This is a genomic window from Ralstonia mannitolilytica (genome assembly GCF_000954135.1).
Taxonomy (GTDB): domain Bacteria; phylum Pseudomonadota; class Gammaproteobacteria; order Burkholderiales; family Burkholderiaceae; genus Ralstonia; species Ralstonia mannitolilytica.
In genome coordinates this window covers 564,368-619,940 of the sequence record NZ_CP010799.1, presented here as the reverse complement: position 1 = coordinate 619,940, position 55,573 = coordinate 564,368, and the positions used below count along the sequence as shown (strand labels likewise).

54 protein-coding genes and 1 riboswitch (1 of these 55 only partly in view) are annotated in these 55,573 nt (G+C 66.5%); of the genes, 28 read left to right on the top strand and 26 right to left on the bottom strand.

What is annotated here, in order from left to right; all coding sequences use genetic code 11:
* The 4 genes in view from TK49_RS03005 to thiC are tightly spaced (at most 13 nt apart) and all read right to left on the bottom strand, a layout consistent with a single transcriptional unit that may run on beyond the window.
* Positions 1-600, bottom strand: partial view of a thiazole synthase gene (locus TK49_RS03005; protein WP_027678721.1) — the 5' portion only. 228 nt of this gene lie to the left of the window's left edge; only the first 600 of its 828 coding nucleotides appear in the window; it begins with the start codon at positions 598-600; its stop codon lies beyond the left edge, outside the window.
* Positions 601-609: 9 nt separating this feature from the next.
* Positions 610-825 (bottom strand): sulfur carrier protein ThiS, encoded by a 216-nt coding sequence (gene thiS, locus TK49_RS03000; RefSeq protein WP_045785383.1) that lies wholly within the window; start codon positions 823-825, stop codon positions 610-612.
* Positions 822-1,967: an FAD-dependent oxidoreductase gene (locus TK49_RS02995; protein ID WP_045785382.1), complete on the bottom strand. Its 1,146-nt coding sequence runs from the start codon at positions 1,965-1,967 to the stop codon at positions 822-824. Before TK49_RS02995 ends, thiS begins: the two co-directional genes overlap by 4 nt.
* A 13-nt stretch (positions 1,968-1,980) precedes the next feature.
* Positions 1,981-3,876 carry a phosphomethylpyrimidine synthase ThiC gene (gene thiC, locus TK49_RS02990; protein ID WP_045785381.1) on the bottom strand — a complete coding sequence of 632 codons (1,896 nt, stop codon included), beginning with the start codon at positions 3,874-3,876 and terminating at the stop codon, positions 1,981-1,983.
* 92 nt (positions 3,877-3,968) lie between these two features.
* A riboswitch (TPP riboswitch) is annotated at positions 3,969-4,070 on the bottom strand.
* 224 nt (positions 4,071-4,294) lie between these two features.
* On the opposite strand from thiC, the gene TK49_RS02985 reads away from it, so the two are divergent.
* Complete coding sequence (locus TK49_RS02985) at positions 4,295-5,455, top strand: NAD(P)H-dependent flavin oxidoreductase (protein WP_045785380.1); 1,161 nt, start codon at positions 4,295-4,297, stop codon at positions 5,453-5,455.
* Between the two features lie 75 nt (positions 5,456-5,530).
* Here TK49_RS02985 and TK49_RS02980 read toward each other — a convergent pair whose 3' ends face one another.
* Positions 5,531-10,564, bottom strand: coding sequence for a putative Ig domain-containing protein (locus TK49_RS02980; protein WP_045785379.1), 5,034 nt, complete (start codon positions 10,562-10,564; stop codon positions 5,531-5,533).
* Between the two features lie 643 nt (positions 10,565-11,207).
* Here TK49_RS02980 and TK49_RS02975 point away from each other — a divergent pair.
* Positions 11,208-12,869: an acyl-CoA dehydrogenase family protein gene (locus tag TK49_RS02975; RefSeq protein ID WP_045785378.1), complete on the top strand. Its 1,662-nt coding sequence runs from the start codon at positions 11,208-11,210 to the stop codon at positions 12,867-12,869.
* 279 nt (positions 12,870-13,148) lie between these two features.
* A complete protein-coding gene (locus TK49_RS02970) occupies positions 13,149-14,057 on the top strand; it encodes an amino acid ABC transporter substrate-binding protein (RefSeq protein WP_045785377.1) in 909 nt (302 codons plus the stop codon).
* 243 nt (positions 14,058-14,300) lie between these two features.
* On the opposite strand, the gene TK49_RS02965 is transcribed toward TK49_RS02970, so the two are convergent.
* Positions 14,301-16,031, bottom strand: a complete 1,731-nt coding sequence (locus TK49_RS02965) for a GMC family oxidoreductase (RefSeq protein ID WP_045785376.1) — start codon at positions 16,029-16,031, stop codon at positions 14,301-14,303.
* A gap of 354 nt (positions 16,032-16,385) precedes the next feature.
* Between TK49_RS02965 and TK49_RS02960 the strand changes: the two genes are divergently transcribed.
* Together TK49_RS02960 and TK49_RS02955 are read left to right on the top strand one after the other, a co-directional pair.
* On the top strand, positions 16,386-17,810 hold the full coding sequence (locus TK49_RS02960; protein WP_240479900.1) for a coniferyl aldehyde dehydrogenase: 1,425 nt from the start codon (positions 16,386-16,388) through the stop codon (positions 17,808-17,810).
* A 58-nt stretch (positions 17,811-17,868) separates the two neighbouring features.
* Entirely contained in the window at positions 17,869-18,756 is an 888-nt protein-coding gene (locus tag TK49_RS02955) for a LysR family transcriptional regulator (protein ID WP_045785375.1), read from the top strand.
* A gap of 60 nt (positions 18,757-18,816) precedes the next feature.
* Here the strand turns inward: TK49_RS02955 and TK49_RS02950 are convergent, their stop codons facing one another.
* Entirely contained in the window at positions 18,817-19,101 is a 285-nt protein-coding gene (locus TK49_RS02950; RefSeq protein WP_045785374.1) for a hypothetical protein, read from the bottom strand.
* 477 nt (positions 19,102-19,578) lie between these two features.
* Between TK49_RS02950 and TK49_RS25190 the strand changes: the two genes are divergently transcribed.
* From TK49_RS25190 to TK49_RS02935, 4 genes are all read left to right on the top strand, one after another.
* Positions 19,579-19,776: a hypothetical protein gene (locus tag TK49_RS25190; RefSeq protein WP_240479899.1), complete on the top strand. Its 198-nt coding sequence runs from the start codon at positions 19,579-19,581 to the stop codon at positions 19,774-19,776.
* A 183-nt stretch (positions 19,777-19,959) separates the two neighbouring features.
* A complete protein-coding gene (locus TK49_RS02945) occupies positions 19,960-20,265 on the top strand; it encodes a hypothetical protein (protein WP_045785373.1) in 306 nt (101 codons plus the stop codon).
* Between the two features lie 28 nt (positions 20,266-20,293).
* Positions 20,294-20,599 (top strand): hypothetical protein, encoded by a 306-nt coding sequence (locus tag TK49_RS02940; RefSeq protein ID WP_045785372.1) that lies wholly within the window; start codon positions 20,294-20,296, stop codon positions 20,597-20,599.
* A 24-nt stretch (positions 20,600-20,623) separates the two neighbouring features.
* The gene (locus TK49_RS02935; protein ID WP_045785371.1) at positions 20,624-21,223 is read left to right on the top strand and encodes a hypothetical protein; all 600 of its coding nucleotides are present in this window, start codon (positions 20,624-20,626) and stop codon (positions 21,221-21,223) included.
* 64 nt (positions 21,224-21,287) lie between these two features.
* On the opposite strand, the gene TK49_RS02930 is transcribed toward TK49_RS02935, so the two are convergent.
* The 3 genes from TK49_RS02930 to TK49_RS02920 all read right to left on the bottom strand — a co-directional run bounded on the left by TK49_RS02930 (position 21,288) and on the right by TK49_RS02920 (position 22,912).
* Complete coding sequence (locus tag TK49_RS02930) at positions 21,288-21,506, bottom strand: hypothetical protein (RefSeq protein WP_045785370.1); 219 nt, start codon at positions 21,504-21,506, stop codon at positions 21,288-21,290.
* Positions 21,507-21,615: 109 nt separating this feature from the next.
* The gene (locus TK49_RS02925) at positions 21,616-22,056 is read right to left on the bottom strand and encodes an acyl-CoA thioesterase (RefSeq protein WP_045785369.1); all 441 of its coding nucleotides are present in this window, start codon (positions 22,054-22,056) and stop codon (positions 21,616-21,618) included.
* Positions 22,057-22,123: 67 nt separating this feature from the next.
* A complete protein-coding gene (locus tag TK49_RS02920) occupies positions 22,124-22,912 on the bottom strand; it encodes an IclR family transcriptional regulator (protein ID WP_045785368.1) in 789 nt (262 codons plus the stop codon).
* A gap of 194 nt (positions 22,913-23,106) precedes the next feature.
* On the opposite strand from TK49_RS02920, the gene TK49_RS02915 reads away from it, so the two are divergent.
* From TK49_RS02915 to TK49_RS02895, 5 genes are all read left to right on the top strand, one after another.
* Positions 23,107-23,889 (top strand): ABC transporter substrate-binding protein, encoded by a 783-nt coding sequence (locus TK49_RS02915; RefSeq protein WP_082062826.1) that lies wholly within the window; start codon positions 23,107-23,109, stop codon positions 23,887-23,889.
* Between the two features lie 20 nt (positions 23,890-23,909).
* Positions 23,910-24,581: an ectoine/hydroxyectoine ABC transporter permease subunit EhuD gene (ehuD, locus tag TK49_RS02910; RefSeq protein WP_045785367.1), complete on the top strand. Its 672-nt coding sequence runs from the start codon at positions 23,910-23,912 to the stop codon at positions 24,579-24,581.
* A gap of 2 nt (positions 24,582-24,583) precedes the next feature.
* Entirely contained in the window at positions 24,584-25,345 is a 762-nt protein-coding gene (locus TK49_RS02905; RefSeq protein WP_045785366.1) for an amino acid ABC transporter ATP-binding protein, read from the top strand.
* Positions 25,342-26,652, top strand: a complete 1,311-nt coding sequence (locus TK49_RS02900; RefSeq protein ID WP_045785365.1) for an NAD(P)/FAD-dependent oxidoreductase — start codon at positions 25,342-25,344, stop codon at positions 26,650-26,652. The genes TK49_RS02905 and TK49_RS02900 overlap by 4 nt, the downstream gene beginning before the upstream one ends.
* Before the next feature lie 73 nt (positions 26,653-26,725).
* Positions 26,726-27,115 carry a hypothetical protein gene (locus TK49_RS02895; RefSeq protein ID WP_045785364.1) on the top strand — a complete coding sequence of 130 codons (390 nt, stop codon included), beginning with the start codon at positions 26,726-26,728 and terminating at the stop codon, positions 27,113-27,115.
* 70 nt (positions 27,116-27,185) lie between these two features.
* Here the strand turns inward: TK49_RS02895 and TK49_RS02890 are convergent, their stop codons facing one another.
* Positions 27,186-28,049 (bottom strand): DMT family transporter, encoded by an 864-nt coding sequence (locus TK49_RS02890; RefSeq protein ID WP_045785363.1) that lies wholly within the window; start codon positions 28,047-28,049, stop codon positions 27,186-27,188.
* A gap of 370 nt (positions 28,050-28,419) precedes the next feature.
* Entirely contained in the window at positions 28,420-28,692 is a 273-nt protein-coding gene (locus TK49_RS02880; protein WP_027678743.1) for a metal/formaldehyde-sensitive transcriptional repressor, read from the bottom strand.
* Positions 28,693-28,788: 96 nt separating this feature from the next.
* Between TK49_RS02880 and TK49_RS02875 the strand changes: the two genes are divergently transcribed.
* Positions 28,789-29,910 carry a nickel/cobalt efflux protein RcnA gene (locus TK49_RS02875; protein WP_045785361.1) on the top strand — a complete coding sequence of 374 codons (1,122 nt, stop codon included), beginning with the start codon at positions 28,789-28,791 and terminating at the stop codon, positions 29,908-29,910.
* Between the two features lie 217 nt (positions 29,911-30,127).
* Complete coding sequence (locus tag TK49_RS02870) at positions 30,128-30,436, top strand: hypothetical protein (RefSeq protein WP_045787713.1); 309 nt, start codon at positions 30,128-30,130, stop codon at positions 30,434-30,436.
* Positions 30,437-30,489: 53 nt separating this feature from the next.
* Here TK49_RS02870 and TK49_RS02865 read toward each other — a convergent pair whose 3' ends face one another.
* Positions 30,490-31,386 carry a LysR family transcriptional regulator gene (locus tag TK49_RS02865; RefSeq protein ID WP_045785360.1) on the bottom strand — a complete coding sequence of 299 codons (897 nt, stop codon included), beginning with the start codon at positions 31,384-31,386 and terminating at the stop codon, positions 30,490-30,492.
* Positions 31,387-31,487: 101 nt separating this feature from the next.
* Between TK49_RS02865 and tam the strand changes: the two genes are divergently transcribed.
* Entirely contained in the window at positions 31,488-32,267 is a 780-nt protein-coding gene (gene tam, locus TK49_RS02860) for a trans-aconitate 2-methyltransferase (RefSeq protein WP_045785359.1), read from the top strand.
* Between the two features lie 86 nt (positions 32,268-32,353).
* On the opposite strand, the gene TK49_RS02855 is transcribed toward tam, so the two are convergent.
* Positions 32,354-33,190: a bifunctional allantoicase/(S)-ureidoglycine aminohydrolase gene (locus TK49_RS02855; RefSeq protein WP_027678748.1), complete on the bottom strand. Its 837-nt coding sequence runs from the start codon at positions 33,188-33,190 to the stop codon at positions 32,354-32,356.
* Between the two features lie 138 nt (positions 33,191-33,328).
* Complete coding sequence (gene argC / locus TK49_RS02850; protein WP_045785358.1) at positions 33,329-34,261, bottom strand: N-acetyl-gamma-glutamyl-phosphate reductase; 933 nt, start codon at positions 34,259-34,261, stop codon at positions 33,329-33,331.
* Between the two features lie 114 nt (positions 34,262-34,375).
* Between argC and TK49_RS02845 the strand changes: the two genes are divergently transcribed.
* Together TK49_RS02845 and TK49_RS02840 are read left to right on the top strand one after the other, a co-directional pair.
* Complete coding sequence (locus TK49_RS02845; RefSeq protein ID WP_045785357.1) at positions 34,376-35,260, top strand: LysR family transcriptional regulator; 885 nt, start codon at positions 34,376-34,378, stop codon at positions 35,258-35,260.
* Positions 35,261-35,428: 168 nt separating this feature from the next.
* A complete protein-coding gene (locus TK49_RS02840) occupies positions 35,429-36,721 on the top strand; it encodes an MFS transporter (RefSeq protein ID WP_045785356.1) in 1,293 nt (430 codons plus the stop codon).
* 3 nt (positions 36,722-36,724) lie between these two features.
* Here the strand turns inward: TK49_RS02840 and TK49_RS02835 are convergent, their stop codons facing one another.
* The 5 genes from TK49_RS02835 to TK49_RS02815 form a co-directional block, all read right to left on the bottom strand.
* On the bottom strand, positions 36,725-37,153 hold the full coding sequence (locus TK49_RS02835) for a hypothetical protein (protein WP_045785355.1): 429 nt from the start codon (positions 37,151-37,153) through the stop codon (positions 36,725-36,727).
* A 49-nt stretch (positions 37,154-37,202) separates the two neighbouring features.
* On the bottom strand, positions 37,203-37,640 hold the full coding sequence (locus tag TK49_RS02830) for a carboxymuconolactone decarboxylase family protein (RefSeq protein ID WP_045785354.1): 438 nt from the start codon (positions 37,638-37,640) through the stop codon (positions 37,203-37,205).
* An 86-nt stretch (positions 37,641-37,726) separates the two neighbouring features.
* Positions 37,727-39,184, bottom strand: a complete 1,458-nt coding sequence (gene pdxR, locus TK49_RS02825; RefSeq protein WP_045785353.1) for a MocR-like pyridoxine biosynthesis transcription factor PdxR — start codon at positions 39,182-39,184, stop codon at positions 37,727-37,729.
* A 45-nt stretch (positions 39,185-39,229) separates the two neighbouring features.
* A complete protein-coding gene (locus tag TK49_RS02820; protein ID WP_045787712.1) occupies positions 39,230-40,450 on the bottom strand; it encodes an NnrS family protein in 1,221 nt (406 codons plus the stop codon).
* Between the two features lie 21 nt (positions 40,451-40,471).
* Positions 40,472-41,677 (bottom strand): globin domain-containing protein, encoded by a 1,206-nt coding sequence (locus TK49_RS02815; RefSeq protein WP_045785352.1) that lies wholly within the window; start codon positions 41,675-41,677, stop codon positions 40,472-40,474.
* A 213-nt stretch (positions 41,678-41,890) separates the two neighbouring features.
* Here TK49_RS02815 and TK49_RS02810 point away from each other — a divergent pair, with 213 nt between their 5' ends.
* The 4 genes from TK49_RS02810 to TK49_RS02795 all read left to right on the top strand — a co-directional run bounded on the left by TK49_RS02810 (position 41,891) and on the right by TK49_RS02795 (position 43,688).
* Positions 41,891-42,373 (top strand): RrF2 family transcriptional regulator, encoded by a 483-nt coding sequence (locus tag TK49_RS02810; RefSeq protein ID WP_045785351.1) that lies wholly within the window; start codon positions 41,891-41,893, stop codon positions 42,371-42,373.
* Positions 42,374-42,496: 123 nt separating this feature from the next.
* Positions 42,497-42,889 (top strand): DUF2795 domain-containing protein, encoded by a 393-nt coding sequence (locus TK49_RS02805; protein WP_045785350.1) that lies wholly within the window; start codon positions 42,497-42,499, stop codon positions 42,887-42,889.
* A 25-nt stretch (positions 42,890-42,914) separates the two neighbouring features.
* Positions 42,915-43,457, top strand: a complete 543-nt coding sequence (locus tag TK49_RS02800) for a DUF4142 domain-containing protein (RefSeq protein WP_045785349.1) — start codon at positions 42,915-42,917, stop codon at positions 43,455-43,457.
* Between the two features lie 24 nt (positions 43,458-43,481).
* Positions 43,482-43,688: a hypothetical protein gene (locus tag TK49_RS02795; protein ID WP_045785348.1), complete on the top strand. Its 207-nt coding sequence runs from the start codon at positions 43,482-43,484 to the stop codon at positions 43,686-43,688.
* 128 nt (positions 43,689-43,816) lie between these two features.
* On the opposite strand, the gene TK49_RS02790 is transcribed toward TK49_RS02795, so the two are convergent.
* Together TK49_RS02790 and TK49_RS02785 are read right to left on the bottom strand one after the other, a co-directional pair.
* Positions 43,817-45,271 carry a sensor histidine kinase gene (locus TK49_RS02790; RefSeq protein ID WP_045785347.1) on the bottom strand — a complete coding sequence of 485 codons (1,455 nt, stop codon included), beginning with the start codon at positions 45,269-45,271 and terminating at the stop codon, positions 43,817-43,819.
* Positions 45,249-45,929 (bottom strand): response regulator, encoded by a 681-nt coding sequence (locus tag TK49_RS02785; RefSeq protein ID WP_045785346.1) that lies wholly within the window; start codon positions 45,927-45,929, stop codon positions 45,249-45,251. Before TK49_RS02785 ends, TK49_RS02790 begins: the two co-directional genes overlap by 23 nt.
* A gap of 146 nt (positions 45,930-46,075) precedes the next feature.
* Here TK49_RS02785 and TK49_RS02780 point away from each other — a divergent pair, with 146 nt between their 5' ends.
* Positions 46,076-47,125, top strand: coding sequence for an ABC transporter substrate-binding protein (locus tag TK49_RS02780; RefSeq protein ID WP_045785345.1), 1,050 nt, complete (start codon positions 46,076-46,078; stop codon positions 47,123-47,125).
* Between the two features lie 18 nt (positions 47,126-47,143).
* On the opposite strand, the gene TK49_RS02775 is transcribed toward TK49_RS02780, so the two are convergent.
* On the bottom strand, positions 47,144-48,271 hold the full coding sequence (locus tag TK49_RS02775; protein WP_045785344.1) for a porin: 1,128 nt from the start codon (positions 48,269-48,271) through the stop codon (positions 47,144-47,146).
* Positions 48,272-48,559: 288 nt separating this feature from the next.
* On the opposite strand from TK49_RS02775, the gene TK49_RS02770 reads away from it, so the two are divergent.
* Both TK49_RS02770 and TK49_RS02765 read left to right on the top strand, forming a co-directional pair.
* Positions 48,560-48,994 carry a PaaI family thioesterase gene (locus TK49_RS02770; RefSeq protein ID WP_045785343.1) on the top strand — a complete coding sequence of 145 codons (435 nt, stop codon included), beginning with the start codon at positions 48,560-48,562 and terminating at the stop codon, positions 48,992-48,994.
* Positions 48,995-49,016: 22 nt separating this feature from the next.
* On the top strand, positions 49,017-49,616 hold the full coding sequence (locus TK49_RS02765; protein ID WP_045785342.1) for a hydrolase: 600 nt from the start codon (positions 49,017-49,019) through the stop codon (positions 49,614-49,616).
* Here TK49_RS02765 and TK49_RS02760 read toward each other — a convergent pair.
* Positions 49,613-50,449, bottom strand: coding sequence for a helix-turn-helix transcriptional regulator (locus tag TK49_RS02760; RefSeq protein WP_045785341.1), 837 nt, complete (start codon positions 50,447-50,449; stop codon positions 49,613-49,615). The genes TK49_RS02765 and TK49_RS02760 overlap by 4 nt on opposite strands.
* 125 nt (positions 50,450-50,574) lie before the next feature.
* Between TK49_RS02760 and TK49_RS02755 the strand changes: the two genes are divergently transcribed.
* Together TK49_RS02755 and TK49_RS02750 are read left to right on the top strand one after the other, a co-directional pair.
* Complete coding sequence (locus TK49_RS02755; protein ID WP_045785340.1) at positions 50,575-52,035, top strand: MFS transporter; 1,461 nt, start codon at positions 50,575-50,577, stop codon at positions 52,033-52,035.
* A gap of 118 nt (positions 52,036-52,153) precedes the next feature.
* Entirely contained in the window at positions 52,154-52,948 is a 795-nt protein-coding gene (locus TK49_RS02750; RefSeq protein ID WP_082076335.1) for an aquaporin, read from the top strand.
* Here TK49_RS02750 and TK49_RS02745 read toward each other — a convergent pair.
* Together TK49_RS02745 and TK49_RS02740 are read right to left on the bottom strand one after the other, a co-directional pair.
* Positions 52,945-53,592 carry a response regulator gene (locus tag TK49_RS02745; RefSeq protein ID WP_045785339.1) on the bottom strand — a complete coding sequence of 216 codons (648 nt, stop codon included), beginning with the start codon at positions 53,590-53,592 and terminating at the stop codon, positions 52,945-52,947. The two genes, TK49_RS02750 and TK49_RS02745, sit on opposite strands and share 4 nt — an antisense overlap.
* 299 nt (positions 53,593-53,891) lie before the next feature.
* Positions 53,892-55,106 carry an EAL domain-containing response regulator gene (locus TK49_RS02740; protein WP_045785338.1) on the bottom strand — a complete coding sequence of 405 codons (1,215 nt, stop codon included), beginning with the start codon at positions 55,104-55,106 and terminating at the stop codon, positions 53,892-53,894.
* Positions 55,107-55,573: the final 467 nt, after the last annotated feature.

The window sequence follows — 55,573 nt, the reverse complement described above, 5'->3', positions numbered from 1 at the left end:
CACACCCAGGCCCGCATCGACGATGAGCGGTACGTTGGGCAGGCGCTCGCGCAGCAGGCGCAGGCCGTACGGGTTGGTGGGCCCGCGGCCGGTGCCGATGGGTGCGGCCCACGGCATCAGCGCCTGGCAGCCGACGTCGAGCAGGCGGCGGCACAGCACGAGGTCTTCAGTGCAATACGGCAGCACCTTGAAGCCGTCGCGGATGAGGCGTTCGGCCGCAGCCGGCAGCGCGAGCGTGTCGGGCTGCAGCGTGTAGTCGTCGCCGATGACTTCGAGCTTGATCCAGTCGGTCTCGAACACCTCACGCGACATCTGCGCGAGCGTGTAGGCCTCGTCGGCGGAATAGCAGCCAGCGGTGTTCGGCAGCACGGGCACGCCGAGTTCGCGCAGCATCTTCCAGAAGCCCGCGCCGCCTTCGGGCGAGCCCGCGCTCTGGCGGCGCAGCGCCACCGTCAGCATGGCCGGGTTGGACACACGCACGGCGTCTTCCAGCGATTGCGGCGACGGGTAGCGCGCGGTGCCCAGCAGCAGGCGTGAGGCGAAGGTTTCGTCGTAGAGGCGCAGCGGGTCAGCCACGGCGGACAGATTCGTAGTGGTCATCGAAGACTCCTAGCCGCCCACGACGGGCTGCACGAGTGCAATGCGGTCGCCTGTCTTGAGCGCGTGCTGCGCATGGCGCGCCTTGGGCACGAAATCGCCATTCACGGATGCGGCAAACGGCGGCGCGATCTGCAGTTGCGGCGCGGCCGCACCAATGGCGTCGGCCAGCGTGCTGCCCGCAGGCAGCGCGAGCGACAGGTCGTTGAGAGTGACGTTCAGCGTCATGACAAAACAGGTTCGGGGGATGCGGCTTCAGCGAACAGCCCGGGCCATTCGCAGTCGTGCGCATCGATGGTGCGGCCGTCCAGCAACGCGCGTGCCGTCGCCACAGCGGCTTGGGTGACGGCGGGCGCAATCATGTAACCGTGCCGGTACAGGCCGTTGACCGACAGCGTGCCCGCGCCATCCCAGCGCAGCGCGGGGCGATGGTCGGGCAGCGTCGGCCGGCACTGCGTATTCAGCTCCAGCACGCGGGCCTCGCCAAACGCGGGGTGCACGGCGTAGGCCGCAGACAGCAATTCCAGCGTGGAGCGCACGCTTGCCGGCGACATGTCGTCGGATTCCAGCTCAGTCGCGCCGATCACGTACACGTTGCCCGGCTTGGGCGCGATGTACAGCGGGTAGCGCGGATGCAGCATGCGCACCGGCCGCGTGAGCGACACGTCCGGCGCATGGATGCGCGCCACTTCGCCGCGCAGGCCACGCAGGCGCGGCCACTGCGGCTTGGCACCGAGGCCACGGCAATCGAGCACGAGGCGCGCGCCCAGCCCGGCAGCGGCGAGCGCGTCGGGGCTTGGATCGGCAACCTCCGTGTTCCAGCGCAACTGCACGCCCAGCGCTTCCAGCTCGGTCGCCAGCGCATCCAGCACGCCGCGCGGGTCAAGCTGGCCTTCGCCCGCCAGATACAGGCCCTGCGTGAAGCGTTGCGCGAGCAGCGGCTCCAACTGCGCAATGCCCGCTGCATCCACGGCGCGCAGATCGGCGGCCACGCGTTCGGGCGGCGCGGCATTGCGCACGTGGTTGGCAAACAGCGATGCCTCTCCACGATCCGCCGCATGCCACACGACGAGCGTGCCGGCCTCCTGGAAGAAAACCGGCGTGCGCAGCTTCGGCAACCAGCTGCGCCACAGCGCGAGGCTGGCCAACCCCAAATCCACGACGAAACGATCGGCCACGGCGGCTTCAGCCAGCGGCGCCAGCATGGCCGCGGCCACATACGCCGCGGCACCGCTGCCGTCGCGCGGGCCGCGCTCCACCACGGCAATGCGCGCAGGCGGCACCCCCGTTTGCGCGAGTTGCCACGCACACAGGCGGCCAGCGAGGCCGCCGCCGAGGATCGTTACGTCAAATGAGGTCGAGGTTGGCATTGCACCGCTTGGCTTAGCTGTAGATCTTGCTGCCGCTCTTGCGGAACTCGATCGACTTTTCTTCCATGCCGCTCACGGCAGCAGTAGCGTTGGTGTCGAGCGTGGCCGCGTAGTCGCGCACTTCCTGCGTGATCTTCATCGAGCAGAACTTCGGACCGCACATCGAACAGAAGTGCGCGATCTTGGCGCCCTCGGCCGGCAGCGTTTCATCGTGGAAGGCGCGCGCCTTCTCCGGATCGAGGCCGAGGTTGAACTGGTCTTCCCAGCGGAACTCGAAGCGCGCCTTCGACAGCGCGTTGTCGCGCAGCTGCGCGCCGGGCCAGCCCTTGGCAAGGTCGGCCGCATGCGCGGCGATCTTGTAGGTGATGATGCCTTCGCGCACGTCTTCCTTGTCGGGCAGGCCCAGGTGTTCCTTGGGCGTGACGTAGCACAGCATGGCGGTGCCGTACCAGCCGATGTTGGCTGCGCCGATGCCGCTGGTGATGTGGTCGTAGCCCGGGGCGATGTCGGTCACCAGGGGCCCAAGCGTGTAGAACGGCGCTTCGAAGCAGTGCTTCAGCTCTTCGTCCATGTTGGCCTGCACGCGCTGCAGCGGCACGTGGCCCGGGCCTTCGATCATGACCTGCACGTCGTGCTCCCACGCCTTCTTGGTCAGTTCGCCCAGCGTGTGCAGTTCGCCGAACTGCGCGGCGTCGTTCGAGTCGGCAATGCAACCCGGGCGCAAGCCATCGCCCAGGCTGAACGACACGTCGTACGCCTTCATGATTTCGCAGATCTCGTCGAAGTGCGTGTACAGGAAGTTCTCCTTGTGATGCGCCAGGCACCACTTGGCCATGATCGAGCCACCGCGCGACACGATGCCCGTCACGCGGTCGGCCGTGAGCGGCACGTAGCGCAGCAGCACGCCGGCGTGGATGGTGAAGTAGTCCACGCCCTGCTCGGCCTGTTCGATCAGCGTGTCGCGGAACATCTCCCACGTCAGGTCTTCCGCCACGCCGCCGGTCTTGTCCAGCGCCTGGTAGATCGGAACCGTGCCGATGGGCACCGGCGAGTTGCGCAGGATCCATTCACGCGTTTCGTGAATGTGCTTGCCGGTGGACAGGTCCATGATCGTGTCGGCGCCCCAGCGGATCGCCCACACCATCTTTTCCACCTCCTCGGCCAGCGACGACGTCACCGCCGAGTTGCCGAGGTTGCCGTTGATCTTCACGCGGAAGTTGCGGCCGATGGCCATCGGCTCCAGCTCGGTGTGATTGATGTTGGCGGGGATGATTGCGCGGCCAGCGGCCACTTCCGCCCGCACGAATTCCGGCGTGATGTCTTCCGGGCGCTGCGGCAGGTTTGCGCCGTACGCGAAGCCCGGATGCTGCTTGAGCAGCTTGCGGTATTCGGGCTTGTCCATCAGCGCCTGCAGGTTCAGCGACTCGCGCAGCGCGACGTACTCCATCTCGGGCGTGATGATGCCGCGGCGCGCGTAGTGCATCTGCGTGACGTTGGCGCCAGCCTTGGCACGGCGCGGCTTGGAGATGTGCGAGAAGCGCAGGTGCGCGGTGGCCGGGTCGTTGGCGCGTGTCTGGCCGTATTCCGACGACAGGCCCGGGAGGATTTCCGTATCGCCGCGCTCGTCGATCCACTTGGCGCGCACCGGGGCAAGCCCCGCCTTCAGGTCGATGTGCACGTCGGGGTCGGAGTACGGGCCCGAGGTGTCGTACACGGGAATCGGCGGGTTCAGCATCTCGCCCTGGTCGGTGCGCGTGGCGGTCTGCTTGATCGTGCGCATCGGCACGCGAATGTCCGGGCGGCTGCCGATGATGTAGGTCTTGCTGGAAGCGGGGTACGCGAACTTCTGGTCGAGCTCGGTCTGCAGCGAGTCGAATGAGGCGGCGGGGGCGGTTTTGGCTTGGGGCATGGTCTCGTCCTTGGATGCTGTGGCCTGGTGGATCAGGCGGTGGACGAAACCGGGAGAGGTGGCGTGACCCGGAAGGGTGGGCTGCCGAGACTACGCGGTGTTCTGAAACTTCCCACGCCGGTACGAACCGGATCGGGTGCGAAGGGACTCTCTCAGCCGCACGGCCCATCCGTACGGCACCCCTGTTTCATCCAACGAGGCTGAATTTAAGCACAGGGCTGCCGGCGTTGCCAGCAAGAATTCCCGGCAGGTGACGGCTGCCGGGTCATTTCAGTCCAAACCCGCGCGCAAAGTGCATCGGGGCGCACGGGCACAGTCGGCTTGATCTGGCGCAATCCGGCCGCGTTTCACCTGTGCGACGCTCGAACCCATTTTTCATGCCTGTTGCGTTGCGGCAAAGCCGCTGGGGGGAGTTGTCATGCTGGAGCGTCGGTTCACACTCGCGGGGCGCAGCCTCGTGCCTATCGTGCAGGGCGGCATGGGCGTCGGCATCTCGGCGCACCGGCTGGCCGGCGCCGTTGCGCGCGAAGGCGGCATGGGCACCATCGCCAGCATCGACCTGCGGCATCACCATGCGGACCTCGTGGCCGCGACCGAGAAATCGCGCGACAAGGACGCCATCAACGCCGCCAATCTCGTCGCGCTCGACCGGGAAATCCGCGCCGCGCGCGCCGCATCGGAAGGCCGCGGCCTGATCGCCGTGAATGTGATGAAGGCCGTGGAATCGCACCCTGCGCTGGTGCGGCAGGCCTGCGAGAGCGGCGCCGATGCGATCGTCATGGGCGCAGGGCTGCCGCTCGATCTGCCGGAGATGACGGCGGAGCATCCGAAGGTGGCGCTCATCCCCATCCTTTCCGACTCGCGCGGCGTGGGCGTCGTGCTCAAACGTTGGATGAAAAAGGCGCGGCTGCCGGACGCGGTGGTGATCGAGCACCCCACGCATGCGGGCGGCCACCTGGGCGCGGCGCGCATCGAAGATTTGCGCGACGAGCGGTTCTCGTTTGCGCGCGTGCTGGATGAATGCCGGGAGTTGTTCATCAAGCTGGGGCTGGCGGCGGAGCAGATTCCGATCATCCTCGCGGGCGGCATCGATTCGCATGCCAAGGTGAAACACTGGCTCGACAAGGGCGCCGCTGCGGTGCAGCTCGGTACGGCGTTTGCGGTGACGGAAGAGGGCGATGCGCACGTGCGCTTCAAGCGGGTGCTGACGGGTGCGGAGCAAGGCGATATCAGCGAGTTTGTCAGCGTGGCCGGGCTGCCCGCGCGGGCCGTGATGACGCCTTGGCTGTCGCGTTATCTGTCTCGCGAAAGCGCGCTGCAGGCCAAGGCCAAGGTGCGGGACTGCCTGCAGGGGTTCGATTGCCTGCAGACGTGCGGCCTGCGGGATGGCATCGGCAAGGTGGGGCAGTTCTGCATTGACCTGAAGCTGGCGCAGGCGCTGCGGGGGGACGTGGAACGCGGGCTGTTTTTCCGCGGGGCGGGGAAGCTGCCGTTCGGGGAGGCGATCCGGCCGGTGCGGGAGTTGATGCATTACTTGTTGACGGGGGAGAAGCCGGCGGAATCCTCGACGGCAACCTGATGCGCTGGACATCTCGTCGGAAAGAAAAGCCAGCCCGAAGGCTGGCTTTTTGTTGGGCGCTGACCGCTTGTTGCCTCAGAACGGTGCAGCAAACGTCAACCGGATGCCCTGCTGCAAACCGCCCATCCCGGCCATCACGCTGTAGTCCAGCCCAAACGTGAGCGGCCCGGTGCGGAACTTCGTTCCCAACCCGATCTGCATGCGATCGCGCCCAAACGGCGTGCCCGGCACGTAATAGGCAGGGCCCGCCGATGCCAGATCGGCATACGCCAACCCTGCGTTGCTCTGACCGTTGAAGTCGTGCTGGTACTCCACGCGCGCAAACGGCAAGAAGGTGCCCCACTTGGTCTTCTGCGTGTATTCCGCGCGCAGGCCGAGCGTGCCGGATACCGTCGTCACCGTCTGGTCGAAGTACGTCAGCGCGTTGAGGCCGGCGCCCGATTCAGTGAACTGATCCAGCGTCGATTGCGAGACCGACAAACGGCCGTAAGGCGAGACCAGCCAGGTGCGATCGCGATGCTCGTAGCCGGCCGACACGGAGGCGAACACCTGCTTGCCGTTGCGTTTGCCGGTGGCGAAGTCGTTGGAGTCCGTCACCCAACGGCGCGAGTCGAAGCTGAGCGTGCCGAAGCCGGCCACACCATCGACGAACAACGAAGGCAGCGGGCGATAGCTGCCGTAGAGCGCGAGGCTATAGCTGTCGCCCGTGCTCTTGGTGCCCGCGTTGCCGATGTCGGTGGAATCGCGCCCGTAGCCGAAACCAGCACCGATCGAGAGCTGATCGGACACGCGGTAATCCGCGCCGGCTGTCACGCCGCCCGTGGTGAAGCGGAAACCGGAGCGTTGCGAGCCAGCGTTGGCGAAACCGAAGTCCAGCGTACCGGCACTCCAGAAGGCGAGGTTCGGGTCGGTGTTGTCCGGGCCCGCGCCCGCCGCGTCGGCACCGGGCAGGTCAGGGCCGGCATCTGCGTTCGACTTGTCGGCGTTGCCGTTGGCCGCATCGGTGGTGCGCTTGGCCCGTGCGAACGGGCGCACGCCCTGGCCCTCACCGCGCATGCACGCATCGTGCGCAGAAATGCCGACCACATCCTGGCAACGCGCCTGCATGTCAACGCGCTGGCCCGGCATGGCCACCGTCAGACCGTTGCTTGACGGTGCCCGGCCGCTGCCATGCAGCGCTTCCAGGCGACGGTTGTAGTTGTCGATCTGCGTGGTGGCAAAGCGGCGCGCGGCCTGGACTTGCGCGTTGATCAGGCCTGCCACGTCGGGGTCGGCCGAGGGGTCCTTGCGCGGAGCAACGTTCACCTGCACGGTTGCCGGCGCCGAAGTGGCAAACGCGTTGGACAGCGTGTAGGTGATGGCAGCTTGACCGCTGTAGGTGCCCGACGGAGTGAAGTTCAGCACGTAGGTCGATGCCGCCGCAGCCGGGCTCCTCACGCCTGCCGGCGTCTGCACGGCCTTCTGCACGATCGTGGCCGTACCGGCGTTGGCTGGCACCACCGACACCAGCGTCGCCCCCGTGAAGGGGCCACCCGTGGCGCCTTCGGTCAAGTCCACGCTCACCCCCTGACCCGACGACGTGATGGCTTGCTTCTGCACCACGGCAATCGGCACCGCGTTCACGTTGACCGTCACCGGAATCGGCGCCGATGTGCCCGCCGTGTTGATCAGCGCATAGGTGAAGTTGACGGCGCCAGAGGTGGTCGGGGTCGGCGTGTAGACGATGTCCAGCCCGTTGACGACGGCGGTGCCGCTGGCAGGCGGACTGACAATCGCGATGGACGAGAACGGACCGCCCGTTGCATTGGCCGTTGCATGCAGCGTGATCGGCACCGTTGACATGGTGGTGGCCGTGATTGCCGGCGCGGTGCCGATCGCCTGACCGACTGTGATCGTGTAGCTGCGTGTCCCGCTGTACGGGGCACCCACTCCGGTGCTGCTGTCGGTGGCCTTCACAGTGAACGTGCTGCTGCCCAGCGTGGTGGGCGTGCCGGACAGAACGCCTGTGCTGGCATTCAGGCTGAGGCCCGCGGGCAACGACCCTGTGGATACGGCGTAGGTGTAAGGGGCGGTGCCGCCGGTGGCGCTGAAGGTCTGGCTGTAGGCCGTGGTGACCTGGGCCGACGTTGCGACCGCCGGATTGACCGTGATCGTGGGCGCGCCGATGGTGACGCTGTAGGCACGGCTGGCGGTAAAGCTGTTGGCGTCGGTAGCCGTGATCGTGAAGTTGAACGTGCCTCCTGCGGAGGGCGTGCCCGACAGCACGCCGGAGGTGTTCAGGCTCAAGCCAGCCGGCAATGCGCCCGCCGTCACGGCATAGGTGTACGGCGCGGTGCCGTTGGCCGCCGTTATGGTCTGGCTGTACGCGGTTGCAACGCCCGGGTTGGGCAGCGTGACGGGCGATACCGTCACGCTGGGCGCAGCGATGGTGAGCGTATAGACACCGCTGACCGCAAACGGAGCGCCCGCCCCTGTCGAACTGTCGGTAGCGGTGACGGTAAAGCTGACCGTGCCGGCCGTGGTTGGGGTACCGGCCAGCGTGCCGGTAGCGCCGTTCCACGTCAGGCCCGTGGGCACGGTGCCGCTGTTGACCACAAAGCCATAGGTGTACGGATTCGTACCACCGCTTGCGGTGAAGTTGCGGCTGTAAGCCATGCCGGCCACACCGCTGAGAGAACCCGAGGCCGGCGTGATGACCAAGGTGGGCGACCCAATCGTCAGCGAGTAGGCGCGGCTACCCGTGTAGGGGCCGGTTCCGGTACTGCTGTCAGTCGCGGTGACGGTGAAGTTGAACGTGCCGCCGGCCGTGGGCGTACCCGACAGCGTGCCGTTGCTGGACAGCGTCAGCCCGGTCGGCAGCGAGCCTGCCGCGACGGCGTACGTGTAAGGACCTGTGCCGCCGCTTGCCAAGAGGGTCTGGCTGTATGCCGTGGCGATGGTGCCGCCCGGCAGCGTGTTCGGGCTAACCGAGACGGTGGCTGCGTTGACCGTCAAGGTGTACGCGCGCGAGCCGGTATAGCTGTTGGCATCGGTGGCTGTGACCGTGAAGTTGGAGCTGCCGCCGGCCGTGGGCGTACCGGTGATTGCGCCGGTGCTGCCGTTCAAGGTCAGGCCAGCCGGCAGCGCGCCGGCCGTCAGCGCGTAGCTATAAGGCGCGGCACCCCCGCCGGCCGTGGCAGTCTGGCTGTAGGCGACGCCCACCGTCGCCGCAGTCAGCGTGGCGGGCGACACGGTAATGGTGGGCGCCGTGGTGGTCAGCGTATAGGTGCCAGACGTGCTGTACGGCCCCGTGCCCGTTGCGTGATCGGTCGCGGTGACCGTGAAGTTGACCGAGCCCGTGGTAATGGGCGTACCGGACAACACGCCGGTACCGGTATTGAACGAGAGGCCGGTCGGCATCGTGCCGCTGTTGACGACAAGGCTGTAGGTGTACGGGGCCACGCCGCCACTCACCGTGAAGGCCTGGCTGTACGCCACGCCGGCTGAGGCGCTGAGACCGCCCGATGCCGGTGTGACTGCCAACGTGGGCGCGTTGACGACGAGCGTATAGGCACGGCTGCCTGTATAGGGGCCGCTGCCGGTACTGCTGTCGGTGGTGGTCACGGTGAAGTTGAACGTGCCGCCTGCCGTGGGCGTCCCCGACAGCACCCCGCCCGAACTGAACGTGAGGCCCGCCGGCAACGCTCCGGAAGCGATGGCGTAGGTGTAGGCCGCCGTACCGCCGCTGGCCGTTATCGTCTGGCTGTATGCCGTTGCAGCGGTGGCATTGGTCAGCGCGGAAGGCGAGAGCGTGATCGTCGGGGCGGCAACTGTCAGCGTGAGCGTGCCGCTGGTCGCTGTGAATGGGCCGGCACCCGTGCTGCTGTCGGTGGCCGTCACGGTGAAGTTGAACGTACCGCCCGCCGTGGGCGTACCCGAGAGCGTACCGTTGCTGGCCAGCGAAATGCCGGCCGGCAGCGCCCCCGAGGCAATCGTATAGGTGTAAGGCCCCGTGCCGCCGCTGGCCGAAGCCAGCGCCTGGCTATAAGCCGTACCCACCGTGCCCGCCGCAGGTGACGACGGCGCATACGTGACAGTCGGATTCGACACGGTGACCGTCACGGTGGCCGGCGCCGACGTGCCGCCCACGTTGGTCGCCGTGTACGTGAACGAGTCCGTGCCCGAGTACGACGCGTTGGGTGTGTAGGTGATCGACGTGCCCGACGCTGTGGCCGTGCCGTGCGCTGCCTGCGTTGCGACGGCCACGCTGGTGGGCGCGCCGCCAGTGATGTTCAGCGTGACGGGGTTGCTTGTGCTGCCGTGCGCAACGGTGGTGCTGACCGCATTCGCAACGGGAGGCGCCACAAAGGTGTAACGATCAAACGCGCTGGTGGGGCTGGTTCCGCTGGCGTTGGTCACGGTGACGTCTACCGTACCGGCCGCCCCTGCGGGCGCGGTGGCTGTGATCGACGTGGCGCTGTTGACGGTGAAGCTGCTTGCGTTGGTCGCGCCAAACTTGACCGCCGTGGTGCCGGCGAAATTCGTGCCGGTGATGGTGACGGAGGTGCCGCCGGCGGTCGGGCCTGAGCTCGGCGAAACGCTCGTCACCGTGGGCGCAGTGGAGATGACAGTGATGCTGACGATACCGTTGGGCAGCCAGGTGACGCCGTCATTGCTGGTGTAGAACGTGGCGGTATCGGTGCCACTGAAGCCGTTCGGCGGGGTGTATACGAAACCATTGGTATTCGGATCCCCCGACGGCGGTACCGAACCGTTGTAGATGGCGACTGTGCCGCCTTGGGCGGTCGCCGTATTAAAGACAAAGACCGGGCCGGAAGAACTGTTTGCATCGCCGACAGAATCGTAAGCAATGCCAGCCAGGAAGGGGTCGCAGTTGCTCGTGTCCGCGCCCGTAAAGACATAAGACTTCTGCACATTCATGTTGGTCGCGAATGTGACGGTGCAGGGCGCAGCGAGTGCTGCTTGCGACAACACCGTCATCCAAATCGCCAGCACGGCCAGCAGGCCTCGGCGCAGCCATTCCCGCCCCTGCGCCTCCAGACAACGGAACATCGACCATCCGGCGACCCCACGCCGGCCATACGGGCTGCTTTGTGTCAGCACGCGCATTTCTCCCTCGCCCCGCCCGCTGTGTAGCGGGCTTTTTGCTTTGTGGTGTTTTCGGAATACTCAGTGCCGGATCCCCATCCGGCACGTCCCGATGATGAGGGGAAACAGCATGCGGATTTGCACAAGCAATCCATTGCAACGGGCGTAGCCGCGCAAGGGGACAGTGTTAATCCTTGGAAATACTCCCCGATAGATCAATGCGGCTTTCTTATCTTTTATGGGAATAGACGCAGAGATCCAGCGCGATGCTAAAAAAACGCTACCACCGCGTCAATACCACCTTTCGGACGCCTCCGCTTGATGTCGCACTTTTGGCACGTTCCACGTTGATACGGCGTTTTTATGAAGGCACGTAAACATTTCGCCCATTATTTTTTTGATACACCGTGACCAGAACGCCAATCAAATTGAGACGCAGAAACCATTAATAGAAGAATTGCTGCGTTGAAGCATTCAATATCGTGGCGATGCGACATTACAAGGAGCGTTGCGCCGCAATACCTTGCGGAAATTCGCTTGATGAGCAGCCGGATGGCACTGCCGTACAAACAGACGCTGTATGGAAATCCCTCTCCACCCAGCCCGCCCCCCGGTGGTCTACCATGGCCCACACACCCAAAAGCGCCACGCCAGGAGACTCCCAATGCCCACAGAGGCCACCCACCGCGTCTTCAACCAGGTCCCGGACCTGACCGGCTTCAACCCCTTCACGTCCGACACCACGCTGCAAGGCGCGCTCGAACGCCTGGGCGGCGGCTGGAACGCCGGCGCGCTGCAAGCCTTCGGTGACCAGCTCGGCGCGCCGGAGACGCTGCAGTGGGCTGCGGAGGCCAACACCTATCACCCCGAACTCCACACCCACAGCCGCACGGGCGAGCGCATCGACGCCATCCGCTTCGACCCCGCCTGGCACGCGCTGCTCGGCCTGATGCGCAGCCAGGGGCTGCAGGCCCTGCCGTTTGCCGACCCACGCCCGGGCGCCTGGGCCGCGCGCACCGCCGGTTATTTCATGCAGGCACAGATCGAATCCGGCACGCTGTGCCCGGCGACGATGACGTTCGCCAGCATTCCCGTGCTGCAGAAAGAAACCGCGTTGTTTGCCGACCTGGGGCCGCGTCTCTACGCCCGAGAACACGACGCACGCGATCTGCCGTGGCGCCAGAAAACCGCCATCCTCGTCGGCATGGGCATGACCGAAAAGCAGGGCGGCTCCGATGTGCGCAGCAACACCACGGTGGCAATGCCCTTGCGCGGCGAGGGCCGTGGCGCAACGTACGCCATCACCGGCCACAAGTGGTTCTTCTCTGCGCCGATGTGCGATGCGCACCTGGTGGTCGCGCGCATGGGTGCAGAAGACGGCCCGCTGTCGTGCTTCTTCGTGCCGCGCTTTCGCGATGACGGCAGCAAGAACCCGATCCAGATCCAGCGCCTGAAAGACAAGCTCGGCAACCGCTCGAACGCGAGCAGCGAAGTCGAGTTTCGCGGTGCGGAGGGCATCCTCATCGGCGAGGAAGGGCGCGGCATTCCGACCATCATCGAGATGGCGACGCACACGCGGCTCGATTGCGTGATCGGCAGCGCGGCCATCCTGCGCCACGCGCTGATGCAGGCGCTGCACCACGCACGCCACCGCATGGCATTCGGCCGCCTGCTGGCCGACCAACCGCTGATGCGCAACGTGCTGGCCGATCTGGCCCTGGAATCGCAAGCCGCGACCTTGCTGATGATGGAACTCGGCAATGCGTTCGAGCGGGCCGATGTCGATCCGCTGGCCGCAGCGTGGAAACGCATTGTCACGCCTGCCGCCAAGTTCTGGGTCTGCAAGCGCACCATCGAAGCGACCGGCGAGGCGATGGAAGTCTGGGGCGGCAACGGCTATGTGGAAGAAGGCCCGATGGCCCGCCTGTACCGCGAGGCGCCGGTCAATTCCATCTGGGAAGGCTCGGGCAACGTGATGTGCCTGGACGTGCTGCGCGCCATCGGCCGCACGCCGGACGATGCGCTGCGCCTGGTGCACGACATTGGAGAGCGCGCCCAGGGCCACCGTGCCGTGCGGGCGGAGTTGGCCGCGCTGCAGGCGATGCTGCATCAGCCCGGTGACATCCAGGAAACCTCCGCGCGCCGCATCGCGCAGGGGCTGGCGCTCACGGCGCAGGCGGCGCTGATGCTGGCCCACGCCCACCCGGACGACGCCGAGCGCTTTATCGCCAGCCGTTTCCATCACCAGCATGGCCGTGTGTTCGGCACGCTCGATGGGCATGCGCAAGAACTCGGCGCCGTGCTGCAGCGCGCGTGGCCCGTGTAACACCACCCCGGGGAATGCGGCCAAACGTGAGCGCACGCTTTCGCCGAACGCTCTTCACCACGGGCCGACGTCTGGCCGCTTATCCAGGCACCGCAGAGGTGCTTGAGGGTATACCCGCAATCAGCGCATAATGCGCGCCCATGGCGGCGCGTGACATTGCCTCACGTTTTGGCATTCCCCGGGGGGAGTGACGGCGCGCACGCCAGAGCTGCGCCGACAGGGCAACAGCGCAGCCAGTCGTGCCACTAGAGCCCTAACCCTCTCCCAGGACCGTTGACGATGTCGTTCCCCGCGCGCACGTGGCTGCTGGCCGCGCTTGCCGTTCCCGCCGCTGTTTCCGCCACATTCTTCTCACCCGACGCTGCTGCCGCCACCCCGACGCTGGATCGCATCCGCGACTCCGGCACGGTGCATGTGGCGTATCGGGAAGACTCCATCCCCTTCTCGTATCTCGATGGCACCAAGCCGGTCGGCTACGCCATCGACATCTGCTCGCGGCTGATCGACTCGCTGCGCACGTCGCTCAAGCGCCCCGACCTGAAGGTGCAGTACGTGCCCGTCACGGCCGCCAACCGCCTGGACGTGATCGCCACGGGCAAGGCCGACCTGGAATGCGGCTCGACGAACAACTCGCCGGAGCGCCGGCAGAAGGTGGCCTTCACGATCCCGCACTACATCACCAAGGGCCGCATGCTGGTGAAGGCCAGCTCGCCGATCCAGCAATGGGAAGACCTGAACGGCAAGACGGTGGTGGCCGCGCGCGGCTCGACCAATGCCGACCTCGCACGCAAGCTCAACGAAACGGGCATGACGATCCAGGTGGTGGAGGCCAATGACCTGCGCAGCGCGTTTGCGATGCTGGCCGATGGCCGCGCCAACGCGTTTGCCGGCGACGACATCCTGCTCTCGGGCATGCGCGCCACGGCAAAGAACCCGGCTGACTACCGCCTGGCGGGCAAGACGCAGCTTGTGTCGTCGTACGCGATCATGCTGAGCAAGCAGGATCCGGAGTTCAAGAAGCTGATCGACCAGGCGATGACGCGGCTGATTGTCGACGGCGAGGTGCCGAAGCTCTACAAGAAGTGGTTCCAGCAGCCGATTCCGCCGAATGGGGTGAATCTGGAGGTGCCGATGAGTTATTTGTTGCGGGATTCGTTTAATACGCCTACGGATAGTGCTGGGAACTGATCTCTGATTTGCTTCGGGGTGCTCGTTGATGGTGTTGGGGCATCCCTGAAAGGCGCGCCCGAGATGGCGACTTCCCCTTGAATTTATGTGACCGTGCGGGGAAGGAGGCAAACTCGCTGCGCTCAGACAGGCCTCCTTCCTTTTTCCGCCCGCTCACAGAAATTCAAGGCGCCATCTAGGGCTCCAACGGCCACACCGTTGGTATGCGGAGGGCGGCGCTGCGGTTCGCCGCCCTCGCTGTTTTCAGTGCACCTCCGCCGGCGCTGCCTGCACCGCGATGCTGCTCACCACATTCAGTGTCGGGCGTCCGCCTTGACGCATGAGGTCTGCGGCGCGCTCGGCAATCATGATGATTGGGGCGTTGGTGTTGCCGCCGATGAGCGTCGGCATGACGGAGCCGTCGATCACGCGCAGGCCTGTCAGGCCGCGCACGCGCAGTTCGGGGTCGACCACGGCCATGCCATCGTCGGCGCTGCCCATCTTGCAGGTGCCGACGGGGTGGTAGATGGTGTCGGCGTGCTGGCGGATGAGGGCGCGCACGGCTTCGTCGTCGGAGCCGTCGCCGCGGATGTTGGCTGAATACAGCTCGCGCCCGCCCAGGTCGGCCAGCGGGCGCTGCGCGAAGATGCTCTTCACTGCGCGGAAGCCGGCGAGCATGCCGGCCATGTCGTCGGGGTCGGAAAGGAACTTGGGATCGATCAGCGGGGCGTCGCGCGTGTCGGCGGAGGCCAGGCGCACTTCGCCGCGGCTCTTCGGGCGCAGCACGCAGACGTGGCACGAATAGCCGTGGCCGTAGTTGAACGTGCGGTTGTGGTTGTCGGCCATGGCGACCACGAAGTGCAGTTGCAGATCGGGATCGGCCAGGTCTGGCCGGCTCTTGATGAAGCCGCCGGCTTCGGCAAAGTTGGTCGCCAGCATGCCGCGACGCTCGCGCCGGTAGCGCAGGATCTCGCTCAGCATGTTCACGCTGCCGCGCAGCGAATAGCCGATCAGGTCGAGGTTGAACGTCTTCTTGTGCAGGATGATGTCGAGGTGGTCCTGCAGGTTCTGGCCGACGCCAGGCAGGTCGTGCACGACCGGAATGCCGAGCGCGCGCAGATGCTCGGCCGGGCCCACGCCCGAGGCCATCAGCAATTGCGGCGAGCCGAATGCGCCCGACGACACGATCACCTCGCGCCGCGCACGCAACGTTTCGGTGCGGCCGCCGCGCTCCACCATCACACCCGTGGCGCGCTTGCCGTCGAAGACGATGCGCAGCGCCTGCGTGTCGGGCAGCACCGTGAGCTGACGGCGGTTGCGGCAGAACGTGGCATCGGCCTTGTCGCCGCCATGCAGGTAGGCGCGCGCGGCGTTCCAGCGCTCGCCGTTGTACTGCGTGACCTGATACGGGCCGACACCCTCCTGCCGCGGGCCGTTGAAATCGTCGTTGCGCGGGTAGCCCGCGGCCACGGCGGCCTCGACAAAGCGACGGGCAATCGGGTTGCCGGTGCGCAGGTCACTCACGTGCAGCGGGCCGGTGCCGCCGTGCAGCGGATCATCGTCGCGACCCGCGCAGCGCTCGTTTCCTTCGGCGCGCCTGAAGTAGGGCAGGACGTCGCTCCAGCCCCAGCCGGTGCAGCCGAGGGCGGCCCAGTGGTTGTAATCGCTGGGCGTGCCGCGGATGTAGATCATTGCGTTCAGCGATGAGCTGCCGCCGAGACCGCGCCCGCGCGGCTGGTAGCCCTGGCGCCCACCGAGGCCCGGCTGCGGCACGGTCAGGAAGCCATAGTTGCGCTTGTTCTTGAACGGCAGCGACGCCGCGCAGCCGGCCGGCACCCACACCGAGAGGTGATGATCGTGCGGCCCGGCTTCCAGCAGGGCGACAGTGACGTCCGGGTCTTCGGTCAGCCGGCTGGCAAGCGCGCAACCGGCCGAGCCGGCGCCGACGATGACGTAGTCGAAAGTCAGCGCGGAGGTGAGCGAATCCGTGGCCATGGGTGTCTCCGGATGGTGTTTTTTATCTGGGCGAGCGACGCCGCCAGCTGTCTGCCGGTCTTGAATTCACATCCTAGGCGCGCTGGGTTGTTTCAAACGGCCGGGCTTACCCGCATTAGAGGCATCGTTCGATGTCACGCAGCAAACCGGCGCGCCGCCGCCCATCAACCCTTGCTCGAGTAGCGATGACGGGATGCCGCAACGCAACAATTCCGCGCTGGCACACGGTTGCGCGGGCCCAGGCAAGCCTGGCATGCGGCACACGGCAGGCGCGTATCAGCCCGTCGCACGCGCGCGTGGCGACCATACTGCTTTGCAATTGCACCGATCCGCCGACCTTGCCAGGAGCCTCCCATGCAACCTGCCGACCTGCCCGCCCCGCATATGCTGCGCATGCAGCAGACCTTCGAGGCCATGCGCGCCTCCCACCAGGCCGACATGCTGCCCACCTGGCCCGTGCGCCGGGATCGGCTGATGCGCCTCAAGCGCCTTGTCATGGACAACCGCGAGGCCATCGCCCAGGCGGTCAGCGCAGATTTCGGCAATCGCTCGCGGCAGGAAACCGAGTTGCTGGAGATCTTCCCGAGCGTGGACGGCATCAAGCACGCGCTGTCGCATGGCAAGCGCTGGATGCGCGTGCAGCGACGCGGCGTGAGTCTGTGGTTCCGGCCGGCCAGCACGCGGCTGATTCCGCAGCCGCTGGGCGTGGCGGGCATCGTCGTGCCGTGGAACTACCCGATCTATCTGACCATCGGGCCGCTGGTCTCCGCACTGGCCGCGGGCAACCGGGCGATGGTCAAGCTCTCGGAATACACGCCGCGCTTTTCCGCCCTGTTTGCCGACCTGGTCGAGCGCAGCTTTGCCGCCGATGAAGTGCGCGTCATCAATGGCGATGCGGCCGTTGCCGAGGCCTTCTCGCGGCTGCCGTTCGACCACCTGCTGTTCACCGGCTCCACCAACGTCGGCCATCACGTCATGCGCGCCGCCGCCGACAACCTCACGCCCGTGACGCTCGAGCTGGGCGGCAAATCGCCCACGCTGATCGGGCCGGATGCGGACTTTGACCGCGCGGTGGAGCGCACGCTGGTGGGCAAGCTGCTCAACGCCGGCCAGACCTGCGTGGCGCCCGACTACGTGCTACTGCCCGCGGGCACCGAACAGCGCTTCATCGATGCCGCACGCAAGCTGGTCGGCAAGATGTACCCCGACATGGCGCGCAACCGCGATTACACGACGCTCATCAGCCCGCGCCACTTCCAGCGCATGGCCAGCCTGGCCGACGAGGCCCGCGAGCAGGGCGCGCAAGTGCTGCCGCTCACCAATGTTGCGCCCAACGACGCTACGCGCCTGTTCCCGCCCGCGCTCATCACCGGCGGCACCGACGACATGCGCGTCATGCAGGAAGAGATCTTCGGCCCGCTGCTGCCCCTGGTGCCCTATCGCACGCTGGACGAGGCCATCGACTACATCAACGCGCGCCCGCGCCCGCTCGCGCTGTACGTGTTCGAGCGCAGCAACAGCACCATCGACCGCGTAATGAGCAGCACCATCGCCGGCGGCGTCTGCATCAACGAAACCCTGCTGCACGTGGCGCAGGACGACCTGCCCTTTGGCGGCGTGGGCGCCAGCGGCATGGGCGCGTACCACGGCATCCACGGGTTCGAGCGGTTCTCGAAGATGAAGCCGGTGTTCAAGCAGGCCCGGCTGAACGGGCTGGGCCTGTTCCGCGCGCCGTACGGGAAGACGTTCGAGACGATGATGAAGCTGCTTGTACGCTGACAATTCATTAGCAACGATGAGGTTTTAGCAGCCAAGCATTAGCTTCTAGAATGCAGCGATGGCCAAGAACCTCGACATCACCCTCGTCCGCACCTTCATTGCCGTGGCGGAAAACGCCAGCATGACGGTGGCGGCCAACGCGCTGCACCTCACGCAGGGTGCCATCAGCCAGCAGATCAAGCGGCTCGAAGACGCCTTCGAATGCCGCCTGTTCGAGCGCGACGGCCGGCGGCTCGAACTCACCCACGCGGGTGAACGGTTCCTCGGCCGCGCCAAACGCCTGCTCGCCCTCAACGATGAAATCTGGGCCGACATGGCGGCGCGCCCGCTGCAGGGGCCGGTGCGCCTGGGCGTGCCTTACGACCTGGTCGGCACCGTTTTCCCGCCGATCTTCAAGGCGTTTACCGAAGCGTGGCCGTCGGTGGAATTGACCATCGTCTGCGGCACCTCGCCCGAACTGGCGGAGAGCATTGCGCGCGGCGAGCTGGACGTCGCCGTGGTCGAAGCGCCGGTGGACGAAGCCACGGGTGAATGCCTGTGCGTGGAGCGGCTGGTGTGGGTCGGCCCGCGGGGCGGCAACGTGCATGCGAAGCGCCCGCTGCCGCTGTCGATGGTGGACGAAAGCTGCGCCTTCCGCGCCCGCGTGCTCAAGGCGCTGGGCGAGCACGGCATCGAATGGCGCACGGTGTTCGAGAGCGGCAACATTGAAGCGACCACCGCCACGGTGCGCACCGGGCTGGCCGTCACGGCATGGCTGACGCCGACGGTGCCTGCGGACTTGGACATCCTCGGGCCCGAAGCCGGCCTGCCGGAACTGCCGATGTTTGCGATCAGCCTGCTGTTGCCGGCGCAAGGTGCGAGCCAGGCAACACAAGCGCTGGCGCACTGTATTCGAGACGGATTTTCTATGCGGCAGAGCGCGCTGGAGCGCAAGCGCGCAGCTTGATCTGCGGTCGGCTGCCTATCTGGCATCCCCGGCCCGCCCCGGGGATACGTCCATCCGTTGTTATGCGGCGGTGATCTGCCGTCGCTCGATGGCGGCCAACACCTCCCACGTGCGCGGATCCACGTCGCTCCCCCCGAGCGACATCGACAGATACGCGTCGATGGCATCGATAAAGCCCTTCACGAAGGCCTGCGGATACGCGTGTTCCGAGAAGTACGTGAGCTGCTCGCGCAGCATGCCCAGCCGCCGCTGGCCATGGGTCTGCATGTCAGCGCGCGTGCGGCACAGAAACGCGCGCGCCGAGATCGCACCGCTCAGGTACAGACGGTTGCTGGTCAAAGACATGCGGCACCTCCCGATTGCGTGGGAAGCCTGCAGCGCAAAGGCGGTGGGGAAGGGTAAGACGCGGGGCGATGCCCGCTGAGTGCGGTAGCCATGTGGCCTCCTGTGGTGATTGCAGGAGACCCGCCATTCGCTGCGAAACGAGGGTGGCGGGCCTGACGACAGGGTTCGCAGACCGGCCACCACAGGAAACCGGCAGACCCGAAGGTCTCCCTGCCCGGCCCGCCGCAAAAAAGCATAGGCGTGCGCAAGCACCGGACATAAAAACGCCGCGCGAAAAGGCGGCTGTCCGTCTGTGGTGAGCGTGGACGGGCTGCGAAACCCGGTCACCGTTGGTGCGGTGACGGTGGGGATTATAGGTGCCGAAGTCCAACTGTGGAGCCCCAAAGCGTCCAGTCGAGGCCGATTCCTATAGTGACCGTCTACAGGAGCGGCTAAGTTCATGTCCGATTTCTGCTCGGCTGGCCTATGGAGATTGGAATGACTAAAACGCGATTCAAGAGCGACGCATCTGAGGCTATTTACAGCACAGCATCCGATTTGCATCGCGCCGGTCTCATCAATACAAAAACCCTGCGTGAATACCACGAGCTGTGTGTCGTGCCCGTACAGCAGCCAATTTACAAACTGGATGATTCGTCGCCACTGGACTATGAAGCCCCCACTGAGGGCGATTGATTTTGCAAACCCAGCCTCGGAGAATGTGTGCGGTTTTCGCCAGCATTTCAATCGTTCAAACCTCTTCCACTCGATCGCATACGCATGAAGCGACCTATTTCCCTAACTGTCGTTAGCTGGCTTCTGCTCTTCAGCGCAGTGGCCTCCCTAATCTCTACGGTGAATTCACTGCGTAGCTGGCAAATGCTGGAATCGCTGGGTGTCCATGCGGAAGCGAACTGGACGTTGATCGGTCTCGGGGTGCTGACAAATCTGCTCGCAATCGCGTCGGGCGTCGGCATCCTGAAAGGACAAGGATGGGGTTGCAAGGTATGCCTTGGTTTTCTGCTGCTGAGTGTGTTGGTGTCGCTGGTGTCGTTCTTCTATATCCAAGCGATTGGCGTGCTGGTCGCGCGACTGGCTGTCTTTGCAGCCCTCGCATTCATCCTGCAACGGGCATCAGCCCGCGCTTATTTTCGGCAGGGCAGCAATACCACCGCCACCGCGTAAGCGTTCTCACTCGGCACCCCCAACGACCTTGCATACACATACCTTCACTCACCCAATCCTCCCGGAGCGCAAGGTCAGAACCGGCTTCCATTGGTCGGCGCTGGTGTTTGGCACGCTCTGGGCTTTCTCGGAAGGCTTGATCGCGCAAGGGGGGCGACTAGCCGGCGTCGACGCTATTGCCGCACTCCTGGTGACGCTGGACCGAAATGCAACACCGGAAGTGACCGTAGCTGCCACAGGCCTGTTCTTCGTCAAGAACGTCTACTGCGGTATTCGCGCCAGTGATTGGCTTGAGGACGCATTGCGCCAAGCCGGATACCGGCGCATCACCTAAAGTTCATCCCACCGACGCGGCACGATGTTGAAGACCATTTGGACAATGTTGCCCCTCAAGCGGGTTACGACAACGGCCGAAGCACCGGAGAACAACCATGTTCGGCACGTGGCGGCGGCCTTCCATAACCGTGAGGAATTCCAGCGACGGGCTGCGGCGGCCGCCTTGGTACTCGGCAGCAATACGATCGACACGCTCGTTGGTCTACTGCGCAGTGAACATACGCCACCTGACGCACTGGCACCTCAATTCGCTGGACTTGGTGCTTGGCTAACCGCACGTCAGTTCGCCATCTTCGAGGTTTTCTACCACTTCGGCGCACCTGCCGTTCCTACCCTGCTGAGTGTTATCCGCGGCGAGTACGACTGGACGCAGGGCAACGCCATCGAAATACTGTGCAGGCTCTATGCAAAGGGCGCAGCACCGGCATCAGCGTTTGAATTGCTGAAGGAAACGATTCCGTCGATGCGCAAGGAGGCGTTGATTTATGCCGCTGGCACGCTGCACATGCTCAGGCAGCAGGACACAACGCTCAGCGACGTTCTGGAAGAGCTTTTGGAGATACCCCAGTTTTCCGACGCGTACCAATACAGGGTGACGGGCATGTGGCCATCGGCCGAGTAGCACCACAAAACAAAAACCCCGCCAACGGGCGGGGTCCCCCAAATCCTTTTGAGCCTGCAAGCAATCAAGCCTGCGGCGCTGCCCCATCTTCCGGAGCGGCCTCGCCTTCGGCCTTGGCTTCGTCCTTCTTTTCGAGCATCTCTTCCAGCGCGCCCGCGCCCTTGAAACCGGCGACGGCGGCGACGGCCTTGGTCAGCAGGCCGGCATCCGGATCGACTTTCTCGGCGGCTTCAACGGCGGCGACGGCGCCGGCGATTTTGCCCACTTCATCCAACAGTCCCATGGTCACCTCCGCGTGATTGAACGGGAGAGCCATCTTGCTCCCGGCGAGGGGCGCAAGTGCAAGCAAAGTTAAAAATTTTCTGCGGGCATTCGTTTGCGTACGCCGCGCATCACTCCGCTTCGGCGCCGGCAGGGGCGCCGGTGAGCGCAGCCAGGCGCTGACGGGCGCTGTCGGTAATCGGACTCGACTGGCGCGTCGCCACGTCGATCTGCACGATCACCGATTGCGATGTCGCGGCGCATTGCCCGTTCTGGAAGATGGCCTGCTCGAGCTTGACGGAGCTGCGCCCGATGCTCGCCACGCGTGTGCCGATCTGCACGGTGCCGGGCCAGAGGATCTCGTTGCGGAAGTCCAGCACAAGCTGCGCGATGACGAACTCGCAGCCGGGCGCGGCCAGTGGGTTGTCGGGCGTGAAGAGCATTTCCACCCGGCCGGTCTCCAGGTACGTGGCGAAGACGGCGTTGTTGATGTGGCCCTGGCGGTCGGTGTCGCCGTAGCGGAGCTTGTCGGTGGACTGCAGCGGAAAGTCGTTGAGCGATGGGAGCGTCATCGTGATGAGCGGTGGGGCGGCGGTGCGTGCATTGTGCCGGGCTTTGCGCGCCGGCGCAGAACCCCAGTCAGCCCAGCGCGCGCAATGACGTGCTGATGGCGCGCGCGCACTGCAGCAGGGCGGGGCCGAGCTTGGCCTCCATCTCGTCGGGCGTCCATCGCCCGGTCGGGGCAACGAGATGGATGGCCCCGAGCGCGCGGCCGTTGCCGCCGATCACCGGCGCGGCGATCGTCATGTCGCCGAGGAACAGTTCTTCGCAGTTGGTGGCGTAGCCGCGCTGGCGCGCCTGGCGCAGCGTTTCCATGATGTCCGCCACGTCAGTGCGCGTGTGCATGGTGTGCGCCACGCGCTGCGATGCCTCGACGATGGCCTGCGCTTCGGGCATCGGCAACGCGCTCAGGTAGGCGCGGCCCGACGCGGTGCAGTACATCGGGATGCGGCTGCCGATGGGCATGTGCACCGGCACGAAATGCGCGCTCACAAAGCGGGCGACGTACACCATCTCGTCCTGGTCGGGCTCGGTCAGGCAGGACGTTTCGGTGGTCAGCTTGGTCAGCTCGGCCAGGAACGGATTGGCCACGTCGATCAACGTGTCGGCGGCCAGGTAGTTGAAGCCGATTTTCATCACTGCGGGGGTGAGCTGGTAGCGCCGCGTCTGCGGATGCTTGCGCAGGTAGCCGAGCTGCTCGAGCGTGTAGACCATGCGCTGCGCCGAGCTTTTGTTGATGCCCGCCGCCGCGGCCACTTCGGCAATCGTCATGGTGCGGCGCTGCGCGTTGAAGGCGCCCAGCACGGCAAGCCCTTTCTCCAGCGACTGGTTGAACAGCAGGTCGGGCGCGTCGGCAGCGTCGGTCATGGCATGTGGCTTTCGGTTGGCAAATCAGCGCTCATAGAATCGCATATCGATTCGCATGCATCGATTAATGGTTTTCCATAGTTATGTATCGATGCAGCACGTTCGAATATTGGCATAAGCATTGCATGAAGGTGAACCGGTCCCCGTGGATGTGCGTTTGGGGTGCGTCTTTTTTCGTTGCCTGGAGGGTTGTCATGTCTGTCGTCTCTTTTTCACGCCGCTTCACGCTCGGTGCCGCACTGGTCGGGTGCATGCTCGGCACCGCTTCGTTCGCGTGGGCACAAGGTGCAGGCGCACCGGCCACCTACAACGTCGGCGCCACGGCCACCGGCGTGCCGTTCACCTTCCTCGACGTGAAGACGAACTCCATCCAGGGGATGATGGTTGACACCGTCAACGCGGTGGCCAAGGCGGGCGGCTTCAACGTGAACGTGCAGCAGACCGTGTTCTCGGCGCTGATTCCATCGCTCACGTCGAACAAGATCGACATCATCTCGGCGGCGATGCTCAAGACGCCGGCGCGCGCGCAGGTGGTGGATTTTTCCGACCCGGTCTACTCGTACGGCGAAGGCCTGATCGTCAAGGCGGACGACGCCAAGAACTACGCCACGCTTGATGATCTGAAAGGCGAAGTCGTGGGCGCGCAGGTCGGCACGGTGTTCCTCGACATGCTTAACAAGAAGGGCATCTTCAAGGAAGTGCGCAGCTACGACTCCGTGGCTGACATGACGCGCGACCTGGCGCTGGGCCGCATCAAGGCCGGTCTGGGCGACCAGCCGATCATTGCGTACCAGATCCGCCAGAACGCCTTCCAGGGCGTGAAGCTGGCTGCCGGCTACAAACCCGCCAACGTGGGCGATGTATGCCTGGTGGTGCGCAAGGGCGATACCGAAACGCTCAACCGCCTCAACAAGGCCATCGCCAAGATCAAGGCCGACGGCACGCTGGATGCCATCGTGAAGAAGTGGGGCATCTGATTCCCGACGGGTGATGCGCCATGAGTGTTGCAACGTTTCTTGAGCACGCGCAGGACTTCCTGCCAATCCTGCTGAAGGGGGCGGTGGTCACGGTGGAGGTGACCGTGCTGTCGTTCCTGCTTAGCAGCGTGATCGGGCTGGGGCTCGCGCTGATGCGCCTGTCGCCCGTCAAGGCCGTGTCTGCGGCCGGGGCGACGATCGTCAACATCATCCGCGGGCTGCCGATCATCGTGCAGCTCTTCTACATCTACTTCGTGTTGCCGGACATCGGCATTCAGCTCTCCGCTTTTCAGGCAGGCGTGATTGGGCTGGGCATTGCGTATTCGGCGTATCAGGCCGAGAACTTCCGCGCCGGCATCGAAGCGGTCGACCCCGGCCAGCGTGAAGCTGCGCAGGCCATGGGCATGCGCGGCACGCTCATCATGCGGCGCGTGATCCTGCCGCAGGCGTTTCGCATTGCGCTGCCGCCGTACGGCAACACGCTGGTGATGATGCTCAAGGATTCGTCGCTGGTGTCCACCATCACGGTGGCGGAAATGACGCGCGCGGGGCAGCTCATCGCCTCGTCCACGTTCCAGAACATGACGGTCTACACGCTGGTCGCGCTGCTGTATCTGGTGATGAGCCTGCCGCTGGTGTTCGGCCTGCGCAAGCTCGAACACCGCATGGGCGCGGGGAGGGCCAAACGATGAGCATGATCGAAATCCGCGATCTGCAGAAGCACTTTGGCGACCATCACGTGCTGCGCGGCGTGAGCCTGCACGTGAACAAGGGCGAGGTCGTCTGTCTGATCGGCCCGTCGGGCTCGGGCAAGTCGACCGTCCTGCGCTGCATCAACGGGCTGGAGTCGTACGACGGCGGCGAGATCCGCGCCTTTGGCGAACGCGTCGATCAACACAGCAAAACCATCCACACACTGCGCAGCCGCATGGGCATGGTGTTCCAGCGCTTCAACCTGTTCCCGCATCGCAGCGTGCTCGAAAACGTGATGGAAGGCCCCGTCTACGTGAAGGGCGAACGTCCCGAAACTGCGCGCGCCAAGGCGATGGCGCTGCTGGAAAAAGTGGGCCTGGCCGCCAAGGCAGAGGCGTATCCGGCGCAGCTTTCCGGCGGCCAGCAGCAGCGCGTGGCGATTGCCCGCGCGCTGGCGATGGAGCCCGAGGCGATGCTGTTTGACGAGCCCACCTCTGCGCTCGACCCCGAACTCGTCGGCGATGTGCTGGAGGTGATGCGCGCACTCGCCCGCGAAGGCATGACGATGATCGTCGTCACGCATGAGATGGGCTTTGCGCGAGAGGTGGCGGACCGCGTGTGCTTTTTGCACAGCGGCACCATCGTCGAAGAAGGCCCAGCCGCGCAGGTGCTTGGCGCTCCGCGCCAGCCGCGCACGCAGGACTTTCTGCGCCGCGTGCTGCACAAACCCGCCGATGTTCCCGCCGGAGACCTCGCGCCATGACGCAGCCGCAACTCGACATGGCTGCGGGCGGCGAGCCGCTGCCGCCCTCGCTATGGGCAGCGACCGCGCCTGCTGCACCGCCTACACCGCCGTTGACGGAATCGATCACCACCGATGTGCTCGTCATCGGTGGCGGTTACACGGGGCTGTCCACCGCGCTGCATCTGGCCGAACGCGGCACGCAGGTCACCGTGCTCGAAGCCAACGATCCGGGCTGGGGCGCTTCCGGGCGCAACGGCGGACAGGTCAACCCGACGCTCAAGCACGACCCCGATGAACTGGTGAGCCTGCTGGGCGCCGCCCGTGCCGAACCGTTGATCGACACCATCTCGCGCTCCGCCGACCTGGTGTTCGATCTGATCGAGCGGCATCGCATCGACTGCCAGCCCGTGCGTGCCGGGTGGCTGCAGCTTTCCTATTCGGACAAGGCCGTACCCGCGCTGCACGCCCGCGCACGGCAATGGGAAAAGCGCGGCGTGCCGGTGGAAATGCTGGACCGCGCCGCCGTCGCGCAACGTGTGGGCACCGAGGCATTTGCCGGCGCGTGGCTCGACGGCCGCGCAGGCGCCATCCAGCCGATGGCGTATGCACGCGGCCTGGTGCGTGCCGCGCAGAATGCCGGTGCCGCCGTGCATGGGCGCACCGCCGTCACGGCACTCGAGCGACAGGGCACGCAGTGGATCGCCACGACCAGCACGGGCGCAACGGTGCGGGCACAGCGCGCGGTGATCGCCACGAACGGCTACACCGGCCCGCTCTGGCCGGGCCTGGCGCAGACGGTGCTCTCTGCCAACAGCTTCATCGTCGCCACCAGGCCGCTCAAGACGGCTGAAGCCGAGCGCATTCTGGCGCGCGGGGAAACGGCTTCCACATCGCAACGGCTGCTGCTGTATTTCCGCAAAGACGCAGCCGGGCGCCTGCTGATGGGTGGACGCGGCTTCTTTTCCGAGCCGCGCGACGCGCAGGATTTTGCACACCTCGAACGCTCACTGGAGCTGCTCTTTCCACAACTCGGCCCGCTGGAATACGAATACCGCTGGGCGGGCCGCATCGCCATCACGCGCGATTTCATGCCGCACATTCATGAGCCGGCGCCGGGCATCACGATGGCGCTGGGCTGCAACGGGCGCGGCATCGCGTTGTGTACGAGCCTCGGCCAGCACATTGCCGCACGGCTGGCGGGCAGTGGCGAGGCGTTTCCGTACCCCGTATCGCCCATCACGCCGATCCCGCTGCATGGCCTGCAGCGCTTCTACATTGCGGCGGGCGTGGCCTGGTACAGCCTGCTCGACAAGCTGGGCGGCTGAGTACAGCAACACCCCAGGCCGGGGCGGCATGGTCTAGGATGAAGGCTCCTTTTCGTCACATCCTGGGGGACCCATGTCGCATCGCCGCCGTCTTGCGCTCGCTTGTGCGGGCGCCGCGCTGTTTGCTGGCGCCACGCCGTCGTTCGCCTATTTCCGCAACGTGTTAGCCAGCACCATCATCGGCTCGATGAGCCCGACGGAGTTGAAGTCGTTCACCAAGGCCATCGGCGATGTGCTGAAGAGCAGCGCCGACAACGCGCCTACGCAATGGACTTCGCCCGCCACAGGCAAGCAACCTGCCGTCGACGCGACCATCACACCGCTGGAATCCAGGACCGACGCCGGCCAGCCGTGCCGCCGTCTGCAGAGCGAACTGACGCGCGGCAGCAGCAAGGAGCAGTGGACGGCGTGGCTCTGCAAGCAGCCCAGCGGCGAATGGAAGTTGCGGCGGCTGGCGCAGTAAGGCATCGGCCACCGGGCAGTCTGTAGCGCGGGCGAGCCGCCCGATCCGGCGGCTCGCCCACCGGCTGCACTCAGCGGGCCGCCCGAAACGCCACCGCCAACCCCAGCAGAATCATCGCCATCCCCGCCATCGCGAGGAGCGCCAGGCGATGGCCGAGCACAAGGTCATCCAGCAGCGCCGTCACCACGGGCACGAGATAGAACAGGCTCGTCACGTTGACGAGATTGCCGCGCTGCATGAGCCGGTAGAACAGCAACTGCGCTCCCACCGACATCACCACGCCCATCCACAGCAAGGCGGCGATACCAGGCACGCTCGGCGTGAAGGCCAGCGATTGCGCAGGCAGCGCGAAAGCAAACGCCGCACACAGCACGAGGCTCACCGCGTTCTGCAACGGCAGCGTATCGATGGGCGACTGGTTCAGCCGCTTCTGCCCGATGGCGCCGACCGTCATGCACAACAGCGCGGCCAGCGCATAGCCGAGACCGGCCATCGGCACCTGGTGCGCATCGGCGCCACCCACCACCAGCGAAAGGCCGCCCAGCGCGAGGAGGAGGCCGGCCATCCGCGGTGCGGACCGGGTACGTTCAGTCACGAGCAGCGTCAGCAGCGGCTGCACGCCGAGCACCGTGGCCAACAGCCCGGGCGTGAGGCCGCGGTCCAGCGCGAGCAGATAGCAGATCGAATAGCCGCCGGTCAGCAAGGCACCGATGGCGGCCACCTTCAGCCGCGAACCCGGCGCCGGCCACCACCGCCCGCGCCGCAGGCCGAGGCCCGCCAACACCAAAGACGCGAGCGTAAAGCGCCCGACCAGAAACGCGAACGCCGGGACATGCTGCACCCCGATCTCCGCAAAGATTGCACCGCTGCTCCACAGCAGCACGAATAGAACCGTCGCGCCGGACCCTGCCAGCGCGGCTTGCATGGAACGCATTCCACTCACCTGTCGAAAAGAGATGTCTGGTTCCGGCGCGCAGGCAAGCGCCTGCCTCGGGCGTGTGCCCGAGCCTGGTTCAGGTCAACCGGAAACGAAGCGGCTGGGAATCAGCCGAGAGCGGGCGGAGGCGGCGGCTGTGCAGCGACCGCGTCGTAGCCCCAGGAGACGTCAGGAGGCGGGAAGGGCCCGGGCTGCACGCACACGTCATCCACGCGGGCGCGATGGCCGGCGGCGAGGAGGGTGGCGTGAAGTCGGGACATGAAGACGAAGATTCAGAGAATCAGAGAGGCGATAAATCGGAATTGGCCGATGGCGTCTGAGCAGACTATCGGGATCGCGCGCTGGGCGCAAGGGCGGCGCGTTACGGTTACTTCAGGTACGACTTGATCACCTGCATCACCGCATCGAGGTCTTCCTGGCGTTGCGCCTCGGCAGGCTCCTTCACGACGTGATCGGTCAGGTGGCCCTCGATGACCGCTGCCATCAGTCCGTTGACCGCCCCGCGAATCGCCGCAATCTGCTGCAGGACGGCGGTGCAATCGCCCTCGTCGGCGAGTTGTTTTTCCAGCGCAGCGGCCTGCCCCTGGATGCGCCGCACGCGCGCCAGCAGCTTGGCTTTGTCGCGGATGGTATGAGCCATGGGTCGGGTATCGAGGTGAGGTGAACGACGCGGGAGGGTAGCATCACTATACTGGGGGGGAGTATATTTCGCCTACCCGATTTCACTGCCCTCCCCATGACCGCGTTCACCACCCTGCTGCAGCAAGGCAACGCCTGGCTGTTCGTTCCCAGTGCGATCCTGCTCGGTGCGCTGCATGGCCTGGAGCCTGGGCATTCCAAGACGATGATGGCGGCGTTCATCGTCGCGATCCGCGGCACGCTCACGCAGGCGGTGTTGCTGGGGTTGTCGGCCACGGTGTCGCATACGGCGGTGGTGTGGGCGGTGGCCATGGCGGGCCTGTACTTCGGCCGCAACTGGAACGCAGAAACCACCGAGCCATATTTTCAGATGGTGTCGGCCGTGCTGATCGTGGCCGTGGCAGCGTGGATGATGTGGCGCACCTGGCGCAGCACGCACGCGGCGCACGACCACGATTATCATCACCACGATCACAGCCATGACGACATCCAACGCATCGACACCGGCCATGGCGTCGTGCAACTCGCCATCTTCGAAGATGGCGTGCCGCCGCGCTTCCGGCTGACACGCGAGGGCACGCGCGGCACCGCATGGTCAGCCGAGGAGGTGCGGGTCGTCACCGAGCGGCCCGACGGCAGTCGGCAAACCTTCGGCTTCGTCCAGCGCGACGGTTTTCTCGAATCGGAGCACGTCGTTCCCGAGCCGCATGCTTTCGTAGCGCGCCTGTCGCTCGGGCACGAACACCATCGGCATGACTACGACGTCACGTTCTCCGAGCATGATCACGACCATGATCACAGCCATGGCGGCCTCGATGTTTCATCTGCCGAATACCAGGACGCCCACGAACGCGCGCACGCCAACGACATCCGCCGCCGCTTCACCAACCGTGAAGTCACCACCGGCCAGATCATCGTGTTCGGGCTCACGGGCGGGCTGATTCCTTGCCCGGCGTCGATCACCGTGCTGCTGTTGTGCCTGCAGCTCAAGAAGATCACCTTGGGCGCGGCGCTGGTGCTGTGCTTCAGCATCGGGCTGGCGCTCACGCTGGTGGCCTCGGGCGCGCTGGCGGCGCTGAGCGTGAAGCACGTCTCCCGGCGCTGGGGCGGCTTTGGTGAATTTGCACGCAAGGCGCCGTACCTGTCAGGCGTGCTGATTGCGCTCGTGGGGTTGTACGTGGGCTGGCAGGGCGTGCATGGGGTGCTGCAACTGCCGTAGCAACGTCTGCGTTTGGTGTGACAAGGCTGCATCCATTGCCGCATGGCCTGCGTATCTGCAGGTACAGGCTGAGGCTGGTGCAGCATGTTCTTCGTCGATGCAGTGTCAGGTTTGCATGCGCACCGCGACCAACCTGTGGGATCCGGGCGGCCACGCGCCGCTAGCGATCCAATGGATGCCGCCTCCGGCGGCACGTTCACCGCACGAGGAGTTCATCATGCACACCCGCCGCCTTACCCTGGCCTTGCTTGCCACGCTTTCCGCTTCCACCGCGCTGTTCATCGCCCAACCGGCTTCAGCCGCGCAGGCCAAGTACGACCCGTACACGCAAGGCGCCGTCGACAAAACGGACCCGTTCACGCAAGGTGCTGACCGCCAGGCCGACACCTATGGCTATCTGTCGTGGAAGTACGATCGCTTCGATCCGTATGCGCAAGGCGCGGATCGTCAGACCAGCGCACACGACGTGCTCGCATGGCGCGGCGATACGAGCTACCCGGGCAGCACGGACGGCGCTCGCGCGTGACGGGCCGGCATGGCGTGAGAGGGACCGTGTAAGCGCGGCCCTCCACGCGAGCCTCACTTCACCGAGGTTGCCCCGTCGACGATCCGGTCATACAGGGCACGCGCTGCAGGCGACAACTGCGCTGCCTTGCGCGTGACGAGCACCAGGGTGCGCGACACTTCGGGCTCGACCAGCTCCACCGTACGAATCATCGGATACGCGTTCTTCTGCATCGCCAACCGCGGCACCACCGCTGCGCCCAGGCCTTCGGCCACCAGCCCGAGCGCCGTTGAACTGCGCTGCACTTCATAGAACGAATGCAGCGTCACGCCGCTCGCCTTGAGTGCGCCGTCGAGCAGGCTGCGGTTGCCGCTGACCTCGCCGGCAAAGATGAGCGGGTGCGGCTGCAAGGCCTGCCATCGGATGCGGCGCCGCTTGGCGAGCGGATGATCGTCGCGGCAGACGAGGACGTACGGATCGCTCGTCAGCGGCACGCTCACGAGTTCCGGATGCTGGTCGCCTGCAATGCTGATACCGAACTCGGCCTCACGACGCAGCACCGCCTGCAGCACGGACGCCGAGGCATGGTCGAGAATCTTCACGCGATCGTGCGGGCGGTGCTCGGAGAACGCGCGCAGGATACGCGGGAGGTAGTGCACGCCCACCGTCGGCACGCAGGCGATGGTGATGTCGCCGCGCTGGCTCAGGCCGGTCTCGCGAATCTCCGTGAGCGCATCGGACAACTCATTGAGCAGCCGGCGCGCCTGCGGCAAAAAGCGCTGACCGATTTCCGTCAGCTCGGTCCGGCGCGTGGTGCGCTCCACCAGCGCCACGCCAAGAAACGCCTCCAGCTTGCGCAGGCGCTGCGTGATGGCGGTCTGCGTCACGTGGAGCGTATCGGCGGCTTGCGTAAAGCTGCCGCTCTCCGCAATCGCCACGAATGCCTGCACGCCCAGCGTATCGATTTTCATTAGATAAATGAATGAATTCCAGCAATGAATTCATTTTACTGATCTTCCGCCGCGCCACAGAATGCCCGTGTTCGATCGCAACCCCGGCAAGGAGAACCACCATGACCACGCAGCACGATTGGAGCGCAGATCAGTACGTCCGGTTTGAAGAAGAACGCACGCGGCCTGCCCGGGACTTGCTGGCCGCCGTGCCGCAAACGGCCATCCGCAGCGCCGTCGACATCGGCTGCGGGCCAGGCAATTCCACCGAGGCACTGATGGCGCGCGCGCCCGGCGCGGCCGTCCGCGGGTTCGATACTTCGGCCGACATGATCGAGGCCGCGCGCAAGCGCCTGCCGCACGTGGATTTTGAGATCGCCGACGTTGCGACGTGGAACCCGCCCGAACCGTTCGATCTGATCCTGGCGAACGCCGTGCTGCAATGGTTGCCCGATCACGGCACGCTGTTCCCGAAATTGATCGGCAAACTGACGCAGGGCGGCCACCTTGCGGTGCAGATGCCCGACAACCTGGATGAGCCGACGCACCGCCTGATGCGCGAGGTGGCTGCCGACGGCCCGTGGGCCGGCAAGCTCAAGGGCGTCGAACGCACGGAACGGTTTGACCCACGCCGCTACTACGCCATGCTGTCACCGCTGTGCAGTCGGGTGGACGTATGGCGCACCACGTATTACCACCCTCTGCGGGGTGGCGCGGATGCGGTGGTGGAATGGCTGAAGGGAACCGGCCTGCGACCCTTCCTCGCGGCGTTGAACGAAGCCGAACGGCCCGTCTTCCTCGCACGCTATCGCGACGCGATTGCCCAGGCCTATCCGGCACTCGACGATGGCACGGTGCTGCTGCCGTTTCCGCGTCTCTTCATCGTGGCGACGCGCAAGTAGGCGCAATCGCAGAAGCAGAAGCGCCGCCATGAAAAAAAGCCCGACGGCAAATACCGGCGGGCTTTTTTATCCGACCTCTGCGTCGCTTAACGCGACGGGTTCAGGGTCAGGTTCATGTGACGGTTCACATCCTTGTACAGCAGGTAACGGAAGCGGCCAGGGCCACCCGAATAGCAGGCCTGCGGACAGAACGCGCGCAGCCACATGAAGTCGCCGGCTTCCACTTCGACCCAGTCCTGATTGAGGCGATAGACGGCCTTGCCTTCGAGCACGTACAGGCCGTGTTCCATCACGTGGGTTTCGGCAAACGGAATCACGCCGCCCGGCTCGAACGTGACGATGTTGACGTGCATGTCGTGGCGCATGTCGCTCATGTCGACAAAGCGCGTCGTCACCCACGCGCCGTTGGTGCCCGGCATCGGGATCGGCTCGACGTCCTGCTCGTTCGTCACGAAGGCTTCCGGCAGGGGAATGCCATCGACGACCTGGTAGTGCTTGCGGATCCAGTGGAAGCGCACCGCGGCATCGCTCACGTTGTGCAGCGTCCAGTCGGCACCCGGCGGGATGAACGCGTAGCCGCCCGGCGTGAGCGTGTGCTTTTTGCCCTGCAGCGTCAGCTCGGCTTCGCCTTCAACGACGAACAGTACGGCTTCGGCGTTCTTGTCCTGCTCGGGCTTGTCGCTGCCGCCGCCCGGGTTCACTTCAACGATGTACTGCGAGAAGGTCTCGGCAAAACCCGACAGCGGGCGGGCGATCACCCACAGGCGCGTCTGGGTCCAGAACGGCAGCCAGCTCGTGACGATGTCGCGCATCACCCCCTTGGGGATCACCGCGTACGCCTCGGTGAACATCGCGCGATCGGTCAGCAGATCCGTCTGGGGCGGATGGCCGCCATGCGGCGCGTAATACGTGGTCTTAGACATGTTGCATTCAGGCAATGGGTTGGTCCGGCCCCGGGCGCAAACAGCAACAGGCGGTTCGTACGCGGGCGGCGTTGACGATAGCGAAGTCGCCCACAATCGACCAATTAAATGTTCCGATAACTTCCATTCGATTTGCCACTACCGCCCCAGCATCAGATCGAGGTTCTGAACCGCTGCGCCGGATGCACCCTTGCCGAGGTTGTCGAACACCGCCGTGAGCAGGACCTGGCCGTGGTCGTTGGCGAACACGCCCAGCCGCATGTCGTTGGTGCCGTTGAGCGCCTGCGGGTCGAGATGCGGCAAGGCGGACGGCGCCTGCAGCGGCATCACGTCCACATGCTGCGCGCCGGCGTAGTGGTCAGCCAGACATGCGTGCAGCGCGGTCGCATCAACGTCGGCGTTGAGCAGACGCAGCTCCAGCGGCACCGTCAGCACAATGCCCTGGCGATACGCGCCGTAGGCCGGGACGAACATCGGCCGCTGCGTGAGTCCGGCGTGCAGTTGGATCTCGGGCGTGTGCTTGTGCGCCAGACCCAGCCCGTACACCTGGAACGGCAGGGCGTTTGCTGCCTCGGGCCCCTCGTACGTTTCCACCGCGGTGCGGCCACCCCCCGAATAGCCGGACACGGCATGAATGCTGATCGGGTAATCCGCCGGCAGAAGGCCCGCCTGCACGAGCGGGCGCAGCAGCCCGATCGCGCCGGTCGGGTAGCAGCCCGGGTTGGTCACGCGCGAGGCGCCCGCAACACATTGAGCTTGCCCTTCGCTCATCTCCGGAAAGCCGTAGACCCAGCCCGGCGTGGTGCGATGCGCAGAGCTGGCGTCGATCACGCGCACGCGCGGGTTGACGATGGCCGCGACCGCCTCGCGCGCGGCCGCATCGGGCAAGCACAGGATGGCGATATCGCAGGCGTTGATGGCCTCGGCACGGCGTTGCGCGTCTTTGCGGGCGTCGGCGGGAAGCGTCAGCAGTTTCAGGTCTTGCCGCTCGACCCGGCCGCGCAGACGCTCGTGGATTTGCAGGCCGGTGGTGCCTTGGTCGCCGTCGATGAAGACGAGGGGCGTGGACATGGCGGGCGCTCCCAGGGAAAGAAGATGGTGATGAATGCGAGCCTCCATCTTCGAGCGCGACCTAGAATATGAAAAGTTGAATTTCACAACCGTCACATTCAGCTTTTCTGAATCATGCGAGAGATCAGCCTGGACCGCCTGCGCACGCTCGTCGAAGTTGCCCAGCGCGGTTCGTTTGCCGACGCGGCGCGGGCGCTGCATCTGGCGGCGCCCACCGTCAGCCTGCACATTGCCGAACTGGAAGATCGCGTGGGCGCGCAGTTGCTCTCTCGCAAGCGCGGGCAGGTGCAGCCCACCGCCATCGGCGAGGTGATGGTGGAGCGCGCCCGCAAGCTGCTGGCCGATGCCGAGCAGGCGCTGGACGACATCCAACGCCAGGTGCAGGGACTGAGCGGGCGCGTACGGCTGGGCGCGTCCACCGGCGCCATCGCCCACTTGCTGCCGCAGGCGCTGGAGGTGCTGCGGCAAGACCACCCCGGCATCGACGTGCAGGTGGCGGTGCTCACGTCGCAGGAAACGCTGGCGAGGCTCGCCGATGGCGCGCTCGACATTGGCCTCGTGGCACTGCCGCAATCGCAGGTCGCGGGGCTCGCCATCAAGCCATGGCGGCGCGATCCGGTGATGGCGTTCCTGCCGGCGCACTGGACGAGCCCCGCGCGCATCACGCCGGCTTGGCTGAGCGCGCAGCCGTTGATCCTCAACGACGCCACCACGCGTCTGTCACGCCAGACGACCGAGTGGTTCGCCACGGACGGTTATCACCCCGTGCCGCGCATCCAGCTCAACTACAACGACGCCATCAAGAGCCTGGTCGCCGCCGGTTATGGCGCCACACTGCTCCCGCACGAGGCGTCCGCCGCACCGTCGGATGTGCGCATCACCATGCGGCCGCTGCGGCCTGCGTTGTGGCGCGAACTTGGCATCGCGCACCGGGCCGGCCACGTCGAGCGATCGACCCAGCATGTGCTCGACGTGCTTTGGATGCTGCGCGCGAAATAGCGCATTGCGCGCCTTGGCACCGTGACGAGGCGGAGAATCCGATGAATAAAGTTTGACTTCTTGTGTCGTGACAACTATCGTACGATATGTTTTTCGACACAGCCCGGCGCGCCTGGCTGCCCATTCCGAGCCGCGCGCGCCGCCTCCTCCCTTTCTTTCTTCGCCCTCATGCCTCTACTTGATGCCTCCCGCGAGCGCCGGCTGCTCTGGCTGCTCGCGCTCACGCAGTTCACCGTCATCATGGATTTCATGGTGATGATGCCGCTTGGTCCGCAGATCATGCATACGTTTGGCATCGGCCCGGCGGCGTTCGCCACGGCCGTGTCGGTGTATTCGCTGTGCTCGGGCGCTTCCGGCCTGCTGGCCGCCACGTACATCGACCGCTTCGACCGGCGACGCCTGCTGCTGACGGTCTATGGCCTGTTCACGCTCGCCAACCTGGCGTGCGCGCTGTCCGGCAACTACGCCATGCTGCTGTTTGCACGCGCGTTTGCGGGCGTCACGGGCGGCGTGCTCGGGTCGATCATCCTGGCCGTGCTCTCCGACGTGATTCCGCCCGCGCGGCGCGGCGCGGCCACGGGCGTGGTGATGTCGTCGTTTGCGCTGGCAGCCATGGCGGGCGTGCCCGTGGGCATTGCGATTGGCGCGCACTTCGGCTGGTCGGCGCCGTTCTTCCTGCTGACGGCGCTCACGGTGCTGATCTGGCTCGGCGCGCGTCAGACCGTTCCGCCGCTGGCCGGACACCTCGCCGACAAGCGCAGCCAGACGTTCGGCGATGTCCTCGTCAACCTGTGGCGCCTGCTGACCAATCCGGGCCATCTGCGCGCGTTCGTGCTGACCTTCGTGATGATGGGCTCGCACATGCTGGTGATCCCGTTCATCTCGCCGGTGCTGGTGGCCAACCATGGCGTGGCGCCGCAGGATCTGTCGTGGCTGTACGTGGCGGGTGGTGCGGCGTCGTTCTTCACGTCGCGCGCGGTCGGCAAGCTGGCCGACCGCTACGGCCGGCGCCGCGTGTTCGTGGCGGCCACGCTGCTTGCCTGCATTCCCGTGCTGGTGATGACACATCTGCCCGACTGGCCCTTCGTTGGCATGCTGCTGTTCTTCCCATGCTTCATGGTTGTGCTGTCCAGCCGCATGGTGCCGATGCAGGCGCTGATGACGACGGTGCCGAACCCGCAGGTGCGCGGTGCGTTCCTGTCGGCCAACAGCGCCGTGATGTCGGTGGGCACGGGCGTGGGTGCGTGGCTGGGCGGCCTGCTGCTCAGCAATGGCGCGGCGGGCCACATCGAGGGTTACGGATTGAACGGCTGGCTGGCGGTGGCGGCCGGCCTGTTCTGCGTGTTCTGGATCAGCCAGGTGAAGGGCTCCGACGAGCGCGGCGATCCGTCGCTGGCGGCGCCGGCCGGCCCGTCTGCGCCGCAGCCGGTGCCGCAAGCCCCGCAGGCGGAGAAGGCCTGAGCGCTACTCGGCTTCGAGCACCGTCTTGAGCTTCACCAGGTCGCGCTGCACCCATTCGGCATCGGCTTCGAACTGCGCGTCGTCCATGTTGGGCTGCTGAAACAGCGTGAGCGAGACCGTGGTGCCGGGGCCATTACGCACCACGCGCAGCGGCACATAGACGACATTGCCGTCGGGCATCCGCACCCAGTGGTCGGCGATGCCGAAGTCGTTGGGCGGGCTGAAGCGGATGAACACGTTGCCATCGGTGCCGGCAGGCGCCTTGGCAATCCATTCGTCAGGCGCCGCGCCAGAACCCTGCGTGCCGGGTGCGAGCCCTTCGGACAAGCCGGTCGCCCAGATCGGGAAATTCAGCGGCTCGGCGAGGAACGCGGCCACGTCGTCAAAGTGGCGTTCGACGTTGATGCTCAGGGTGCGGACGTTGTGCAGCATGAGGCCTCCGTGTGCGGCGCGCGCCGGTGCCGGGCAGTATAGGCGGCGCTCAGGCCGGCAGTTTACGGAAACTGACCGCCAGGCGGTTCCACGTGTTGATGGTGCAGACCAGCAGCGTCAGGTCGACCAGCTCGGCGTCGGAAAACTGCGCGCGCGCGGCCTGCCACACGTCGTCGGGCACGCGCGTTTCGCCGACGCGCGTGACGGCCTCGGTCCACGCCAGCGCGGCGCGTTCGCGGTCGGTGAAGAACGGCGTCTCCTGCCAGACGCACACCGCGGCCAGGCGCCGCTCGTCTTCGCCGGCCTTGCGCGCATCGGCGCTGTGCATGTCAACGCAATAGGCGCAGCCGTTGATCTGCGAGGCGCGCAGGCGCACGAGTTCGGTCAGCGGTTTTTCGAGCGAGCTTTTGCCCAGGGCTTTTTCGAGGCCCATGACGGCCTGGATGGCGGCGGGGTTGCTCTGGTAGAAATCGAGGCGGGGTTCCATGGCGGGCTCCTGGGGTTTCGTGCTGGAGGATCGAAGGCAGTCTAGGGTCCACCGTGGCGCCGTGGAATCGCCAATCGGCGTGAATATCAGGTAGCCACCTTGCCGAGCGCTTCTGCCAGCTTGCCGAGCGCCGTGTCGATCTCCGCCACGTTCACATGCCCGTAGCCGAGCAGCAGGCCGGGCTGCGGCGGCTGCGCCACGAACATCCGCGCCGTGCCGTACAGGCCCACGCCAACGCTGTGCGCGATCTGGAGCAGCTCCGCTTCCGGCAGCCGCGCCTGCACGCGCGCCGCCATGTGAATGCCCGCGGCAGACGGCAACGGTGCCAGCCACGGCGCCAGCGGGCCTCGCAGATGCCGCAGCAGCGCCGTGCGCCGGGCCGCATATTCCTTGTGCATGCGGCGCAGGTGCTTGGCGAAATCGCCATCGAGCATGAACTTGGCCAGCGCCGCCTGCATGAGCGATTCGCTGTGCCAGTCGGCCACCTGCTTGGCGTGCCGCAGCGGCGCCACCAGGGAGGCCGGTGGCACCATGTAGCCGATGCGCAGCTCCGGGAAGATCGTCTTGGAGAACGTCCCCACGTAGGCCACGCAGCCGGCGGCATCGAGGCTCTTGAGCGATTCCATCGGGCGGCCGTCGAAGCGGAATTCGCTGTCGTAATCGTCTTCGACGATCAGCGCGTCATGACGTTGCGCCCAGTCGAGCAGTTGCGCGCGGCGCGCGAGGCTCATCGGCATGCCAAGCGGAAATTGGTGCGATGGCGTCACGTAGACGAGCCTGGCCTGCGGCGGCAGCGCCTCGACGACCAAGCCCTGCGCATCCACCGGCACCGGCACGACGTTCGCGCCGAGCGCCTGCAGAGCGATGCGCACGGGCGGATAGCCGGGGTCCTCCACCGCCACCGTATCGCCGGGGCGCACCAGCACCCGCGCGATGAGGTCGATGGCCTGCTGCGCGCCATGCGTGACGATGATGTCCGCCCACGCACACACCACCGCACGGCTGAAGGCGAGATAGCGCGAAACCGCCAGCCGCAGCGCCTGGTCCCCGCCCGGATCGTGATAGCCGCCGCGCCCGCGTGCCTGCTGGCGCAGGGCGTGCGCCACGCAGCGGCGCCATGCGTCGAAGGGGAAGAGACGCTTCTCGGTCACGCCGCCGGCAAAGTCGTACACCACGTTGGCGCGCGGCATCGGCAGCACGGCCGGCACCTCGTTCCACGGCGTGTCAAACCGGCGCACCGGCGGCGTGGGCGAGCCGAGCTGGGCGGCGGCCGATGCCGGCGGCGTGCGCGCACGCAAACCTTCGGCGGCCTCGGCGACAAACGTGCCCGAGCCGGGGCGCGATTGCAGGTAGCCCTCCGCCACCAGACGCTCGAACACGTCCAGCGTCGTCTTGCGGGATACGCCGATCTGCAGCGCAAGGTCGCGCGTGGAGGGTAGCCGCTCGCCCGGCACGAGCCGGCCATCGAGGATGGCGGTGCGGAGCTGCCGATAGAGCTGGCCGGCAAGGTCATGCCGGCCGTGGATCGTCAGATGGACATCCATCGTGGGCGCAGTGGGCGAGTGGGCTGCGCCATTCTACGGCGACGTTCAGCCCTCGCGGCCGTCCACGCGCGCGGTCATCAGCCACGGGGTGTAGCGCCACAGGTAGGCCGCAAACCCGGCGACCCACAACGCGCTGGCCGCGCCGATCCACACGCCGCGCGGCAGCAGCGCCGGCCCGGCAACGCGCACGATGGCAGCCAGCGCGATGGCGGCGTAGGCGAAGTTCTCGGCGCCGCCCGTGCGCAGCAGCCGGCCGGTGTGGCCCAGTGCCGTGCGCGTGATCATGCCGACGATGGCGCAGCCGATCGCGCCTGCGGTCAGGGCATGCAGCGCGGTGGAGCGGCTGCCCCAGCCAAGCGCCGCGGCCGCCAGCATCGCAAAGCCGATCGGCAAGAACCCATAGGCCACATGCAGGATGGCGACCATGGGCGTGCGCAACGTGCGGCGCGTATCCCAGCCGCTCCAGCGGGCGCCGTGAAGCACCGCCGCCGCGGCGAACACAATGGCCGGCACGATGCCTTCCACAGGCGCCGCCAGCACCACCACGGCCAGGGCCGTTGCAGGCACGATCGCGCGCTCCGCCCAGACCACGGTGCGGACGCGCAGGTCCGGGATGGCGTTGGCCGTCAACATCGGGAACACGCGCCCGCCGATCACGGTGACGAACACGCAGACGAGGCCCGCCGCCGCGTCAAGGCAACGCAGCGCGACGAGGGGCTCGCCGCAGAGGAGCGCCGCATGGAAGCCGGCGTTGATGGTGCCCAGCACCAGCAGCGCAATCGCCAGGCCGTAGTTGCGCACGCTTTTCGCGCGCCGCAGGATGCGCAGGAATGTCACGCCGCACAGCGGCAGAAAGGCCACGTCCACCGCCACAGCCAAGGGCGCAGGGCCCGTCCACATCAGTACGCGCGCGGCGAGCCACAACGCGGCAAGCGCGGCGAGATGCATGCCTCGCGGCGTCTGCAGCCCCGTCCAGTTCTTGCCGGCGGTGAAAAGGAAGCCGACCACCACGGCAGCAGCAAAGCCGAACACCATTTCGTGCGCGTGCCAGAACAGCGGCGCCATCGTCGACGGGCCCAGCGCCGCGGGCAGCCACCCCAGCAGCGACCCCGCCCACAGCGCCATCCCGAGCGCGGCAAACGCTGCCGCCAGCAGATAGAACGGCCGGAAGCCGAGCGCCAGGATGGGCGGCCCCGCGTAACGTGGGCGGCCGTCCACGGCGGGCTGGCCGGCAAGGATCCGTTGCACCGGGGCTGGGCGGGACATGGTGTTGGGCGGCGGGCGCACTTAAAGGATGTCGTCAAGCAGGTCGGGCCCGAACACCTCGCGGTGGATGCGCTCGGCCGGCACGCCATTGGCGAGCAGCGCCGCGCGTTGCGCCTGCATGAAGGGCAGCGGGCCGCAGAGGTAGAAATCCGCATCGGTCGTGTCATCGCGCAGGAAGGCGTCGACCGCCATGCGGCCCGGCTGCGCCGGACGCGCGGCAAACTCGACGGCCTCGCCCGATTCGAGGAACACATGCGCCTCGAACGCCGGCAACGCCTGCGCGGCACGCTCCAGATCGTCGGCGTGGGCGACGTGCGATGCGGCGCGGTCGGCATGGCCGAACACGACCCTGCGCGCGCTGTTCTGCTGCGCGAGCGTGTTCAGCGTCGCGATCATCGGCGTGATGCCGACGCCGGCCGACATCAGCACGATGGGATTGCCGGTGGCGAGCTGCGGCACGAAATCGCCATAGGGCCGGCTGACGAGCAGCACCTGGCCCTCGCGCGCGTTGGCATGCAGCCAGCTCGACACGGTCCCGGCAGGGCGGTCTGCATCGCCGGCATCCCGCTTGACCGAGATGCGCCACGTGCGGCCGTTCGGCGCATCCGACAGGCTGTACTGGCGCTGCTGCAGTACGCCCGGCGCAAGCTCCACCTGCACCGAGATGTACTGGCCCGGCAGGAAATCGCCCAGCGGGGCATCGCCCACGGCTTCGAGCGTGAGCGAGACCACGTCGATCGCCTGCTCGCGACGTTCGACAATGCGCACGGGCTGGCGGTGGTCCGGGCCGCTGCCGCTGTGCTGGTACAGGCGTGCTTCGGCGGCGATCAGCTCGGCGGCCAGCAGCCAGTACGCCTCGTCCCAGGCGGCGATCAGCTCGGGCGTGGCGGCGTCGCCCAGCACCTCGGCAATCGCGCCAAGCAGGTGGCGCGCAACGATCGGGTAGTGGCTCGGCTTGATGCCCACGGCAGCATGCTTGTGCACGATGCGGTTGACCACCGGCGCAAGCGCCGCGTTGTTGCCGTAGTTGGCGGCGTACGCAAACACGGCAGACGCCAGCGATTGCTGCTGCAGCCCGTTCGCCTGGTTGCCCATGTTGAACACGTTCGTCAGCTCCGGATGGCTGGCGAACAGGTTGCGGTAGAACGTCTGCGTGATCGTCAGCCCGTGCTGGCGCAGGACGGGAACACTGGCGTCAATGAAAGGCCGGGACTTTTCGGACAGCATGCTGGCTCCAAATATGCGTAGTAGATGCATCAAATAAAACGCGGAAGCGCCAGCCTGCGTGCCGACGTGCCCGCGAACCAGGCAACCGCTTGCGTTGGATTCTATTAAAGATGCATTTGCAATACAACAAAATGAACTGCGGCAAAGCGGCGCATCGCCCGGGCGGCTTCCCCGATAAGATTCGGCTCTTCTGAATGTTTTCCGCAGCCCGCCATGCGACTGACCGACTACACCGACTACGCCCTGCGCACGCTCATCTACGTGGCCGTGCATCCGGACGAGCTCGTCACGATCCAGCGCATCGCGGACACCTTCGGCATTCCGAAAAACCACCTCATCAAGATCGTCCAGCAGTTGGGGCAGGACGGCTTTCTGCGCACCGTGCGCGGCCGCGCGGGCGGCATCACGCTCGGCCGGCCGGCTGCCGAGATCAACCTTGGCGACGTGGTGCGCGCCACGGAACCGGACTTCCGCATGGTCGAGTGCTTCCATGCCGACGAGAACCACTGCGTCATCACGCGCGTGTGCGGCCTGCGCGGCGTGCTGCACGCGGCGTTGCAGGCGTACTTTGATGTGCTCGATCGCTATTCGCTGCAGGATCTCGTCGACAAGCCCCGCGCTGTGAGCCGTGTGCTGGGAGCTGCCACACCGCTGCCCATGCCAGTTGCGCCCGGCAAGGCGGTGCCGCGCGCGTAGCGTCGTCTCACTCCGCTGCGGCGTCTGCCTCCTGACCTGCGGGCAGGCATGTTCGGTGCTGCACAACCGCTGTCGGCCGCGCCATTCCGGTGTCGGCCCGTTCAACAGATCAGCGGAGGTGTCATGAAATCGACTCGCGACAAGAGCGACAGGAGCAAGCACGCATCGCATGCCAAATCGACGTCCCACGGCAAGCACAGCAGCGCATCGAAGGACGCGTCGAAGGAGCGCAGCAGCCACGCCAGCCACGGCAAATCGAGCGAACGCGCGGGCGCCAAGTCCAACGAGCGCGGCGCACATGGCGGCAGCGGCACCCGCGAGCATGCCAAGCATTCGCCCATCGGCATCCAGAAGGCGCTGAAGGGGGCTTCGTACCCGGCGCGCAAGCAAGACCTGCTGGAAACGGCGCAGGCCAACGGTGCAGACGACAGCACCCTGCAGACCCTGCGCGACATGCCGGACGACGAGTACGACACGCCGGCAGCCGTTTCCAAGGCCATCGGCCACGAAATGTGACAGCCACGCACAGGAGGACGATTCCATGCAGAACAGCACATCAACGCACCGCTTCGGCGCCCGACGCATCGCGGCGCTATGCCTGGCCGGCAGCCTCGGGTTCTTTGGCGCGCTGGGCGCGGCCGGGGCGGCCACCGACAAGGCCGACACCACGTACGTCACCAAGGCGGCAGCGGCCGGCATGCTCGAAGTGCAGGCCAGCCAGACCGCCATCACGCGGGCAAGCAACCCAGACGTACGCGCCTTCGCGCAGCGCATGGTGAAGGATCACACCGCCGTCGGCGACGAATTGAAGAGCCTGGCAGGCAAGAAGGGCATCACCGTGCCCGATTCGCTGCCCCCGGACGAGCGCGCCAAGGTCGACAAGCTGAGCGCGATGGACGGCGCGAAGTTCGACAAGGCCTATGCCGAAGAGATCGGCGTGAAGGCCCACAAGGAGGCCGTGGCCCTGTTCGACCAGGCCGCCAAGAACGCGAAGGATCCGGATATCAAGGCGTTCTTCGCGCACAACCTGCCGGCGCTGCGCGAGCACCTGCAGATGGCGCAGCAATTGAAGCCCGCCAAGTAGTCACCCCACCGAGATGAGGCCATCATGAACAGCCGACACCAGAAGGGCGCTGGGCACCCGCCCGGCGACGACACGTATCTGACCGACGTGTCCGAAACCGATGAAGAAGGCACCACCGTGCGCGAAGCCGAAGTGCGCGAGCGCGACATGAGCGAGGTGGGCGGCCGCAAATCGCACCACCAACCGCTCGGCGAGGAAGAACGCGATACGTCTTCCAAGGACGCGCCCTGACTTGGGCGTGCATGCATCAGCCGGACAGCGGCCCCCTTTTGCGGGGCCGTTTGTTTTGGCTGCGGCACGGTGGCGCGGCTCTGTCCGGATCTGCCATTGGTGCCGGTGCAGTCACGCAGCGGTGCGGATCATGCGACCGGCGGCACGTCGGCGCGACGTAGCCACACCGTCACGGCAAGGCCTTGGCCGCCCGGGCCGGGTGCGAGCGCAATCTGCCCGCCCATGCGGTCGACGATCTGTCTCACGATCGCCAAGCCGAGGCCGCTACCTTGCGTGTGGACCGCGAGGCGCGTGAACCGCTCGAACACGCGCGCATAGGCCTCGGGCGGAATGCCAGGGCCGTTGTCGATCACGGTCAGCATGGCCCAACCGTAGTCCGCCGACACCTGCACCGTCACGTGGCCGCCTTCCTGCGTGTAGCGCACGGCGTTGTCGACCAGGTTGAACAGCAGGGCAGCGATCAGCGTGCGGTTGCCCGACGTCCACACAGGCTGCTCGGCGGGCTCGATGCCCAGATCGATCCGGCGGCCATCGGCCAGCAGCGCGAGGTCTTCCAGCACGGTGCGCGCCACCTGTGAGAGGTCCACCACCTCGCTCGTCGCGGCCGAGGCTTCGGCCTGAGACAAGAGCAGCAAGTCGTTGATGAGATCCGCCAGATTGCGCGTGCTGGTGCGCGCGGCCTTCAGGACTTCGTGCAGCGCGGCATCGGCGTTGGCTTGCGCCGCCACCTGCATCTGCGTATCGAGAATCGCCAGCGGCGTGCGCATCTGGTGCGCAGCATCGGCAATGAAGCGCTTCTGCGTGAGCGCGTTGTCGGCAATACGCTGCAGGTACTGGTTGAACGCGCCGGCAATCGGCTGCAGTTCGTGCTGCAGGCCGTCGGGGTCGAGCGGCGCAAGGTCGGTGGGCGCGCGTGCCGACACATTGCCGGCCAGCCGCAAGATCGGTCGCAGCTCCAGCGTCAGGCCGATGAGGATCATCGCCAGCGCCAGGCCCACGAGCGCAAGCTGGCGTACCGTGGCCGGCCACCACAACTGGCGGATCATCGCGTCGCGCCCGTTCGTGGTTTGCGCGACGCGCGTGACGACGCGCTCGGTGCGGCCCGCGTCGTACATGGTGCGCACCACGGCGGCCACGTGCACAGGCCGGCCCTCTACGGTATCGGTGTAGGTGCCGGCGTCCGCCAGGCCCGCCGCATCAAACGCGGGGCGCGTGCCGAAGTCGAGCCGTCCGGCCAGCAGCCGGCCATGCTCGGTGCTGACCTGGTACGTGACCTGGTCGCGCACGGGGCTTTCGGGCGCGGCAAACACCGCCAGCGCGGCCGGCGGCACCGAGACGCGCAAGCGGCCTTCGTCCCATTCGACCTGGCCGCTGATCATCTGCGCGGCCGTGTCCAGCGCGTGAAAGTGCACGAGATCGGCGTTGTGGCGTGCGGCGGCCAAATCGAGCCAGCCGTCCGCCGCCACATAGACGACCAGCGGCAATGCCAGCCACAACACCAGCCGCGCACGCAGGCTGTGCGCCCGCGCGGGGGCGGGGCCGGACTGCGCTGGCGCTGGATCAGGACTGCGCAGCGGAGGCATCGCGCAGCAGGTAACCAAGGCCGCGCAGCGTGACGATGGTGGCAGCGGAATGCTCCAGCTTCTTGCGCAGGCGGTGGATGTAGATTTCGATGGCCTCGGGGCTGGCTTCGTCGTCCATCCCGAACACGCCGTTCACCAGCGCCGGTTTGGAGACCGTGCGCCCGAGCTTGAGCATGAGGATTTCCAGCACGGTGTGCTCGCGCGCAGGCAGCACCAGAGGCTGGCCGGCCAGATTGAAGGTGCGGCTGCCGGTGTGGTACGTCAGGTCGCCGCATTGCAGCTCGACGGATTGGTCGGGCGCGCTGCGCCGCACCAGCACCTGGATCCGCGCAATCAACTCGCGAATCTCGAACGGCTTGACGAGGTAGTCATCCGCGCCGGCACCCAGGCATGCGACCTTGTCGTCGATCCCGCCGCTGGCCGTGAGGATCAGCACCGGCACGGCGTTGCGCCGTCCGCGCAAACGTTGCAATACGCCTTGCCCCGACAACGTGGGCAATTGCAGATCGAGCAGGACCACGTCGTAGTGTTGCGTGAGCAACAACGTGTCGGCGGATTCGCCATCGGTGGCGTGATCCACGGTGAAATGGGCGCGGCGCAGGGCTTCAGACAGCCAGTGCGCCAGCGGGGCGTTGTCTTCGATCAGGAGCAGCTTCATGCGAAAACAGCGCGTCCGAAAATGAAAGCGATTTGTGGGTTGCCGCTTCCTAGAATGGTGGCGGCTGCCTACGCGCGCCGGAGGCATCACTCACCAGATCCGGACCGCGCGATACCGATATCTACAAAAGAGCCGGAGACAACTCAATGGGTGTTTTTACCTGCAGGAGCGCTCGCGCACGCGGCCTCCGGGGCTGGATCACGCCGTGGCTCGCTGCCCTGCTGGCAGTGGCAGCGTCACACGCCCTCGCCCAAGACCCGACGCGACTGACGCTCATGGTCAGCGGCACCGCCAAGATGATCTACCTGCCCGCGACGCTGGCGCAGCGCCTGGGCTATTTCCGCGACGAGGGGCTCGAAGTGGAACTGCTCTCGCAACCCGCCGGCGTCGATGCCGAGAGCGAACTGCTAACGGGCTTTGCGCAAGGCGTAGTCGGCTTTTATGACCACACCATCGACCTGCAGGCCAAGGGCAAGGAAGTGCGTGCCATCGTCGTATTCAGCCAGGTGCCGGGCGAAGCGGAAGTCGTCTCGACACGGTTGCCGGCAGCCGTGCAGTCGATGCGCGACCTGCGCGGCCGCACGCTGGGCGTGACGGGGCTGGGCGCATCGACGAGCTTTCTCACGCGCTACCTGATGGCGCAGCAGGGGCTGGCGGCCGGCGATTACACCATGCTGCCGGTCGGCGCCGAGCGCAGCTTCGTCAACGCACTGCGCAACGGCCGCATTGACGCCGGCATGACGACCGACCCGACGGTCTCGCGCCTCATGCACAGCGGCGAAGCCCGCGTGCTGCTCGACTTGCGCACGCTGGAAAGTACGCGCGCCGCGCTGGGCGGCCCGTATCCGGCCGCGTGCCTGTATCTGCAGACCGAATGGCTGGAAGCGCATCCGGACATCGCCGCCAAACTGGCCCGCGCCTTCGTGCGCACCCTGCGTTACATGCACACGCATGGCGCGGAAGACATTGCCGCCCGCATGCCGGCTGAATTCCGGCGCGAGCATCCCGAGCTGTACGCAAAAGCGCTTGCCGCCGCGTTGCCCACCTTCAGCATCGACGGACGCATGCCGGACGACGGCCCACCCACCGTCCTGCGCGTCCTCGCCGCCAGCAATGCCAACGCGCGCGACAAGCACATCGACCTCTCGCGCACCTATACCAACAAGTTTGTCGATCAGGTGCGCGAGCGCCGCTAGCTCCAGCCAAACCCTCGCTTAGAAGCGCGTGCGCATACCGACGCCGAACTCCGTCTGGCTGTTGTGGCCGTTGGTGCCGCCCACGATGTACTGATCCTTCAGCTTCATGTAGTCGGCCGCAACGTAGAACTCCGTACGCTTGGACACGTGGTAGAACACCGAGCCGTACAGCGTGCTCTTGCGACCGCTGCCCGCTGCCGTCGCGCCGACCACGCTGGCATACGCGTTGAGCGTGTTGCCGTCGGAGCTGAAGGCGGCGTTGTTGGCCTTCATGATCTGATAGCCGATTTCGTAGTCGAACGCGCCTGGGGGCGCCACCTTCAGCGACACGGTGTACGCGTTGTCGCTGCGGTTGCCGATCGCGGCCGGCTGCTCGCCGGTGTAGTGGAAGTAGCCGGCATTGACGCGGAACATGCCGAAGATCACGTTGCCGCCCACCGAATACGAACGGTCCATGAAGCCACCCACCTTGGCCTGTTGCGCAAAGCCGGCCAGGTTGAAGTTGCCGCCGTTGTAGCCCAGGGCCAGCGACTCGGTGGTCCCTTGCGTGAACTGACCCGGCACTTCGCCAAACTGATAGGCCAGGCCAGTGAAGAAGCGGCCGTCCCACAGCTTCTTCCACACCACGCCGTTGTTCAGACGCGTGCCCGTGGCGCTACCTGCGTAGAAGATCAGTTGCTTGAAGTTGTTGACGTTGGTGTAGCCGCCTTCATCCAGCGTGACGGTGGCGCTGGTGTACGGGTCGCCGTAGATGCCCGACACATCGCGCGCAATCGCGTTCTGGCGGCCAAAGGTCAGCTTACCGAGCGATTCGCTCGACAAACCCACCCACGCATCACGGTTGAACAGCACCCCCGGGGTGTCCATGTTGCCGGTGGGCGTTTCGAATTCCGATTCCAGCTTGAAGATGGCCGACAGACCGTTGCCCAGGTCTTCCTTGCCGGTCAGGCCCCAGCGGCTGCCGGAGAACCAGGGCACCTGGAAGCCGGTCAGGCGCGCGCCCGAGGCATTGGCGTTGTTGACGGTGCTGATGGTGGTGTCGATCAGCCCGTAGAGCGTCACGTTCGACGACTGGGCGTGGGCGCCGGTGGCCAGCGTGGCCGCCGCAGCTGCTGTTGCCGCAAGGGCAAACTTGATGCGGGACATTGAAGTCTCCTTCCTTTGTGGGTGATGGTGTCCGGTCGTGGTGCCGGCTTCGGAAAACGCGCGACGGCGGTGGGTCAGGCCGCCGATGCGATCGCTGGGCGAGCGTAGAAGGGGCCACCTTTCTGGAGCCTTTCGCGTCGGCGTGCGCACAACGCTAGGGTCTACCCGCATTGGGGCATGGGCAGACGCGCGTTGTTGCGTCGTCCAATGCAACGCATTGCAGCCCCGGCAATCGGGCTCGCGGTAGAGTGTCGAGTCACCTCACCCCAACTCCACCAGACCTTCCCCATGCACCCGTCCCAAATGACCGGCCTGCAATTGCTGCAGGCCATGGCGCACGGCGAACTGCCGCGCGCGTCCATCAGCGAAACCATCCCGATGACGATGGATTCGATCGAAGCGGGCACCGTGCACTTCACCGCCCAGGCCGACAAACGCCACCTCAATCCGCTCGGCGGTGTGCACGGCGGCTTTGCGGCGACGGTGCTCGATTCCGTGACGGGCTGCGCCGTGCATTCCATGCTCGAAGCCGGCGTCGGCTACGGCACGGTCGACCTGAACGTGAAGATGGTGAAGCCCGTGCCGGTGGATACACCGCTGGTGGCCGTTGGGCGCGTGCTGCATGTCTCGCGCACGATCGGCGTGTCGGAGGGCACGCTCAAGACGCAGGACGGCACGTTGCTCGCGCACGCCACGGCAACCTGTGTCATCCGCCGTCCGTAAATCGAATTGACCTGGAGCACCGATGTCTGAACCGCTGCAAACCCTGCCTGCCTTGTCTGCGAAGACCACCGCGCTGGTGCTGATCGACCTGCAACGCGGCATCCTGCCGTTCGCGCAAGGGCCGCATACGGCCGACCAGGTATTGGGCGCGTCCGCCAAGTTGGCCAAGCGCTTTCGCGAGCTGGGTGCGCCCGTGGTGCTCGTGCGCGTGGGTTGGGCGGCCGACTACGCTGATGCGCCGCGCCAGCCCGTCGACCGCCCCACACCCACGCAGCCGGGCGGCCTGCCGCCGCAATGGTGGGAACAGCCCGCCGAGCTGGAAGTCGCAGCCACCGACATCCAGATCACCAAGCGCCAGTGGGGCGCGTTCTACGGCACCGAGCTCGACCTGCAATTGCGCCGCCGCGGCGTCACCACCATCGTGCTGGGCGGTATCTCGACGCATGTGGGCGTGGAATCGACCGCGCGGGCCGCATGGGAACACGGCTACGCGCTGGTGCTGGCCGAAGATGCGATGAGCTCGAACGATGCCGCGCTGCACCGTTCGTCGGTCGAGCACGTCTTTCCGCGCCTGGGCCGGGTGCGCAGCACCGAAACCATCCTCGCGGCGTTGACGGATTAAGCGCCGCCGTCTTCCCTCGGTACATACATCACGAGGCGCAGCCGCGGGTCTTCCATCACCGGCAGGCCGATGTAGTCGTAGCGGACGACCTTGCCGCCCGGCGTGCGGATCAGCTTGTGCTCGGCGCGGGCGGCGCGGACTTCATGCTGGCGCCACCAGGTGTCGAACTCGCGGCTCTCGGTGCGCAGCCGGTCGACCAGCGCCACGAGGACGAGGTCGTCGGCATGCGGGTCGTACACCGCGCGAAACTTCGCCAGCATGCGGCGCGCCTCGCTCTCCCACTCGACAAAGCGCTCGCGCGCGTTGGCATACAGGAACATGTAGACCAGCGCGTTGCGGTCTTCCGGCGGCATCGTGCCGAAATCCATGAACAGCTGCGACGCGGCATCGTTCCAGCACAGCAGGTCGGTACGGTAACTGCGCACGTGCGCGGGCAGGGCCATGCCGGCGACGGCGCGGCGCAGCACGTCGGGCACATCCTCCATCAATGAGCGCACCGGGGTGCCCGGGAAGACCGATTCGGCCCGCGCCAGCCCGCGCATGTGGGCGCGCTCGTCCGACGACAGCTTCAGGGCGCGGCCGATCGCCTCGATCGTGGCCACCGAAGGCCGCACGTCGCGGCCCTGTTCGATGCGCACATACCAGTCGATGCTGATGTTGGCGAGCTGCGCCACTTCTTCGCGGCGCAGGCCGGCGGTGCGGCGGCGGCCGCCCCCCTCGGGCAATCCCACATCCTGCGGGCGCAACTGGCCGCGGCGGCTGCGCAGGAACTCGCCGAGCTCGTTGCGCGGCGAGGCGGGGAAGGGAGCCAGGTCTGCAGTGAAATCGTCCATGACGGTATTACACACAAGCGCGCGCGAAGGTGGGAGGGACAGCCCAATCCTAGGTTAATCCTAGCTCTGCATCGAATCGGCACGGGCGCCTACGCTGCGATCACCTCTCTTTTCCGGAGCCGATCGTGACCCACGTTTCTTCCTCCTCTTCCGCATCGGAACCGCGCCGCTGGCTTGCCTTTGGTGTGATGGTGACGGCGCAATTCATGTTCATCGTCGATGCGTTCATCGCCAATGTGGCGATCCCCAGCATCCGCACGAGCCTGCACGCCACGCCCGCGCAACTGGAGGCGGTGCTGGCCGTCTACCAGCTCGGCTACGCGATCCTGCTTATCACCGGCGGCCGGCTGGGCGACCTGTTCGGGCGGCGGCGCGTGTTCCTGCTCGGGCTCATCGCCTTTACCGCCACCTCGGCCGGTTGCGGGCTGGGGGCCAGCGCGGCCGCGCTCATCGCGTGGCGCTTTGCGCAAGGTCTGTCCGCCGCGATGATGGTGCCGCAGGTGCTGGCGAGCGTGCAGGCGCTCTTTGCCGGCACGGAGCGCGACCGCGCGCTGTCGATCTTCGGGCTGGTGATGGGCACCGGCGGCGCGGCCGGGCTGCTGGTGGGCGGCGCGCTCACCAGCGCAGATATCGCAGGGCTGGGCTGGCGCTCAGCCTTCCTGATCAACGTGCCGGTGGGGCTGGCCGCGGCGCTGCTCGGCTGGCGCTGGATCCCGCGACCGGCGGCAACCACGCCGGTGCGCCTGGACACCGCCGGCGTCGCCTGGATGGCCGCGAGCGTGGCCGCCGTGCTGGTACCGCTGCTGTTCGGCCGTGAGCTGCACTGGCCGGGGTGGACGCTGGCGATGCTCGCCGCGGGCGTACTCGGCGTGGCAACGTTCCAGCGGCTCGAAGCGCGCGTCGACCGCGCCGGCGGCACGCCGCTGCTGCCGCCGGCGTTGCTGCAGCATCGCGCCTTCATGACGGGGCTGACGGCGTCGGGCCTGCACTACATCGGCATGATGGCGTTCTTCCTGGTGCTGACGCTGTATCTGCAGAACGGGCGGCGGCTGTCTGCGCTGCAGATGGGCGTGGCGATCCTGCCGCTGGCGATCGCGTTCCTGGGCACGTCGCGGGTGGCCAACGCGCTGGTACGGCGCCACGGCGTGCGCGCCATGCTGGGCGGGCTCGCGTTGATGGCGCTGGGCCTGCTGGTGCTGGTGTCCGGCTTTGGCGCTGACTGGTCGCATCCCGCTGCGCCGGGCATGACGCTGATCGGCATTGCCGTGGCGCTGTACGGGGCGGGGCAAGGCCTTGTCGTGGTCCCGCTGATCGGCCTGGTGCTGACGGGCGTGGCGCGGGCGCAGGCGGGGGCCGCGGCGGGGTTGCTCATCACCACGCAGCAGGTGGCAGGCGCGCTGGGCGTCGCGTGTATCGGCGGGTTGTACTTCACGTTCGCCGCAGACGGCGGCGCGGGCATCGCGCGCGGCACCATCGCCGGCTGCGTCGCCATGCTGGCCGCCCTGGCGGCGGCGGCGATCGGCTTTGCACGGTTGGGCGCGCACCAGCGCCGCCTGTCTGCCGCCGGCGCGGCAAACCCGGCCTGAGCCGGGGCATTCGATACTCCGGCGCGCGGCACAAACGCGCCGGCGTGCATTGATCGGCATGGGCGAAGGTTCCACACTCCCGCGCGATGCATTTGGCATCGTCCGCCTTCCCCCGCTCATGGCTACCGTTTCCCCGCTTCGCGCCGCTGCGTCGGCGAGTTCTCCGGCGCCGTCCGCCGTTTCGCTGGCGCGCCGCGTCGTTGCTGAGGCGCTGGGCACGGCGCTGCTGATCGCGGTGGTGATCGGCACAGGCATCCACGCAAACCGCATCTCCAGCGGCGATGCCACGTGGACGCTGCCGGCGCAATCGCTGGCCGGCGGCGCGGGCCTGCTGGCACTGCTGACGGTGTTTGCGCCGGTGTCGGGCGCGCACCTGAACCCGGCGGTGACGTTGTCGGCGGCACTGCAGGGCGGCTTGCGCGCGCGTGAAGCGTTGGCGTACGTCGCGGCGCAGACGGTGGGCGCGGCGCTCGGGGTGGCCGCGATGCATGCCATGTATGGCATGGCCGTGTGGTCGGCAGGCACGCATGCGGCCACGGGCGGCGCGCTGTGGTGGAGTGAGGCGTTGGCAACCTTCGGCCTCATCGGGGCGGGCATTGCGTGCGGGCGTCATGCGCCCCGGCACCTGCCGGCGGTGGTGGCCGCCTATATCGCGGCGGGGTATTGGTTCACGTCGTCTTCGTCGCTGGCCAACCCGGCATTGGCGTTCGCGTGCGCGCTGACCGACGGCCCCTCGGGCATCCGCCCTGAAGACGTGCCCGGCTACATGCTGGCGCAACTGGCCGGCGCGCTGTTGGCGACACCGCTGTTCCGCTGGTTGGCGGGGGCAGAACCGGCGCGGGCTCCCCGCCCCGTCGCGGCCCGCACCGACGCGCTGCCGATGCGCCGCCAGGCTACCGGGCGCAGCGCTTAGCGGACCAGCGAGATGGCCTGGGTCCGCATGTACTGAAACAGCTCGGTGTCGCGCGCCAGGCCGAGCTTGCGCAGCGCCATGGTCTTCTGCGAGCTGACGGTCTTGATGCTCGAGCCGAGCTGCTTTGCAATCTCCGACAGGGCCATACCGCGCGCGTACAGTTGAATGACTTCACGCTCACGCACGCTCAGTCGTCCGTAGGCCTCCTGCACGCTGGAGCCCAGGCGGACGTCTTGGGCGATCCCCGGGCTGTAGTAACGCACGCCGCGCGCCGTTGCCATGACGGCGTGGCCGACGTGGATCAGGTCGTCGTTCTTGCTGACGAGGCCCATCACGCCGGCATCCTGCATCGCACGCAGCAGGGCGGGATTGTCGACCATCGTGCAGACCACGACGGCACGCCTGGGCTGCAGCTTACGCAGGCGGGTCAGCAGTCGCATGGCATCGCAGGCCGGGTCGCCGCCCATGTTGTAGTCGGTGACGACGACCTGGCAGTCGATATGGCGGAGCACCTGCAGGAGTTCGCGCCCGTCATGGGCCTGCGCCACGACACGCAGTTGCGGAAACCGCGCCAGGGCGGCGGTCAGCCCCATGAGGATCACCGGATGATCATCGGCCGCCACGATCGACAGGAACGCAGACATGGCGGGCCCTCAACCGTGCCCGCACGACAGCGGGCACCGCCGTGCACGGCGGCGGCAAGCGCAATCGGCCTGGGCAGGCGCTACGGCCTGCGCTCGTGCATGGCGCTGGGCCAGCAGAGGGAAGGGGCGGACTGGGGCCGTCATGGAATCAGGTGAAGCGGCAAAGGAGTGCCGGTACCTTACTGAGCCCGCGCACCGCTCGGGATCAGACCAGTCCTACTTTGGCCCCGTCGTAACGTTTCGGGGCAGAAGCTGTTTCAATCAGGGCTGCACAAAACTAAACGCGATGCCGCCATCGGCTAGCCGGCCGCCTGCACATGCGCAAGAAATGCCGTCACCGACAGCGGCGCGGCCCACAGATACCCCTGGCCCGTTGCGCAGCCCAGCGCCCGCAAGGTCTGGCGCTGCGCTTCGGTCTCCACGCCTTCGGCAATGCACTCGAGCTGCAGCGCGCGCGCCAGCTCGATCATCGTGCGGCAGATCACGCCGCGCTGGCTGCTCTGGTCCACCGCTGCCGTGAACGAGCGGTCGATCTTGAGGATGTTGAAGGGCAGGTCGGCCAGCAGCTTGAGCGTGGCGATCCCGACGCCAAAATCATCGATTGCAAGCGGATGTCCCATCAGGCGCAGCCGGTTCAGCGCGATGGTGAGCTGCGTCGCGTCGGGCACCAGGGAATCCTCGGTCAGTTCAATGGCGATGGCGCCGGGCGCTATGCGCGCTCCGCGCACGGTCGCCTCGATGCGGTCCACGGTGCCCGCGCGGCCCAGCGTCGCGGCGGACGCATTCACGCCAATGGACACCCCATGCGCCTGCGCGGCGAGCGCCTGTTGCACGCGCACGCACCGCTCGAGCATGTGAAAGAAGAGGCCGTCGGCCAGGCCCAGCGCCTCCAGTCGCGGCACGAAGGCGGCGGGCGATACGCGCCCGTGTGTCGGATGGATCCAGCGGCACAGCGCCTCCGCCCCGACGATCTGGTTGCTCGCGAGATCATGCTGGGGCTGCAGCACCAGCTCGATCTGCTCGGGCGTCTCACCGATCAGCGCGGCGAGTTCGTCGTCGGAAAAACGTGGCACGGCCGCGGGCGCCGGCGGCGCAGGATCGCGCTCGCGCGCGGCGGCGGCCTCCAGCAGGGGCAGCACATGCGCGGGCCGCAGCGGCTTGTGGATGCCATGCGTCTGGGCCAGGCCCACGGCATCCGCGAGGCTCACGTGCGATTCGACGATCGGCGCGTCCATGGCGCTCACCCACGCCCACACGGGCGCCTGGCGCGGAAACACGCGACCCTGGCGCAGGCGCATCTGCTCCATGAGTTCGGGGCCGTTCATGCCGGGCATGTCGATGTCGCACAGCACGAGGTCGACGTGACAGAGTTCCAGCAGGTAGAGCGCCTCGCGGCCATCGCATGCGGTCAGGATCTGCTGCACGCCAAGCGTATGGAGCAATTGCCGGGCGGCGGCCCGTTGTACCGGATGGTCGTCGACCACCAGCACGGCGAGTTGCGCGAAACCTTCCATCGGCCGTCCTCGTTCTTGTCGATATGGCGGGGCCCATCCCGTTTGCGCCGTGCAGCGTCCGCCGTGATCCGCCATTGAAGCACTGTGCGACGCCCTTGTCAGGCGCAAGGGTCAGAAAAAACAAAGCCCGCGCAGCTTTTCAACTGCGCGGGCCTTGAGCGATTTCCCCCAACCTTTTGAGCTCCGGCGCCGGTGTCGACGGCGCCAAGATGCAGGAAATCGTGCCCGAAAAAAATGAAGCCCGCAACAGGGGCGGGCTCAAAAGGGGGGGAGTGCTCTCTAAAGAGAGAGCAAGATGAAGTGTAGTGGAGGGGAAGGCGTCGGACTGTCCGGATGCGGCCGAATCGCTTGTAGGACAAAAACCGACGCAGTTCCGCGATGTTAGGCGCATGAACGCCGTGGATAAACACCGATTCACAACATTTGAGTGACGCACGAACCGCTTTCCGGCAGCTGCCCGCGCCGTC

Coding starts and splice junctions, on each gene's coding strand:
- thiS (WP_045785383.1), bottom strand. CDS start 825: ATGACGCTGAACGTCACTCTCAACGACCTGTCGCTCGCGCTGCCTGCG.
- TK49_RS02995 (WP_045785382.1), bottom strand. CDS start 1,967: ATGCCAACCTCGACCTCATTTGACGTAACGATCCTCGGCGGCGGCCTC.
- thiC (WP_045785381.1), bottom strand. CDS start 3,876: ATGCCCCAAGCCAAAACCGCCCCCGCCGCCTCATTCGACTCGCTGCAG.
- TK49_RS02985 (WP_045785380.1), top strand. CDS start 4,295: ATGCTGGAGCGTCGGTTCACACTCGCGGGGCGCAGCCTCGTGCCTATC.
- TK49_RS02980 (WP_045785379.1), bottom strand. CDS start 10,564: ATGCGCGTGCTGACACAAAGCAGCCCGTATGGCCGGCGTGGGGTCGCC.
- TK49_RS02975 (WP_045785378.1), top strand. CDS start 11,208: ATGCCCACAGAGGCCACCCACCGCGTCTTCAACCAGGTCCCGGACCTG.
- TK49_RS02970 (WP_045785377.1), top strand. CDS start 13,149: ATGTCGTTCCCCGCGCGCACGTGGCTGCTGGCCGCGCTTGCCGTTCCC.
- TK49_RS02965 (WP_045785376.1), bottom strand. CDS start 16,031: ATGGCCACGGATTCGCTCACCTCCGCGCTGACTTTCGACTACGTCATC.
- TK49_RS02960 (WP_240479900.1), top strand. CDS start 16,386: ATGCAACCTGCCGACCTGCCCGCCCCGCATATGCTGCGCATGCAGCAG.
- TK49_RS02955 (WP_045785375.1), top strand. CDS start 17,869: ATGGCCAAGAACCTCGACATCACCCTCGTCCGCACCTTCATTGCCGTG.
- TK49_RS02950 (WP_045785374.1), bottom strand. CDS start 19,101: ATGTCTTTGACCAGCAACCGTCTGTACCTGAGCGGTGCGATCTCGGCG.
- TK49_RS25190 (WP_240479899.1), top strand. CDS start 19,579: ATGACTAAAACGCGATTCAAGAGCGACGCATCTGAGGCTATTTACAGC.
- TK49_RS02945 (WP_045785373.1), top strand. CDS start 19,960: ATGCTGGAATCGCTGGGTGTCCATGCGGAAGCGAACTGGACGTTGATC.
- TK49_RS02935 (WP_045785371.1), top strand. CDS start 20,624: ATGTTGAAGACCATTTGGACAATGTTGCCCCTCAAGCGGGTTACGACA.
- TK49_RS02930 (WP_045785370.1), bottom strand. CDS start 21,506: ATGGGACTGTTGGATGAAGTGGGCAAAATCGCCGGCGCCGTCGCCGCC.
- TK49_RS02925 (WP_045785369.1), bottom strand. CDS start 22,056: ATGACGCTCCCATCGCTCAACGACTTTCCGCTGCAGTCCACCGACAAG.
- TK49_RS02920 (WP_045785368.1), bottom strand. CDS start 22,912: ATGACCGACGCTGCCGACGCGCCCGACCTGCTGTTCAACCAGTCGCTG.
- TK49_RS02915 (WP_082062826.1), top strand. CDS start 23,107: ATGTCTGTCGTCTCTTTTTCACGCCGCTTCACGCTCGGTGCCGCACTG.
- ehuD (WP_045785367.1), top strand. CDS start 23,910: ATGAGTGTTGCAACGTTTCTTGAGCACGCGCAGGACTTCCTGCCAATC.
- TK49_RS02905 (WP_045785366.1), top strand. CDS start 24,584: ATGATCGAAATCCGCGATCTGCAGAAGCACTTTGGCGACCATCACGTG.
- TK49_RS02900 (WP_045785365.1), top strand. CDS start 25,342: ATGACGCAGCCGCAACTCGACATGGCTGCGGGCGGCGAGCCGCTGCCG.
- TK49_RS02895 (WP_045785364.1), top strand. CDS start 26,726: ATGTCGCATCGCCGCCGTCTTGCGCTCGCTTGTGCGGGCGCCGCGCTG.
- TK49_RS02890 (WP_045785363.1), bottom strand. CDS start 28,049: ATGCGTTCCATGCAAGCCGCGCTGGCAGGGTCCGGCGCGACGGTTCTA.
- TK49_RS02880 (WP_027678743.1), bottom strand. CDS start 28,692: ATGGCTCATACCATCCGCGACAAAGCCAAGCTGCTGGCGCGCGTGCGG.
- TK49_RS02875 (WP_045785361.1), top strand. CDS start 28,789: ATGACCGCGTTCACCACCCTGCTGCAGCAAGGCAACGCCTGGCTGTTC.
- TK49_RS02870 (WP_045787713.1), top strand. CDS start 30,128: ATGCACACCCGCCGCCTTACCCTGGCCTTGCTTGCCACGCTTTCCGCT.
- TK49_RS02865 (WP_045785360.1), bottom strand. CDS start 31,386: ATGAAAATCGATACGCTGGGCGTGCAGGCATTCGTGGCGATTGCGGAG.
- tam (WP_045785359.1), top strand. CDS start 31,488: ATGACCACGCAGCACGATTGGAGCGCAGATCAGTACGTCCGGTTTGAA.
- TK49_RS02855 (WP_027678748.1), bottom strand. CDS start 33,190: ATGTCTAAGACCACGTATTACGCGCCGCATGGCGGCCATCCGCCCCAG.
- argC (WP_045785358.1), bottom strand. CDS start 34,261: ATGTCCACGCCCCTCGTCTTCATCGACGGCGACCAAGGCACCACCGGC.
- TK49_RS02845 (WP_045785357.1), top strand. CDS start 34,376: ATGCGAGAGATCAGCCTGGACCGCCTGCGCACGCTCGTCGAAGTTGCC.
- TK49_RS02840 (WP_045785356.1), top strand. CDS start 35,429: ATGCCTCTACTTGATGCCTCCCGCGAGCGCCGGCTGCTCTGGCTGCTC.
- TK49_RS02835 (WP_045785355.1), bottom strand. CDS start 37,153: ATGCTGCACAACGTCCGCACCCTGAGCATCAACGTCGAACGCCACTTT.
- TK49_RS02830 (WP_045785354.1), bottom strand. CDS start 37,640: ATGGAACCCCGCCTCGATTTCTACCAGAGCAACCCCGCCGCCATCCAG.
- pdxR (WP_045785353.1), bottom strand. CDS start 39,184: ATGGATGTCCATCTGACGATCCACGGCCGGCATGACCTTGCCGGCCAG.
- TK49_RS02820 (WP_045787712.1), bottom strand. CDS start 40,450: ATGTCCCGCCCAGCCCCGGTGCAACGGATCCTTGCCGGCCAGCCCGCC.
- TK49_RS02815 (WP_045785352.1), bottom strand. CDS start 41,677: ATGCTGTCCGAAAAGTCCCGGCCTTTCATTGACGCCAGTGTTCCCGTC.
- TK49_RS02810 (WP_045785351.1), top strand. CDS start 41,891: ATGCGACTGACCGACTACACCGACTACGCCCTGCGCACGCTCATCTAC.
- TK49_RS02805 (WP_045785350.1), top strand. CDS start 42,497: ATGAAATCGACTCGCGACAAGAGCGACAGGAGCAAGCACGCATCGCAT.
- TK49_RS02800 (WP_045785349.1), top strand. CDS start 42,915: ATGCAGAACAGCACATCAACGCACCGCTTCGGCGCCCGACGCATCGCG.
- TK49_RS02795 (WP_045785348.1), top strand. CDS start 43,482: ATGAACAGCCGACACCAGAAGGGCGCTGGGCACCCGCCCGGCGACGAC.
- TK49_RS02790 (WP_045785347.1), bottom strand. CDS start 45,271: ATGCCTCCGCTGCGCAGTCCTGATCCAGCGCCAGCGCAGTCCGGCCCC.
- TK49_RS02785 (WP_045785346.1), bottom strand. CDS start 45,929: ATGAAGCTGCTCCTGATCGAAGACAACGCCCCGCTGGCGCACTGGCTG.
- TK49_RS02780 (WP_045785345.1), top strand. CDS start 46,076: ATGGGTGTTTTTACCTGCAGGAGCGCTCGCGCACGCGGCCTCCGGGGC.
- TK49_RS02775 (WP_045785344.1), bottom strand. CDS start 48,271: ATGTCCCGCATCAAGTTTGCCCTTGCGGCAACAGCAGCTGCGGCGGCC.
- TK49_RS02770 (WP_045785343.1), top strand. CDS start 48,560: ATGCACCCGTCCCAAATGACCGGCCTGCAATTGCTGCAGGCCATGGCG.
- TK49_RS02765 (WP_045785342.1), top strand. CDS start 49,017: ATGTCTGAACCGCTGCAAACCCTGCCTGCCTTGTCTGCGAAGACCACC.
- TK49_RS02760 (WP_045785341.1), bottom strand. CDS start 50,449: ATGGACGATTTCACTGCAGACCTGGCTCCCTTCCCCGCCTCGCCGCGC.
- TK49_RS02750 (WP_082076335.1), top strand. CDS start 52,154: ATGGCTACCGTTTCCCCGCTTCGCGCCGCTGCGTCGGCGAGTTCTCCG.
- TK49_RS02745 (WP_045785339.1), bottom strand. CDS start 53,592: ATGTCTGCGTTCCTGTCGATCGTGGCGGCCGATGATCATCCGGTGATC.
- TK49_RS02740 (WP_045785338.1), bottom strand. CDS start 55,106: ATGGAAGGTTTCGCGCAACTCGCCGTGCTGGTGGTCGACGACCATCCG.